The organism is Croceicoccus estronivorus (genome assembly GCF_001625325.1).
GTDB lineage: Bacteria > Pseudomonadota > Alphaproteobacteria > Sphingomonadales > Sphingomonadaceae > Caenibius > Caenibius estronivorus.
The window spans coordinates 230,686-287,867 of the sequence record NZ_JRQQ01000007.1 but is presented as its reverse complement, the minus strand read 5'-3'; the positions used below and the strand labels follow the sequence as shown (position 1 = coordinate 287,867).

50 protein-coding genes (1 of these 50 running past the window's edge) are annotated in these 57,182 nt (G+C 58.2%); 27 read left to right on the top strand and 23 right to left on the bottom strand.

Features of this window, described 5'->3' with window-relative positions; translation table 11 throughout:
* The first annotated feature begins 196 nt into the window (after nt 1-196).
* Nucleotides 197-958: an IclR family transcriptional regulator gene (locus tag MB02_RS12640; RefSeq protein WP_067537961.1), complete on the top strand. Its 762-nt coding sequence runs from the start codon at nt 197-199 to the stop codon at nt 956-958.
* Nucleotides 959-977: 19 nt separating this feature from the next.
* Here the strand turns inward: MB02_RS12640 and MB02_RS12635 are convergent, their stop codons facing one another.
* Both MB02_RS12635 and MB02_RS12630 read right to left on the bottom strand, forming a co-directional pair.
* Entirely contained in the window at nt 978-1,895 is a 918-nt protein-coding gene (locus tag MB02_RS12635; RefSeq protein ID WP_067537958.1) for a ketopantoate reductase family protein, read from the bottom strand.
* A gap of 83 nt (nt 1,896-1,978) precedes the next feature.
* A complete protein-coding gene (locus MB02_RS12630) occupies nt 1,979-3,235 on the bottom strand; it encodes a cytochrome P450 (protein WP_067537955.1) in 1,257 nt (418 codons plus the stop codon).
* A gap of 67 nt (nt 3,236-3,302) precedes the next feature.
* Between MB02_RS12630 and MB02_RS12625 the strand changes: the two genes are divergently transcribed.
* Complete coding sequence (locus MB02_RS12625) at nt 3,303-3,896, top strand: TetR/AcrR family transcriptional regulator (protein ID WP_067537952.1); 594 nt, start codon at nt 3,303-3,305, stop codon at nt 3,894-3,896.
* A 192-nt stretch (nt 3,897-4,088) separates the two neighbouring features.
* Complete coding sequence (locus MB02_RS12620; RefSeq protein ID WP_067537950.1) at nt 4,089-4,691, top strand: TetR/AcrR family transcriptional regulator; 603 nt, start codon at nt 4,089-4,091, stop codon at nt 4,689-4,691.
* A 68-nt stretch (nt 4,692-4,759) separates the two neighbouring features.
* Here MB02_RS12620 and MB02_RS12615 read toward each other — a convergent pair whose 3' ends face one another.
* Nucleotides 4,760-5,611, bottom strand: coding sequence for a Coq4 family protein (locus tag MB02_RS12615; RefSeq protein WP_067537947.1), 852 nt, complete (start codon nt 5,609-5,611; stop codon nt 4,760-4,762).
* Between the two features lie 258 nt (nt 5,612-5,869).
* On the bottom strand, nt 5,870-6,508 hold the full coding sequence (locus tag MB02_RS12610) for a TetR/AcrR family transcriptional regulator (protein ID WP_067538112.1): 639 nt from the start codon (nt 6,506-6,508) through the stop codon (nt 5,870-5,872).
* Between the two features lie 172 nt (nt 6,509-6,680).
* Here MB02_RS12610 and MB02_RS12605 point away from each other — a divergent pair, with 172 nt between their 5' ends.
* The 3 genes from MB02_RS12605 to MB02_RS12595 are packed head-to-tail and all read left to right on the top strand — an operon-like array spanning nt 6,681 to nt 8,818.
* Nucleotides 6,681-8,366 carry an N-acyl-D-amino-acid deacylase family protein gene (locus MB02_RS12605; RefSeq protein WP_067537943.1) on the top strand — a complete coding sequence of 562 codons (1,686 nt, stop codon included), beginning with the start codon at nt 6,681-6,683 and terminating at the stop codon, nt 8,364-8,366.
* A 22-nt stretch (nt 8,367-8,388) separates the two neighbouring features.
* A complete protein-coding gene (locus MB02_RS12600) occupies nt 8,389-8,607 on the top strand; it encodes a hypothetical protein (RefSeq protein ID WP_067537940.1) in 219 nt (72 codons plus the stop codon).
* Nucleotides 8,597-8,818: a hypothetical protein gene (locus tag MB02_RS12595; protein ID WP_235829506.1), complete on the top strand. Its 222-nt coding sequence runs from the start codon at nt 8,597-8,599 to the stop codon at nt 8,816-8,818. Before MB02_RS12600 ends, MB02_RS12595 begins: the two co-directional genes overlap by 11 nt.
* A 126-nt stretch (nt 8,819-8,944) precedes the next feature.
* On the opposite strand, the gene MB02_RS12590 is transcribed toward MB02_RS12595, so the two are convergent.
* From MB02_RS12590 to MB02_RS12570, 5 genes are all read right to left on the bottom strand, one after another.
* Nucleotides 8,945-9,868 carry a HupE/UreJ family protein gene (locus MB02_RS12590; protein WP_170304735.1) on the bottom strand — a complete coding sequence of 308 codons (924 nt, stop codon included), beginning with the start codon at nt 9,866-9,868 and terminating at the stop codon, nt 8,945-8,947.
* An 83-nt stretch (nt 9,869-9,951) separates the two neighbouring features.
* On the bottom strand, nt 9,952-10,803 hold the full coding sequence (locus tag MB02_RS12585; RefSeq protein ID WP_170304734.1) for a peptidyl-prolyl cis-trans isomerase: 852 nt from the start codon (nt 10,801-10,803) through the stop codon (nt 9,952-9,954).
* Nucleotides 10,800-12,674 carry a DUF3604 domain-containing protein gene (locus tag MB02_RS12580; protein WP_170304733.1) on the bottom strand — a complete coding sequence of 625 codons (1,875 nt, stop codon included), beginning with the start codon at nt 12,672-12,674 and terminating at the stop codon, nt 10,800-10,802. The genes MB02_RS12585 and MB02_RS12580 overlap by 4 nt, the downstream gene beginning before the upstream one ends.
* 138 nt (nt 12,675-12,812) lie before the next feature.
* Nucleotides 12,813-15,203: a TonB-dependent receptor gene (locus MB02_RS12575; RefSeq protein ID WP_235829505.1), complete on the bottom strand. Its 2,391-nt coding sequence runs from the start codon at nt 15,201-15,203 to the stop codon at nt 12,813-12,815.
* 91 nt (nt 15,204-15,294) lie between these two features.
* Nucleotides 15,295-16,602, bottom strand: a complete 1,308-nt coding sequence (locus MB02_RS12570; RefSeq protein ID WP_170304732.1) for a DUF1214 domain-containing protein — start codon at nt 16,600-16,602, stop codon at nt 15,295-15,297.
* A 277-nt stretch (nt 16,603-16,879) separates the two neighbouring features.
* Here MB02_RS12570 and MB02_RS12565 point away from each other — a divergent pair, with 277 nt between their 5' ends.
* Nucleotides 16,880-17,506: a TetR/AcrR family transcriptional regulator gene (locus tag MB02_RS12565; protein ID WP_170304731.1), complete on the top strand. Its 627-nt coding sequence runs from the start codon at nt 16,880-16,882 to the stop codon at nt 17,504-17,506.
* Between the two features lie 69 nt (nt 17,507-17,575).
* On the opposite strand, the gene MB02_RS12560 is transcribed toward MB02_RS12565, so the two are convergent.
* Nucleotides 17,576-19,942: an arylsulfatase gene (locus MB02_RS12560; RefSeq protein ID WP_067537930.1), complete on the bottom strand. Its 2,367-nt coding sequence runs from the start codon at nt 19,940-19,942 to the stop codon at nt 17,576-17,578.
* A 288-nt stretch (nt 19,943-20,230) separates the two neighbouring features.
* Here MB02_RS12560 and MB02_RS18080 point away from each other — a divergent pair, with 288 nt between their 5' ends.
* From MB02_RS18080 to MB02_RS12505, 11 genes are all read left to right on the top strand, one after another.
* Complete coding sequence (locus MB02_RS18080; protein ID WP_268872971.1) at nt 20,231-20,353, top strand: hypothetical protein; 123 nt, start codon at nt 20,231-20,233, stop codon at nt 20,351-20,353.
* A 5-nt stretch (nt 20,354-20,358) separates the two neighbouring features.
* Nucleotides 20,359-21,609 (top strand): TetR/AcrR family transcriptional regulator, encoded by a 1,251-nt coding sequence (locus tag MB02_RS12550; RefSeq protein ID WP_067537924.1) that lies wholly within the window; start codon nt 20,359-20,361, stop codon nt 21,607-21,609.
* An 87-nt stretch (nt 21,610-21,696) separates the two neighbouring features.
* On the top strand, nt 21,697-22,395 hold the full coding sequence (locus MB02_RS12545) for a TetR/AcrR family transcriptional regulator (RefSeq protein ID WP_067537921.1): 699 nt from the start codon (nt 21,697-21,699) through the stop codon (nt 22,393-22,395).
* A gap of 39 nt (nt 22,396-22,434) precedes the next feature.
* The gene (locus MB02_RS12540) at nt 22,435-23,406 is read left to right on the top strand and encodes a Rieske 2Fe-2S domain-containing protein (RefSeq protein ID WP_067537918.1); all 972 of its coding nucleotides are present in this window, start codon (nt 22,435-22,437) and stop codon (nt 23,404-23,406) included.
* Between the two features lie 257 nt (nt 23,407-23,663).
* Complete coding sequence (locus MB02_RS12535; protein WP_067537914.1) at nt 23,664-24,419, top strand: helix-turn-helix domain-containing protein; 756 nt, start codon at nt 23,664-23,666, stop codon at nt 24,417-24,419.
* Between the two features lie 220 nt (nt 24,420-24,639).
* A complete protein-coding gene (locus MB02_RS12530; protein WP_235829504.1) occupies nt 24,640-25,410 on the top strand; it encodes an SDR family NAD(P)-dependent oxidoreductase in 771 nt (256 codons plus the stop codon).
* A gap of 50 nt (nt 25,411-25,460) precedes the next feature.
* Nucleotides 25,461-27,773 carry a TonB-dependent receptor gene (locus tag MB02_RS12525; RefSeq protein WP_170304730.1) on the top strand — a complete coding sequence of 771 codons (2,313 nt, stop codon included), beginning with the start codon at nt 25,461-25,463 and terminating at the stop codon, nt 27,771-27,773.
* A gap of 10 nt (nt 27,774-27,783) precedes the next feature.
* Nucleotides 27,784-28,203 (top strand): nuclear transport factor 2 family protein, encoded by a 420-nt coding sequence (locus MB02_RS12520; RefSeq protein ID WP_067537909.1) that lies wholly within the window; start codon nt 27,784-27,786, stop codon nt 28,201-28,203.
* Nucleotides 28,204-28,224: 21 nt separating this feature from the next.
* Complete coding sequence (locus MB02_RS12515; protein ID WP_067537906.1) at nt 28,225-28,755, top strand: nuclear transport factor 2 family protein; 531 nt, start codon at nt 28,225-28,227, stop codon at nt 28,753-28,755.
* Complete coding sequence (locus MB02_RS12510; RefSeq protein WP_067538090.1) at nt 28,752-30,023, top strand: sulfotransferase family protein; 1,272 nt, start codon at nt 28,752-28,754, stop codon at nt 30,021-30,023. The genes MB02_RS12515 and MB02_RS12510 overlap by 4 nt, the downstream gene beginning before the upstream one ends.
* The gene (locus MB02_RS12505; RefSeq protein WP_067537902.1) at nt 30,013-31,185 is read left to right on the top strand and encodes a DUF1214 domain-containing protein; all 1,173 of its coding nucleotides are present in this window, start codon (nt 30,013-30,015) and stop codon (nt 31,183-31,185) included. Before MB02_RS12510 ends, MB02_RS12505 begins: the two co-directional genes overlap by 11 nt.
* Nucleotides 31,186-31,261: 76 nt before the next feature.
* Here MB02_RS12505 and MB02_RS12500 read toward each other — a convergent pair whose 3' ends face one another.
* A complete protein-coding gene (locus MB02_RS12500; protein ID WP_067537899.1) occupies nt 31,262-32,014 on the bottom strand; it encodes an SDR family NAD(P)-dependent oxidoreductase in 753 nt (250 codons plus the stop codon).
* A 155-nt stretch (nt 32,015-32,169) separates the two neighbouring features.
* Between MB02_RS12500 and MB02_RS12495 the strand changes: the two genes are divergently transcribed.
* The 4 genes from MB02_RS12495 (at nt 32,170) to MB02_RS12480 (ending at nt 36,839) form a co-directional block, all read left to right on the top strand.
* A complete protein-coding gene (locus tag MB02_RS12495; RefSeq protein ID WP_067537895.1) occupies nt 32,170-32,634 on the top strand; it encodes a nuclear transport factor 2 family protein in 465 nt (154 codons plus the stop codon).
* Between the two features lie 73 nt (nt 32,635-32,707).
* Nucleotides 32,708-34,840, top strand: coding sequence for an NAD(P)/FAD-dependent oxidoreductase (locus MB02_RS12490; RefSeq protein WP_067537892.1), 2,133 nt, complete (start codon nt 32,708-32,710; stop codon nt 34,838-34,840).
* A complete protein-coding gene (locus MB02_RS12485; RefSeq protein WP_067537888.1) occupies nt 34,837-35,565 on the top strand; it encodes an SDR family NAD(P)-dependent oxidoreductase in 729 nt (242 codons plus the stop codon). Before MB02_RS12490 ends, MB02_RS12485 begins: the two co-directional genes overlap by 4 nt.
* The gene (locus tag MB02_RS12480; RefSeq protein ID WP_170304729.1) at nt 35,562-36,839 is read left to right on the top strand and encodes a helix-turn-helix transcriptional regulator; all 1,278 of its coding nucleotides are present in this window, start codon (nt 35,562-35,564) and stop codon (nt 36,837-36,839) included. Before MB02_RS12485 ends, MB02_RS12480 begins: the two co-directional genes overlap by 4 nt.
* A gap of 37 nt (nt 36,840-36,876) precedes the next feature.
* On the opposite strand, the gene MB02_RS12475 is transcribed toward MB02_RS12480, so the two are convergent.
* Both MB02_RS12475 and MB02_RS12470 read right to left on the bottom strand, forming a co-directional pair.
* Nucleotides 36,877-37,248, bottom strand: coding sequence for a nuclear transport factor 2 family protein (locus MB02_RS12475; protein ID WP_067537885.1), 372 nt, complete (start codon nt 37,246-37,248; stop codon nt 36,877-36,879).
* A 30-nt stretch (nt 37,249-37,278) separates the two neighbouring features.
* The gene (locus tag MB02_RS12470) at nt 37,279-38,064 is read right to left on the bottom strand and encodes an SDR family oxidoreductase (RefSeq protein ID WP_067537882.1); all 786 of its coding nucleotides are present in this window, start codon (nt 38,062-38,064) and stop codon (nt 37,279-37,281) included.
* 226 nt (nt 38,065-38,290) lie between these two features.
* Between MB02_RS12470 and MB02_RS12465 the strand changes: the two genes are divergently transcribed.
* Entirely contained in the window at nt 38,291-40,009 is a 1,719-nt protein-coding gene (locus tag MB02_RS12465) for an alkaline phosphatase family protein (RefSeq protein ID WP_067537878.1), read from the top strand.
* 46 nt (nt 40,010-40,055) lie between these two features.
* Here the strand turns inward: MB02_RS12465 and MB02_RS12460 are convergent, their stop codons facing one another.
* The 7 genes from MB02_RS12460 to MB02_RS12430 form a co-directional block, all read right to left on the bottom strand.
* Complete coding sequence (locus MB02_RS12460; RefSeq protein ID WP_067537875.1) at nt 40,056-41,759, bottom strand: alkaline phosphatase D family protein; 1,704 nt, start codon at nt 41,757-41,759, stop codon at nt 40,056-40,058.
* 88 nt (nt 41,760-41,847) lie between these two features.
* Nucleotides 41,848-44,220, bottom strand: a complete 2,373-nt coding sequence (locus MB02_RS12455) for a TonB-dependent receptor domain-containing protein (protein WP_067537872.1) — start codon at nt 44,218-44,220, stop codon at nt 41,848-41,850.
* Between the two features lie 184 nt (nt 44,221-44,404).
* Complete coding sequence (gloA, locus tag MB02_RS12450) at nt 44,405-44,830, bottom strand: lactoylglutathione lyase (protein ID WP_067537868.1); 426 nt, start codon at nt 44,828-44,830, stop codon at nt 44,405-44,407.
* Nucleotides 44,831-44,872: 42 nt separating this feature from the next.
* Nucleotides 44,873-45,253, bottom strand: a complete 381-nt coding sequence (locus tag MB02_RS12445) for a RidA family protein (RefSeq protein WP_067537865.1) — start codon at nt 45,251-45,253, stop codon at nt 44,873-44,875.
* Between the two features lie 8 nt (nt 45,254-45,261).
* Complete coding sequence (locus MB02_RS12440) at nt 45,262-45,657, bottom strand: RidA family protein (RefSeq protein WP_067537861.1); 396 nt, start codon at nt 45,655-45,657, stop codon at nt 45,262-45,264.
* A 35-nt stretch (nt 45,658-45,692) separates the two neighbouring features.
* On the bottom strand, nt 45,693-46,718 hold the full coding sequence (locus MB02_RS12435) for a Rieske 2Fe-2S domain-containing protein (RefSeq protein ID WP_067537858.1): 1,026 nt from the start codon (nt 46,716-46,718) through the stop codon (nt 45,693-45,695).
* Nucleotides 46,719-46,753: 35 nt separating this feature from the next.
* A complete protein-coding gene (locus MB02_RS12430; protein ID WP_067537855.1) occupies nt 46,754-48,997 on the bottom strand; it encodes a TonB-dependent receptor in 2,244 nt (747 codons plus the stop codon).
* 225 nt (nt 48,998-49,222) lie between these two features.
* On the opposite strand from MB02_RS12430, the gene MB02_RS12425 reads away from it, so the two are divergent.
* The 4 genes from MB02_RS12425 (at nt 49,223) to MB02_RS12410 (ending at nt 55,630) form a co-directional block, all read left to right on the top strand.
* Nucleotides 49,223-51,874, top strand: coding sequence for a LuxR C-terminal-related transcriptional regulator (locus tag MB02_RS12425; RefSeq protein ID WP_067537851.1), 2,652 nt, complete (start codon nt 49,223-49,225; stop codon nt 51,872-51,874).
* A gap of 74 nt (nt 51,875-51,948) precedes the next feature.
* Nucleotides 51,949-53,145, top strand: coding sequence for a hypothetical protein (locus tag MB02_RS12420; RefSeq protein ID WP_067537848.1), 1,197 nt, complete (start codon nt 51,949-51,951; stop codon nt 53,143-53,145).
* 140 nt (nt 53,146-53,285) lie between these two features.
* The gene (locus tag MB02_RS12415; RefSeq protein ID WP_235829503.1) at nt 53,286-54,536 is read left to right on the top strand and encodes a lipopolysaccharide biosynthesis protein; all 1,251 of its coding nucleotides are present in this window, start codon (nt 53,286-53,288) and stop codon (nt 54,534-54,536) included.
* Nucleotides 54,533-55,630, top strand: coding sequence for a glycosyltransferase family 4 protein (locus MB02_RS12410; protein ID WP_067537841.1), 1,098 nt, complete (start codon nt 54,533-54,535; stop codon nt 55,628-55,630). Before MB02_RS12415 ends, MB02_RS12410 begins: the two co-directional genes overlap by 4 nt.
* Here MB02_RS12410 and MB02_RS12405 read toward each other — a convergent pair.
* The 3 genes from MB02_RS12405 to MB02_RS12395 all read right to left on the bottom strand — a co-directional run.
* Complete coding sequence (locus tag MB02_RS12405) at nt 55,596-56,492, bottom strand: glucosamine inositolphosphorylceramide transferase family protein (protein ID WP_067537838.1); 897 nt, start codon at nt 56,490-56,492, stop codon at nt 55,596-55,598. The two genes, MB02_RS12410 and MB02_RS12405, sit on opposite strands and share 35 nt — an antisense overlap.
* Before the next feature lie 134 nt (nt 56,493-56,626).
* Nucleotides 56,627-57,064 (bottom strand): single stranded DNA-binding domain-containing protein, encoded by a 438-nt coding sequence (locus MB02_RS12400; protein ID WP_067537835.1) that lies wholly within the window; start codon nt 57,062-57,064, stop codon nt 56,627-56,629.
* Between the two features lie 111 nt (nt 57,065-57,175).
* Nucleotides 57,176-57,182, bottom strand: the 3' portion of a protein-coding gene (locus tag MB02_RS12395; RefSeq protein WP_067537832.1) for an efflux transporter outer membrane subunit. 1,412 nt of this gene lie beyond the right edge of the window; 7 of the gene's 1,419 nt are visible here — the last part of the coding sequence; its start codon lies beyond the right edge, outside the window — the gene reads right to left on this strand; the stop codon is at nt 57,176-57,178.

Genomic DNA, 57,182 nt, shown 5'->3' with positions numbered 1-57,182 from the left:
TTACCAGAACCAATTATCGCAGCCTTTATCCTTTGCATGATCACATCTTCCCATAATCAAAAACTGGCATCGCCGTTTTGCAAACAATCCCCCCGGTCGTGGTTATCCGGAGTGAAAGCCCGTCTCGGCCCGTGCACCCCACCTAGTTGCACAACCATCTTGAATCCAGACGCACCCCTGCCTAATTTCTCATATTATGAGTAAAGGCATTCCTCTCATCTCATCTCTGCAACGCACGCTCACCATGCTGGAAGCGGTCATTGCCGATGGCGGGGAACGATCTGTTTCGGCAATTGCACGTGAGGCGGGCATTCCTGTAGCCACTGCGCACCGGCAGGTCGCAACTCTGGTAGCGGAAGGTTACCTCGCGTCATCCGGCAGTTACCAGCACATTGCCGGCCCCAGACTTCTCAGCCTCCTGCATCGGCTCGACGAGAAGCAGGTGATTGCCAATGTAGCAGCTCCCATCCTTCACAAGCTGGCAAGCCAGGTCCGCAGTATTGTCCAGCTGGGCACCTTCGAAAATGACATGGTGACCTACCGTATCAAGACCGGGCAAGGAGCAAGCGACATGTTCACCAAGGTGGGCATGCAGCTCGAAGCATACTGTTCCGGCATTGGTAAAGTCCTGCTCGCCCATCTGCCCGACGACCATCTTCGCAGCTACCTGGCCAATGGCCCCTTCGTCCCTTTGACCGACAGGACCATCACCGATCCACATCGTCTGGCAGAAGAACTCAAGGCGGTGAAGGACCAGGGCTTCGCAGTCGACGACGGCGAGATTGCCGAAGACTTATATTGCATCGCTGCACCGATCCATATGGCCGACGGTCGGGTAATCGCCGCCATTTCCATTTCCCGCAACGTCGCCGCCATGGATGAAGCACGCGAAAAACGCGTCAGGAAGCTGTTATTCGAAACCGCCCATGAGATCGAACAAAGGGTGCAATCGGCATAATCGCCCCCTCACTGGCGAGTTACCCGCGCAACAGCCCTCTGGCCTGAATTTTCTGTTCAATTCTCTCATGGATCGGGACGTCCAGTCCACATTCACGCGCCATGCGTAATACGGCGCCGGTCAGGCAATCATATTCGGATTGCCGCCCGCTCTCGATGTCACGTTGCATGGACGTCGTCGCGTCCGGGGGAAATCCGTTCACAAAAGCCAGTGTCCGCGCCACACAGTCCGTACCCAGCGCAATCCCTTTCATCTCGGCAAGACCCGCGATCTCGTTCATCGCATCGGCCAGCATCCCTTGCCCTTCGTCGGTTTCCTTGATCCTTCCGGCATCGCAGCGCAGTGCCGTGCCCACCCCGCCCAGAGACGCGGCCAGCAGGAATTTCTCCCACAAATCGCGCCAGATGTCTGTCGAGTGCTTATGTCCGATCCCGCACTTGGCGAGAACTCCCTGGAAAAGGTCCACCACTTCCTGACCGCCTTGGGAAACGAGGCCGAACGCCAGCGAGGGGGCGACACCGACATGATGCACGACACCCATCCGCACTTCAAAGAAACCATGCACCCGCGAAGCGATCACCGGCACCGCGGGAAAGCGGGTCATGACCTGTATCGGCGCCTCGACCCCATTCTGCACCGTCACGATGCCCGGCCTCACCGATGCCAATGGCGCGGCAAGTTCCAGGGCATCCGTCAGGTCGGCTGCTTTCGTGCAAACCAGTACGAGGTCAGCATCCGGGATAGAGAGACAATCCTGCCGGACAGCCACTCTGACATGCGAATGGACACCCTCACGATATAATTGCACTCCATCAGACCTCAGGCTGGTAAATCCCGGTTCACGCGCAACCATGACAACATCGTAACCAGCATCCGCCAGGCTCGCCGCAAAGAAGCGCCCGAGAGCACCTGCCCCTATGATAACAATACGCGCCATTTCCGCACGCTAATGGAAAGGTGCGCGAACGTCATCTGCCCACTGCTCGCAATGGGCAGAAGCAATCGCATGGATCGACGAATTTAGCGCACGAGGCGCACAGGCATGTGCTTGATGCCCCCGACGAAGTTAGAGCGCAGGCGGCTCACAGGCCCTGCCAACTCAAGGTCGGGGAAGCGCGCCAATATCTCGTTCAGAACAGCGCGCAATTCGATTCTAGCCAGATCATTACCGAGACAACTGTGGCGACCGAAACCAAACGTCAGATGACGGTTCGGCTTGCGCGCCAGATCGAGGCGGAATGGATCCTCGAACACGCTCTCGTCACGATTGGCCGAGGGATAGAATAGCGCAACCTTCTCGCCCTTTCGCACAGTCTGCCCCCCAATCTCGACATCGCGTGTCGCGGTACGCGCCATATAAACGATAGGCGTGACCCAGCGCAGCAATTCCTCCACTGCCTGCGTCATGCCGGAACGGTCCGCTGTCAGCATCGCACGCGCTTCCGGGTTTTCGATCAGCGCCAGCATCGCCCCACTGGTCGCGTTGCGCGTCGTTTCGTTTCCGGCAATAACCAGAAGAAAGCAGAATCCCAGAATTTCCATATCATTCAAAGGCGTTCCGTCGATCCGTGCCTCGACAAGCAGGCTGACCAGATCTTCACCGGGAGATGCACGGCGTTCTGTGATGAACCGCATGAAATACCCGAATATCGCCTGCTGTGCCGCCATGACCGCCTCTTTCGGCAGTTCGAGATTTCCATATTCCGGGTCCTCGCTACCGACAACCGCATTGCTCCACGTATACATCTGGTCCCGGTCGCTGGTTGGAACACCCAGAAGTTCGAGAATAACGTCGAGCGGCAGGCGCATGGCAATGGCTTCGACAAAATCGATTACCTCGCTTTCGCCAGCGCTCGCGGCAGCCACACGGGCAGCGGCAACATCATCTGCGATTTCCCTGCAACGCGCGATAATGTGTTCTTCCAGCGCGCGCATCACACTGGGCTTGAAGCGTTCGCGCAGGATCATGCGATTCTTGTGGTGCTCGGGCGGGTCCATCATGAGCATCAGGGGAATGCGCGGCGTGCTCTCGTCCATGGGCTGATCCTTGCGAAGGATGGTAATCCCCGGCCCGTTTATGAAGTTGTCGCTATCCTTACCGATTGCCGTGATGTCCGCATAACGTGTGAAGGCCCAGAACGGTTCGCGAATGCCATCGTCGTGCCAGGCAATCGGCTGCTCTTTCCTCATGCGAGCCCACACCTCATGAGGATACCCATTAGCCGCGAAGTAATCGGGATCGAAGCAAGCCGGATCGGCCAGCGGGCGCTGAGACATATTTATCCTCTTCTCTTTAGTGAACGATCGTTTACTAGCGTTTTCTGAAGCGGCGCGCTAGAGGGCAATGATGAATGCTGGCGATGCAGACTTGAGGCAGGGCCGCCGCACGCGCATGGCGCCAGCCGAACGGCGCGCCCTGATCCTGGCTGCGGCCTCCGACATGTTCCAGCGCCATGGCTATGCCGGGGCCAGTATCGACGCGATCGCCGCGGCTTCCGGAATCAGCGGGCCGGGGATTTATCGCTATTTCAGTGGCAAGACCGAATTGCTCCTCGCTTTGCTGGAAGCTGCCGTTGATGAAGCAATGGACGCGATTGAAACCGCAACTGCATCAGATCCCGCCCTGGAGGGCCCCGAACGACTGGCGGATGTCCTTGCCGATCATGCGATGAGCAAGGGAGCAATCATCACTCTGCTGCAGGGCACAGTGGCCGATATGGAGGCCATGGACAAAAGTCGCCTGGAACGACTTCGCGGTGACGCCGTTGGACGGCTCGCCCAAGCGCTGACACTGAGGCGCGGGAGTTTGAGCATTGCAGAAGCAGAGGGCAGGATTGTCGCCGCACTGGCAGTTGTGGGACAGGCAGAACGATTCCTGGCAACCGGGGCCAACGAAAACAGTTTCCGCATGATAGTGCGTGCGATCCTGCGCCTTTGAGCGCTCGTTCTTTCTGCATGTATGCTTGCGATTGCATCGCGTTCACTCCCCCTACCGGAGGCAGATCGACGCGCTGCCCAAACACCGCAGTCCGAACACAGGTACTATTGACCTCGCCCTCCCCTCCGGGCAGCAGAATAAGAACTATCCGTACCTATCCAGGGGGGATGTGTGCGATGGAAAGGACAGGGTTTGGCAGAAAAGACTTTTTCCCGAAGAGAACGCGGCAGGCCGCGCAATCCGGACGTTTTCCCAAAAATCCTTGCGGCGGCCAAGAAGCTTCTGGCCAGCGATGGCTACGAAGCGCTGACATATGATGCCCTTGCGCAATCTACCGGCGTAAGCCGCGGCACCATCTACCGGCGCTGGCCGACAAAGGCCCATATCGCCGCAGATATCATTCGCGGCAATGAAGAGGGCTTTACCTATACCCCTCTGGAGGAAGGTTTCAGCGCGCAAATCCGCGCGGTCGTCGAACAGATCTATTCGGGCTACAAGGATCCTGCCATGGGGCCCGCATCCGTCGGGCTGTTCAATGCCTATTTTACGGACGCCAGCCTGCGATCCACCGTGCACGATCCTCTTGAAGAAGGTGCGCGGGAAAACTTTCGCAAAATCGTGAATGATGCCAAGCGAAGTGGGACCGCCCGGAAAGATATAGATGTCGATGCCCTGTTCGACATTTTGACGGGCAGCATCATTTACAGGATTCTGTTCAGCAACCTCTCCTGTGACGACCGTCACATCGAAGAAATCTGCAATATCGTGATCAATGGCGTGCTGGCGGACTCGTGAGCACCGGATTGGACAGCATCAGATGCTGCCCAATCCGCCGGTATCAAGTCCCGCCATAAAGCGCGAGATTATCCCTTGCTGGCTTCGAACGTCCAGGTCCAGTGGCCATCCTCCGGACCATCTTCGAAATTGAACTCTTCGCGAATGGCTGGGATCGTCCAGTCGAGATAATCTTCCCACTTGATCATGAACATCGGGCGTTTCTGCTTCCCGCCCAACGCATAACCCCTTGCGATACCTTCAAGATACGCCGGGACGACCGCGCCATAGTGGCATGCCATGCGCATCAGTCCGGTCGATGTGAGGAACGTTCCGAACCGATTGAGTTCTGAGGCGAGCGGCTCCGCGAAATAATTGTTGATCGCGATCGTGTTGGCAACGATCAGCGCGACCTCACCTACCGGGCTGGGATCCAGGCCAGTGACCATGTGTTCAATGTCGTGATTTTGCACACGACGCTTGTTCAGATATTCGAAATCGTTTTCCGCTTCGGCGAGGAACATGAAATCGATGTCCATGCCGCTCGAAGCCATAAAATCATGGATGCGGGAGCCGAGCGTTCCGGGCTCGTAATCACGCAAGCTTTCAACAGTGAAGTTGCTTGTGAAACGGGCGTCGAGCCACTCCGCAAACTCTGGAATGCGTGCCTTTTCCTCCATGACGAGGCCAAACAGCCTTTCACCGTCCGTCACTTCGGCAAATGCACGATGCACATCGGGAATCAGATAGGCACCGGGCAGATCATGTCCGTCCCGCTTCAACCCCATCTGAGCATAGATGTCCCGGAAGCGTGGATTGTTCAAATATTCGGAAGTGCTCGTAAGAACGCTACTCTTGGCAGGTTCATTTGCCCCCTGAAGGTAGCGTGCTTCTGCCGCACTGAGTTCCCCAGCCTTTTGCTTCTCAACCACAGTAGCCATGATTCAGGTTCCTCGTATCAATATGGCACGCGACGGCGCACCCCGACTTCATTGATTTAATCAGTTTCCGCATTCTACGTCGGAAATTACAGGACATGATGTGCTGTATATGGCAGCAGCTGTCAATCGCAACAGCGCGTAAATTGCACCAAGATGCGTGCAACGGAACAAGCCCGACGTCAGTGATCGGTCCAGCTATTCGCCTGATCGCCGCGTGCCATCAAATCCTGTGTCCGGATGGAAGGCCCGATGGCTTCCTCAGTCGCACCGCCCAGCCTGCGGCGCCTCGGTGCCCCTAAGGATGACATCGACGATCCGCTCGATCTCTATTGTCCGATCCACCAGGGAGCTGAATAATTTGCCAAAGATGATCGCCCCGACAGCAATGTCGAACACCGCATCGCTATCGACGTCGTCACGGACCATTCCCAGCGCTTTTCCCTTTTCCACCGTCCGGCGAAAGGAAGCACGCGTATCCTCCTCGATCGAGGCTTCCAGTTCCCCCCTCAACGATGGGTCTCTCTGCCAAGCGACCAATGCGCCAATAGAAGCGGCCCCAACGTCCTTTTGGCTATAGCGATCATGTAACAGCGCCAGGACCGCACGCACTTCACCGTCCCAGCCCCGCTCTTCGATTACATCGGGAAACTCCTCGTTTCCGCGATTGGCAATGTCATTCACCAGATGAGCCTTGCTCGGCCATCGCCTGTAGATTGATACGCGGGAAATGCCCGCTGCCTGTGCCACAGCTTCAAATGTCAGGGCATCAAAACCACGCGTAGCCAATATCTCTCTCGCTGCGGACAGAATGGCGGCATCGTTAGCCGGGTTACGCGGTCGCCCCGGGCCTCTCCGCTTTGGTTTTTCCTTATTTTCTCCGGTCGTGCGACCCGTCATTTTCTTCTCCCCGCAGCGCCTCCGACGCGGCACCCCCGCCGTTTGATAAAGATCAATTTCCAGCTTGTCCCCTTTTCCAGAATGTCATACGATACACAATGTACTGTAAATAACACGATGCCGGAAAAAATTAGCGGCATATGTGATCCCTATGAAGTCTGGAGAGGAAGCTATGAGTTTCGATCTGCTCATTACCAATGCCCGCATTTGCGACGGCTCCGGAGGGCCTTCGTTCACCGGTTCGGTTGGCGTTCGCAACGGCCAGATCGTCGCTGTAGGCGATATAGCCGGAGAAGCCACTGAAACAATCGACGCAGAGGGCCTGATCCTTTCCCCTGGCTTCATCGATCCACACACCCATTATGATGCGCAGTTGGTCTGGGACGGCCTTGCCCAGCCTGCTCTCGAACATGGCGTGACGACAATCGTGCCTGGCAACTGTTCGCTCAGTCTCGCTCCGGTGCGGGCCGACCACCGCGAACTGCTGGGCGCGACCTTCCGCAAGATCGAAGAAATGCCGCAGAATGCCTTCGACGCCGGTCTGACCTGGGACTGGGAGACGTTCGGCGAATATATCGCGGCGATCCGGGGCCAACTGGGTATCAACATCGCCCCATTGGTCGGTCACAGCCTTATCCGCCTCTGGGTGATGGGAGAAGACGCCCGCAAGCGTCCAGCCACCGATGCAGAAATTGCCGAGATGCAGGAAGTACTGGCGGAATGTCTGAGCGAAGGCGCCATCGGCATGAGCGGTTCTTGGGTGGACATCGATCATGAAAACATGCCGGTCCCGGCCCGATTGGCGGAACCACGCGAACTCGACGCGCTCTGCGCGACGCTTGGCGAACATGGCGCGATCATGCAGATCGTTCCCGAATTCTGGGACCCCGATCTGCTTTGCGCGCGGATCGACATTATGGCCGATCTTTCCCGCAAGCATAACCTGACCATCACGTTCTCGCCACTGTTTGACAGCAACTCTTCGCCCGATCTGGTCGATATCGCACATGAACGTATCCGCCTGCAGACGGCATTCGGCGCGCGGGTGGTTCCCCAGATGCAAACCCGGCCGATTGACCTGTCGTTCGATCTGACAGCACCGATGTCGACGTTTGCAACGCTGCCGACATGGTGGGCGACGACGCTTCTTCCCCATGAAGAAAAGCTCGCTAAACTGCGCGATCCCGAACACCGGGAAAAGCTCCGCGCCGAAATCAACAATTTCATGATGCCCATCGGCCTCGATCTCGATTTTGCCGACGCTTTCGTGAAGCGCCCGGGCAAGGCCAGCGAAGGTCTGGTCGGCCGCCGCCTTGGGGATCTCGCGAAAGAGCGGGGCTGTCACCTGGCAGACGTAATAATCGATATCGCTCTGGATGACGATCTTCAGACCTCTTTCGGTCTGGAAGCTCTTGGGCATAGCCGGTCTGACAAGATCGGCCATTTCCTTGCCGATCCGTTGATCGGGATCGGCGCAGGCGATGGTGGCGCCCATGTCACCAATTTCTCCACTTACGGCGACACCGGATACCTGTTCAGCAAGTACGTGCGGGAACTGGGTGCGATATCTATCGAGCAGGCGGTCCATAAACTGACGCAGGACGTGGCGCGGATCTGGGGCATCAAGGATCGTGGATTGGTGAAGCCGGGATACGCGGCAGATCTGGTTCTGTTCGACCCGGCAACGATCGACCGCGGCCCGGAAATTGCCGTGCATGACCTTCCGGCCCCCGGATATCGCTTCATTCGTCATGCCCAAGGGGTGCGCGACGTGTTCGTCAACGGTCGCCGGGCCTACAACGCGGACAAGGGCTACACCGATACACGCACCGGCGCCGTCGTGCCGGAAGCGGCCTGAAACACGAGAAGAGAGCCAAACCATGCTGAACGACGTCACGATCCCGCCACGGCGGGCCTTCACCCAGCCACAGGCGGGGGACAACTGGGAAACTCTTGCCAAGCGTCTGTTTCCGGAAGAACCTTTGCAGGAAGCGGTGCAGAAGCTGCAGAGCTGGAACCTGTTCCTCGCCTTCCGACCGGGCGGCGGCGGGATGACCCCCTCCGACATCGTGTTTACCGAAGCACCGCGTGCAGCCTGACCGCGAGGAAATGACGGCAACGATAGAATCCATTGGCTTCGCTGCCACTCACGATGGGGAATTCGCTCTGGCAGTGGTTCTCCGCTTCCCGAACGGCGGCACGTCACAGGTGCAGATCCTGAACGAACATCTCGCACCGGTAATGGCCAAAGCCAATGTCTCCACGGCGAACGAGTTGGTCGGCATGCCGTGGTGCGTGCTCAACATATAGCACCCCAATACAGGCATCTGGCCGGCCCGGTTTCGACGGGCTGGCCAGATGCCCATGCATCTTCCACCCCGTCGTCATATGCGTTTGGCAGAACGGTGAGCTGCTGATTTTGGTAGAATTCATACTTCAGACGAACAGTTGCGCGGTCCGATCAAGAAACCAATACGTTGCCCAACTACCGATGGCGTATGGCGCGATGCGGACTACAAAAGCCGGAGCAGGTGCAAAGCCTTTCCAGGTACCGGCTGCGCGAACAGCCAACGCAGCAATTGCCATCACGAAAACCACAAACAGGATCTGCCCCAATTCGACGCCCAGATTGAACAGCGCAAGGGCCAGAACGGACTGGCCAGGCGGGAGGCCGATTTCACCCAAGGCCCCTGCAAACGCAAAACCGTGAATCAAGCCAAACCCGATCGCCGCCAGAATGGGCCAGCGGATCGTCAGGCTACTCGAACCGCGCCGCGCGCGCAGCACCTCGGCGGCAACGAAAGCGATGCTGAGCGCTACCAGAGCCTCGATCAAAAGCGACCATGGACTGATCAGGCCGAGCGCGGTTGCGAGCAGGGTTACACTATGGGCCAGAGTGAACCCTGTCACGGCCACCGCCAGCCGGGAGGTAAACCCAATCAGCAAAATCAACGCCAGGACAAACGAGAGGTGGTCGACCCCTTCCAGAATGTGTTCGATACCAAGCCCAAGATATGCCGAGGCTGCAGATGCCCTGCTTTTTTCAGAAGTAAGTGTAAGCGGGGGATCGCCCGGACGCAGGATTGTGTGGAACATCCGCCCATCCCCATAGTCAATGCGGACGAAAACGTCAGTGATGCTGCCGTCCAGCCCCTCGATTGCAATGCGTTGGTTCTCCAAAACCCCGATCGTGCATTCTGGATGGGACCACTGTTGTTGGCGATATGTGTTAAACAATCGCTCGGCCTGCGGGGGGCCGTCGGTCCAGCCTCCTGAAAGGTGTGGTACAAGGCGAACGGTCTGTTGCCCCATCATGGGCTGCTTCCAGGTCAGATGACAGATCGATTTCGTATCACGCACAATGTCCAGAAGAGCGGGACGTATCTCGTGCGCCGCCGCTGTTCCGTAGCTGCAAACCCAAAGGAAAATGACAAGCAAAGCCTTCATGGCATTGCGACACTGGATCGATCCGTCCGCACGACATCAAAGCCCTCCAGGAGTTTTGCCAGCGTTCTTTCCCGGACTTGTGCCTGCTCCTCATCCAACCAGTCGGCACGTATGCTTGCCCTGACATCCTCGAAACGCGGCGTATGAGAGGGCCGTCGATCGTCAACGAACACCACATGCCAGCCATAGCCTGAACGAAACGGACCGGACCATTTGGCAAGCGGAGCCGCCGCAATCTCGGCTGCAAAGTCTCCCAGCCCGAATGCGCGTTCAATCTGTCCGTCATCCAGGAGAGCAAACTGCCGTCCCTCGACGAAGGGATCATCAGCAATGGTCGAAATGGGGGCACCACGTCGTAGCCGGGCCAGTGCAGTCCTGGCCCGATCAAGCGCACCAGCCTCACCGCCATTGTCCGGACTGAAGTAGAGCTGCCTGAATGCGGTGCGGGCGGGCGTCGCATAGCGATCCGAACGCGCCCGGAAATAGGCGGCCAGCGTTTCATCGGACGGATTGCGGGCGGCTTCTCCCTCCGCCAGGAAACGTACTTTCTGAATGACCCGTCGACGGACCACCTCATCTTCTGCCCCGAGGCCCAGTTCGATCCCCCGGCGATAAAGCGCCTCGTCCGCAACATAGTCATTGACCAGTTGTTCCATGCGCTCTTTTCCGGGCCGCACCCCGAATTGCTGTTCGTATCGCGCTGAGAGGCTGGCAAGCACTCCTTGCGTCACTTCAATACGCCTTGGGTCGGTCGCGCGGGCATGTACCGCGGCGAGGCCATAAAGCATCATACCCAGCAGCAAAAAATGCAGCAGGGGCTCTCTCAACACGGCCCGCGCGGATATCACGATCCGGCTCCCGCCATCCTTCCCGGAAGATACCATATGGGCGATGACCAGGCCCGTTCCTGCAATGTTGCGGGCGTTCCTTGGGGAATGGGCAGGCCTTCCCGCACAGCAAGAATTGTGGTCCAGCGGGGCGTGGGAATTTCAACCACGCGGAGATAGTAAACCGCCGGCTGTGACGGGTCGAAGGTCGGATCTTCCCATCCTGCCGTCAATTGGACCGCCCCGATACTGTTGGTGTAGGTGGCAGTTTCGAGATCCACCGTACTGCCAACCGATGGCGCCTTACCCGTCGCAGAATTCACCTTGCGACCACCAGACAGCGCGACATCGAAAACCCGTTCACGCGGTGTTTCTCCATCAAGCCAGACCTTCACGATCTGCGCACGATCAAGATTGGCACCATTCGGATCCTTGAGAGCCCACACGAGGAAGCGCAGCCCATGCCGCCCCTGTCCCGCCACCTGCATGTCGCCACCCATCGGCGTGCCTTTGGCATAAGCCTGATGGACCCACCCGGGCTTCCCCGGCTGAATAGCGTCATAATCCCAACCTGCGAAGAAGCGGACCTTCAACCTCGTTCCAGAGGTTGCAAACGTTTCCTTGCGCCGCATGGCATCGAAAATGGACTGGCGTGTGTTGGTCTCCGCCCACACACCGGTCAATCCCGGCGAACCTGTTGCGAACAAAGGCAAAGTCCGTTGCGGATCGTTCATTATTCCGAGGCTTTTCTTCGCCTGTTCCCGATCTATGCGCGCGGCAGGAACGGTCGTGCTGCCACCATAAGACTGTTCGTTGGAACTGCTCAACCCGCCATGCAGATCACTCCCTCCGGCCATCCCGAACTTGTAGGGATTGAAGCCCGTTCGGCGTTCCAGCACGAGCCCCCGGCCATAAGCGTCACGAACATAACTGCCCGGCAATTTGCTTGGTTTCTCTTCCGGTCCGAACAATTTGTCGAAAATCTCGAAAGACGCGAATTCATCATTCGGCGACAGCAGCGGATGGGTTTCGGACTGCCCCTTGTTCTGGACGATTTCACTGAGCGGTTCGTTGAGCAACCGCCGTTTCGCATAGGCTTCGTCAATTGGCCGGTGATTGCTGTCGAGCCAATCATACATCAGCCCGTTACTGGCATTGGCATTGTGCGGAATTGCCAGCGATTCTACCCCATTTGCCCGGTTCGCCTCAAGATAGGTCCACAAGTCTTCCGGCCTTGGAGAATCCTGAGAGCTAAACGGAAATGGTGCCTGATCACCGCGAAAGATCACATTGCGATGAAGGTTCTGATTACCGGGAGTGGAACTCCATTCGTAGCCGATGAACGTCGTAAACCGGCCTGGGTCGTTATACCGATTGGCAGCCTCGACACTCTTCTGCCAGGCCGAGATGCTTGCGCTGCGCACCCCACGGGCGGGCGAACTGGAAAGTTCCGTCATCAATGCAAACGGATTTCCTCCGTCTGCCAGCCTGCGCCGCACTGATTGCCCATATTCAGTGCTGGAAAATTCGCTTTCCGGATCGCCGATGGCAACTCCCAGACCCATCTGTTCCGCGTGGTCTGTGACGGAAATGAAATCCAGCGGCACATCCCGCCGGATGGGCCGGCCCATCATGTTGATTTCATCGCCACGAGCGAAGCGGTAAGCGTCGTCAAGGCCAACCCGGGCACCCATGATATAGGCATCGAACGACAGAGCCGTATGCAGGTGCAATTCCCCGAAATAAGCATTTCGGTCCGGGTTTTCCGCCAAGACCGGAGCAACGCTCGCCTGGGGGACACTTTCAGCCGGACTGTCACCGCACGCCGCCAGAACCGATAGCAACAATGGCGTGGCACATAAGACCGCCCCTCTGGGGAATGGATGAAACATCGCCAACATCTCCTGTTGTTGTCCCGGCCTGATTCCAGAAAACAGGTTTACGCCCGCTCCCCGCACACGGCATTGCACCACCCTGTTCCCGCTGACCCGGGATCGGGACAAGCGAGAACAGGGTCGGCAGGACAGTCGTCAAAAGGTTACTTTGGCATCCACGCCATAGGTACGCGGCTGTTTGAAAGAGGCCGCAGCCCAGCCTAGCGAACCAAAATCGATGCCGAAATCGATGTTCTTGTCATTGGTCAGGTTGTTACCCCAGACACCGACTTCCAGACGCCCGCTTCCGATCTCGATATCGGACAATGAAATCCGCGCTCGCAGGTTATGGTCGGGTCTTGACCGAATATTGCGATTAAACGGGGCTGCGCGATCGAGATTGTGAAAGTAGACTGTACTGCGATAGGAATAATCTGCTCGCGTGGTCAAAGTCATGGAGCCCACTGGCATTTCATACTGCGCACCGACATGGGCATTGAACTTCGGAGCCTGTGGCAGCCGCACTTCGTCCGCGATGTTGATAATCTCGTCAGTTGCCGGATCGCGATAATCGTAATTCTTGAAATTATCGTGAGTGTAGCCAAGCGATCCGTCGAAAGTCAGACCGTCGACGGGAATGGCGGTCACTTCCGCTTCGATCCCCTTCAGCGTGGCAGAGGCCGCATTCACCACAATGGTGGTGACGCCACCCGTGCTTGGCGCGAACTGGCTGATCTGGAGATCCTTGTAGTCAGTATAGAATGCGGCCAGATTGATACGCAGCCTGTGATCGAAAAATTCCGACTTGAGACCGACTTCGAAGGCCTTGACCTTTTCAGGTCTGAAGGATGGTGCCAGCGCCCCCGATCCTGCGACGAACCCGCCCGAACGATAGCCGGACGATGCACGCAGATAAACCATCACATCATCATCGAGATTGTAATTGGCCGACGCCATCCAGGATACGTTGTTGTAAGATACTTTGCCCGAGCTTGCTGACGTCGGCGTAACCCCTTGAACCAGGCTCTTCTTGTCGTGCGTATAGCGGAGCCCTCCGGTCAGTTCGAGCCGATCGGTGGCGCGCCACGTAACCTGACCAAATGCGGCCATGGATTCCGCTCTCGCCTGGAAAGGCCGGCGTGGAGTGAGATTCAAGCCGACAGTATCCAAACCCGGATTTTGCGCTGCGATGGTGTCAGCCGTTTTCTGATCGTAGCCGTAGAGGGTCAGGTAAGGCACCGGAATAGGCAGCGTGATGAGCTGGAACAGGTTCTCTCCTGCCTTTTCCTTGAAGTAGTAAACGCCGGCAACGTAGGAGATATCTCCCATGTCACCAAGTGCCTGGAATTCCTGGCTGAACTGCCACTGATCCTGATCGGCATTGTTGCCGTTGTAGAGGGCGACCGGCTGCACCGAAACGAGCGTGGGTGATGAGAAGTCGATGACTTTGCCAAGTAGATTGCCTTGGCCATCGAGCCCCAGGATCGTATCTTGCTTGAATTCCCGATAGGCACTGATCGACTTGAGCGTGAACGCATCCGAAGCCCTGTATTCGAGAGTCAACGAGTGGCCGAAAATCCGGGCCTTGCTGCGGTAGCGTAGATTGCCCGACGTATCGACGAAGCCATTCTCATAGCCTGTCCCCAAGCGGGTTGGACTGATAATGAATGGATCGCCGCCAAGTGCCTCTGATTGACTGAAATAAGCCTGATTCAATGGTGTTGCGGCAATCATCTGGAAATAGCCGGAATTGCTCCGGCGATCATTGTAATCAAACGCATAGTTTGCCGTCAGATCGCCGAAGTCGCCTTGCACATTGATCATCAGTGCATCGCCATTCAACGAACCAGGATCCCGTGAGTCGGGCTGTAGCAGATTGTCGACATAGCCATCACGTTGCCGATGCATGCCGGCAATCGACGCCTTGATATTCGAACCGCCGATATAACCGGTGTCGACACGAGCCTTTACCGACCAATCGTTGTAGCGACCGTATCCAGCCTTGACCTGGACACCCATTTCATTCTGCGGCTTGCGCGAAACGAGCTGCACCGCACCACCCACGGTATTACGGCCGAACAAAGTGCCCTGGGGGCCGCGCAACACCTCGATCCGTTCGAGATCCACCAGATCGAACAAGGCCCCGGCTGCACGCGCCACATAGACGCCATCGATGTAGATCCCGACGCCCTGTTCCGCCGCCGCGCTGGGCAATTGGTTACCGATTCCGCGAATGAACACCGACGCCGCAGTTGGGCTGCCCGGTTGAGCCATGATGCTCAGGTTCGGGGTGAACTGAGGCACTGACGTCACATCGACTATATTCTGTGAATCGAGAAAACTGCCACTTAGTGCGGTAACCGCGACGGGAACGCTTTGCATGGATTCCGCAGTGCGCCGGGCAGTAACGATAATTTCCCCCAGCCCGGAGCCAGACTTTTCAGTGCTCTGAGCAGTACTTTCCTGCGCAAATGCGGATTGCGGCAGGTACATTGCCATCGCCGCAAGCGATACCGACCCGCACCACGCCATCATTCTGGCTTTCATACTCTCTCTCCCTGTTGACGTGCGCCCGACGCGACCTGGTGCAGGCGCCTTCTTTTATTCCAGCCTCATTCGGCCGAATTTGATATTTCAGCTACATCCAGTTGAAACGATTGTAGATTCCGCGCCGCCGGGCAGCGACCTGCTCTGCTCTTTGCTGAGCATCCATGCGTTTCACATTCTTGGGAAGGTGATCGAACAACGCATCCTGACGCACCAAATTACATTCAATTTCGGGTGATGTGTCCGAGAAGATCCAGCGCCGCCCCATCATTCCTTCCGTGAAGCCAGCCGTATCCAGCCAGTTCGGAATACCGGGATCTTCGTGTGCGATAACCACGATGAGTTCCCCATCGTCTTCCAAAGCCGCATGGTGCATGTTGGTACCGGTCAGGCGGTAACGGTAATCGTTGGTTTCCCACCAGGGATTGTTGAATTCGATGTTCCAGAACTGGCATTCCGGTGGCCGCGTACGGAGCACAAGTGCCATGCCTTCAGGCACTTGCCAGACACCGCAGGATGGCTCTCCGCCGGGTGTGGCGTTAAGCTTATCACCGGTCAGACTGCGCCAGCTTACAAACTGGTTCGGCGTACGCCGAAACAGATCCATGGTGTCCTGCCAGAATGTTATCGTATTTTCGATCCATTGCCCGGTAGCCTCAAGCGACTCCATGATCCTCTCGGCGGTCATCAATGGTGGCGAAGCAGGAGGCCCAATACGCTCGATCCTGGCGCGCATCGGGCGCTCATTTTCCCAGTCGGCAAAGAATTGACGAATAGTCACACGGAAATCGGCAGGCGTCAGTTTGAGCCAGTTCTCCGGATGTGGCGTCGCACTGAAGATCACTTCAAAGTCGCCATCGGGGCCCACTTCCAGATCCTGCGCGAACAGCCCCGCACCCATGCCGCCACCCCACGGCGATGAGCCCCGTTCAACCGTGGTCAGAGAAATGTATTTTGCTGTCCCCCGGTTGCCGTAGAGACGATAGGTCTGGCTCGCATCGACCGGAACGCCCAGATAAAGCGCATCCTGATTGTCCCCGCCCTGCTTGCGGTCGTAACCCATGTAACGGAACAGCTCCGGATTCATCGGGTCATCGTCATGAACATTGAATGCCAACCCCAGGGCAATGTTGTTCATGATATGCAACAGGCCCATGGCACGAGCAGCAGGTTGGTGAGCCGTGCTTCTCGAAAAGGCCGTTTCCGCCGCCCGGCGAATGCTCCCTAACACACCGTCGAAACGTTTCAGGAAATCGGCATCGGAATATCCCGGTTCCGATGCGAGCGCGGAGCCAGTCAGTCCAACGGGCAGTAATCCGCTGAGCACTCCGCCAGCAGCCAACGAACTGCCCAATGCCTGCCTGCGCGATAGCATCATGCCAGCTTCCAGTATGTCCATGTCTCTCCCCCTCCCCATCTTTTGCGGCGGTACGGCGAGAACAGCAGCCCAGCAGCACCCCTCAGGATTCGGTACACATCAAGGTGAGAGAAAATTTACTGAATAACAAGTAGAAAAATTTTAGCAGGGGAAATCCTCGAAAATTAGCGAAAAAATTGAGATTTCATATTGCAGCATTGATGCTTCTTTTTGACTTATGAGTAAGTGTGGATTGACGGAATCAAGCGAACCTGCGAATTTGGTCCAACGCGATTTTGCAACAATGGGAATGAGTGCGGTGTCGTCTGGACGGAAGCTGACCAAAGGCGAAGCCACTCGGCGCGCCATCCTGATTGCTGCGGAACAACGGTTTGCCGAATTCGGCTATGATGCGGCTCGTCTGGAGATGATCGCAGAGGACGTCGGCATCCGCCAGGCAGGAATCTTCTATTACTTCCCAAGCAAGCTGGAGCTGTTTCAGGAACTGACCGGCAGAATCCATACGGACCTGCTCGCTTTCACGCAGAGCCGTCTTTCGGGGGCAACCGACCCTTGGGAACGTTTGATGCTACTGACTGAAGCCTGGCTCGATTTCATGGTCGCCCGCCCCAGCGCGGCCAGGATCATCCTGCGCAGCTGCGCCAACGCCTCTTCAAACGACCTTTACCCTGAAACTTATTCCTCCGATGTCCTCAGCCTTCTGCGAGGCATTATTCGTGAGGGGATCTCTTCAGGCCGCTTTACCAACGTCGATTCCATGTACCTCGTCAATTTGCTGAGCGGCAGCATTCTTCACTATGTATGCAATGCCGAACAACTGGCAGATGAACATGCGTATCGACCGGAAGATCCCGTGGAAGTGGGAACTTTCAAATCCATACTTCGCAAGACTGCCAGAGCAGTTCTGGAAATAGAGGGCCGCTAGGCACCACTCCACAGCTAAGACACCCCCGGCCGATGCCCCATCCACGGCCAGGGGATTGCCCCCATGGGCTTAACGCGTTCCGATCGGAGCAAGCGTCACATCGACCTTGTCAATCTTGCCGCCGAACTGTTGCGATCCTACCCCTTCGTCCACCGGAGTATCGGCATCGAAACCGACATCAAATGTATCGGTCATTTCAGGAAGTTTGGAAATCGTGCGTGGCAGACGGCCTCTACCAATCTCTTTCCCGTCCGCCCGGATAATCATCATCCCACCCGCATTAAAGCCACTGTCTTTCTGGAACTCAAATTCGAGTTCATGGCTCCCTTTCCCAATGGTGGATGCAGCCGCCACAGTGGAACGGTCTCTCGAAAGCTGGCTCGCCCGCAACAACACGGTCGGACGTCCTTGGTCGAGATGGAAGCTCCAACCGCCAAACTTACTTCCGAATGCGACGATGGCGCCACTGGTCACATCATCGGGGACGTCAATGTTCGCCCGTATCACAAATGAGCGACCGTTGATCTTGGGCGCACTGGCGTCCGGAATACTTACACCGCTACCCCAGAACACATAGTGGTCGCGTTGCCGCCCAAAGTTGGCCGCCTCGGCAAATCTGGAGATATCGAGCCGGTCATCAAGCGGATAGACTTGGTTCGCCTTCGCTTCACGATCGAACGCAGCCTTCAGTTCCGCGAGCTTCTGTGGCTGCTCATGCGCAAGATCATGTGCCTGAGCGGGATCTTTTTTGAGATCATAAAGCTCCCACGGATAAGTATCCGGATGACCTACGCTGGCGGCAACCGTTTTCCATGGTGATCGCGCCGGTGTGGTCCCCGCCCACCAGCCATCCTTGTAGATAGCACGGTTCCCCATCATCTCGAAATACTGGGTTTCGTGTCGCCCATCAGCTTTGCCGTTCTCGAAGGTATAGAACAGACTCGTCCCATCAATCGGCTGTTGAACCACACCATTCACAGACGATGGGGCCTCGATGCCTGCCGCCTCCAACAATGTCGGCATGATATCCGTGACATGCGCGAATTGCTTACGCTCACCCCGCCCCTTGATATGTTCCGGCCAGGAAATCACCATACCATTGCGCACACCACCCAGGTGCGACGCATACTGTTTCACATAAGGGTTGGGTGCGGCCATTGCCCAGGCCCAGGCATCCGCAATATTGCCTACCGTATTCGGTCCGCCAAAATCATCCAACGCGGCCGTCATGTCCGCCAAGGTCTCTTTCGTGCCATTGGCGAAGTTCGACATGGGATTCATGCTGCCGAAGGGCCCACCTTCTGCTGCTGGCCCATTATCCCCTTCGATGAAGACAATCAGTGTATTGTCCAACTCGCCCATGCGCTCCAATTCGTCCATCAGGCGTCCGAACTGTGCATCCTGATAGGCCAGCATACCGGCATAGACTTCCATCATTCGCGCGGTGACACGCTGCTGATCCGCCGTCAGACTATCCCATGCGGGCAAGCCTTCGGGACGGGGCGTGACCTGCGCATCGGCCGGTAAAATCCCCATTGCCTTTTGCCGGGTAACAGTCTGGGCGCGTACTGCGTCCCACCCGTTATCGAACTGGCCTTTGAATCGCGCTATCCAGTCGGCTGGCGCTTGCAGGGGCGCATGGGTCGAACCCGTCGCGTAGTAGATAAAGAAAGGCTTGTCCGGTGCGGCAGCCTGTTGCGCATGTATCCAGCCGATCGCATCGTCGGCAAGCGCCTTGTCCAGTACGCCTTCCTTCAGCGTGGGGGTTGGCGTGATCCCCCGATAGAGCGCGGGCGTATACTGATTGGTTTCCGCGGCCATGAAGCCATAGAAATAATCAAAGCCCAGGCCCACCGGCCAAAGATCGAATGGGCCAGCAGGCGAGACATGGCTTTCGGGCGCATTGTGATGTTTTCCGAACATCGCAGTATTGTATCCGTAGGTGCGGAGCACCTCTGCCACTGTCGCAGCACTCTTCGGCAGAAGGTTGTCATAGCCCGGGAATCCCGTCGCCAGATTGGCAACGATGCCATTGCCCACAGCATGATGGTTACGCCCCGTCAGAAGCGATGCCCTGGTCGGCGAACACATTGCCGTCGTGTGGAAGCGGGAATACACCAGACCATGAGAGGCGAGCCGATCGAGATTGGGGGTCGGGACCGCACCGCCAAATGTTCCTGCCGCGCCAAACCCCACGTCATCGGTGAGTACAAGCAGGATATTGGGTGCACCTGCCGGTGCCGTCCGTTGGGAGGGAAAGGCGCTTTCAGAATCCCGATATGTCTTCCCGATCTTTCCCGCGAACGGCTCTTCCTGCAACGGAATTGCCGGACCGGTAGGTTGGACACCAGTTCCCGCCGCAGCCGATCCAACGCCAGCCCCCGTTACCGCTACGCCGCAGACAAAGGCCCGAAACATACGTTTTTTCAGGAACATCCCCTCCAATCCTCTCTCACATTCTGTTTTCAATTTTGACGGTTCGCCTGCAATTTCACGGATGCCGGGACAATATTTGCGGGTTATTCCATCGTTGGCTATTGGCCCTTTACCTGCCTATCGTACGGAACTGGATCGTACAATATACTTTGTCTCAATTCCTGCTCCGCTAACAGCGTGTCTCGGGGAAACAGGCTAAAACTCACTCTGCCTTTGTACTGTCGAGATGCTATCGGGGCGCGAAGCTTCCTCAGCCACTCTTTCCCGATTACTGAACAGGAAACCGGGTTGGAAAGACTCGATCTCGATGCCAATCCCCGGATACCGCACGGTGTGAGCAGCCCGAAGGCCGAATACGATGATGTTTGCGCAGCCAGTATGGAACATCCCCTCGGCAAGGGGCTTGCTTAGCTAGAATGATCAAATCCCCAACACACAGGCGGCGGGATACTCGCGCCCAGATATTGGACACGGCCGGAGAAGTCTTTCTTCGAGAGGGGTTCGCGCGCACCAGCATCGATATGATTGCCAGCACCGCGCATCTGAGCAAGCAAAGCATTTACGAACATTTCCCCAACAAGTTGGCATTGTTCGAGGCAGCCGTGCGCAGAACGCTGGAGGAAGCCGACAAGAACTTTTCGTCGGTGCAGACGTCCGAAAACGTCAGAGATACGCTGATCGCCTTCGGCCACCGCTTGTTCGAACGCTATACCCACCCGGCCAGCTTTGGCCTGTTTCGAGCTAACATTGTCGCCGCCAGCCAATTTCCCGAACTGGCAGCCGAACTCCACGAGTACCGTCTGTCCCTGGCCGGAAATCTTGCCAGCTATCTCGACAGGCTTATCCACGAAGGCAAACTGGCCCCAGTCGACCCCGCTATCATCTCCACTCGTTTCGGAGCGCTAACGGTAGAAGGCAGCCGATATTTCCTGGGTGCTCCATTACCGTCGACTGAGGAACGCAAGACTCTGGTCGAGGCCGCCACGGATCTGTTTCTTCATGGTTATCAGAGACACAGCCAGGACGCGGCTTCCGCTCGCCTGTCTCTGCTGGAGATGGCGGCGAAGCCCGTTCCCGAAGGCAGGGTTGCCCTGCGTCTTGCCAAAGAGAAGTGGGACGCGCTGCTCACTGCGGCAATGAACGAATTCCTCGAACACGGCTACGTAAGCGCGAATATGGAACGGATCGCCAAGACGGTCAGGTCCAGCAAGGCGACAATATATCGCCAGTTCGGCAACAAGGAGGGACTGTTCCGTTACATTGTGGAACAGCAGATCTTTGCATCGAGCCGCGCCACTTTTGAGCAGCCGTGCAAATCCGATCCGCTGAGTGAAATTGCACATCTGGCTCAGGACGTACTCGAATGGCACCTTGAACCGCACAGTATCAAGCTGCAGCGCCTGCTGGTTCAGGAGGCCGAAATGACGCCCGATCTCGCTCAGCGCTTCTTCGATATGCGCGTTGCCGCAGTGTCCCGGTCACTGAACCGGATACTGGCACGCCATGACCTCCCCCTGCCCGATATATTCGCGGCACGGGCATTTTATTGCCTCGCAACTCATGCCGTCAGATTCCTCACGCTCAATGCCTTTCCCGACGCTGGATTACGCGAAGAGCGCTCACGCGAATGTGCATTGATCTTTCTTGACGGGATAGCACGGCAATAAACTGTATCCACTCAACATTGCCTCCTTGTCAAAAGCCAAGATTGAAATCCGATTGTATTTCCGAAATGCATTCGATATTCTCCGCTCATGAATACGAACGTGCAGCGGCTCAGCAAGAAGAAGTCCGTGGGCCGCCCCCGCAGGGTGTCGCTCAACGAGATTATCGATGCCGCAGCGGCGCTCGGCCTCGACAGCCTCAGCATGAGCGCGGTGGCCGATCGCCTTGGTATCGGCGTGGCCACGCTCTATACCTATGTCGAAAGCGTCGATGACTTGAAGCGGCTTGTTGCCGTGAACCAGGCATGGCGTCCGTCGATCCAGGAACATGGGCAGCACTGGTCCAAAATTGTCGAGGCCCATATCCGCGCCATTTACGAAGTGTTCTCAAAGAAGCCCAAGTTGCTTGTCCATTTTGTGGAAGGGATCATGGGCGCAGAAGGGCAGATCGACGAGTTGGAAGGCTTTGCCCGATTGCTGGTTGATCGCGGCTTTGATCCGCAGTTCGCCTTTCACATCTACCGCATGGCAAGCTGCATTGCTCTTGGTGCGGCGGCAGCGGCAAATAACGAGGCAGAACTGAGCGCGCGCGGTGCATCACGCGCAGGAACGATGCGGCAGGAATACGCCGCGCAAGATCATCAGCAAAGTCCGCTTGTCGGCGAGTGGATGGAACACTTTCTGGCGAAGGCCGAAGGCGATCAACTGATAGATGAAGGTGTTTCCATGCTGTTGGAAATGATCGCCGCATCGCGAGGCGAAACTCTACCCCCAACGGGAGAGGCATAGATCACAACAATAATGTGACAACGAGAAGGAGAAGAGAGGATGCTTACCATGGAAGCGCTTCCCATGCACCGCAGGGCACCGGACATCGGGTTCCCGAGGGGCTGGTATTGTGTGGCCGAATCCGAAAAGGTCACTGCCGACGAAATGCTCCCCGTCAGTTATCTGGACGAACAGTTCATCGTCTATCGCGGGCCGGATGGCACCGCCCATGTCGCCGATGCGTTCTGCCCGCATCTGGGTGCCCATCTGGCGACACTGGACGGCTCGATCAGCGAGGGCAAGATCACCTGTCCATTCCATAAATGGTCATTCGATGGCGCGACTGGCCGCTGCGTCGATATCCCCTATACCAAGGTCATGGTTCCAGGGAGCGTAAAGCTCAAGGTTTACCCCACCCGCGAAATCGACGGAATGGTGCTCGCCTGGTACCACCCAGAAGGCGAGGAGCCCGACTTCGAGCCATGGAGCCGTGAATCTCTCGATGTCGACGCTCCATGGATTCCGCATTCCACGACTTTCCGTGAATCGACGTGTCCGTATCGCGATCTGTTTGAAAACCTGTTCGACACCGCACACGTTCAGCAATTGCATGGCTCGAACTTTCTCCCGACGATCGAGTCAATGGAACGCACCTCCTTCGGCATGCATGCGCGATTCAGTCCGCCGACCGGAGAACGCTTCCCGGTTACCGGGCTGGAAAACATGTTTACCGGGGTGTCGCTGATGACTCAGCTGGTTACCGGCGACGGTTTCGGGTTCCTTCAGTCAGTATCCGCAACACCGATCGACCATGAACGTTTCGTACAGGTCAGTCGGCTCTATGTTCGCGACATGGGCTCCCCCGAATTGAATGAAGCCTTGGGCAAGCCTTTCGCAGACAACACCGCCTTTGAGACCGACAAGGATTTCAAGGTACTCGATTTCAAGAAACACCTTGCCCGCCCTCAACTGTGCGCCGGCGATGGCCCGATCATGAAATGGCGTTCCTATCAGGAAGAGTTCTACGCCTGATCAGACACGTCAAGGATGCCAGAGGGAATGAGACAACCTCTCCCTTTGGCATCCCATCTGCCCTCTCACCCTGCTTCCACCGATGAAGGCCTTCTGCTCGAAGGACATCCCTTTTCGTTCGAAGGCAGAATAACCGCCACATTCACGCCCCGGTGACACCTCTACTCCAGCAGGCACTTTGCCTCGCCAGTATCTGCAATTACCATTCCGCTATCGAGCCCACAGCCGGGCGATCACAATTCGATAGGCAGGAACAGGTGAGAGAACTGGAAGCATTCGAGCAGATGGAAGACGTGGAACGGCTGCTGGCGGCCTTGAAACGTATCCTCCGTCAAAAAGGTATCCGACAGACCCTGATCGCCGAAAAGCTTCAGGTCAGCGAGGCAACCGTACGCCGATACCTATCGGGCAAAGGCATGACATTGCAGATCCTGGGCAAGCTCTGCCAGATCGCTGACATAAGGATCGTCGACCTGGCCGAAATGGCTCACAATGGCGAACAGGGGCTAATTCATCGACTGTCTCACACACAGGAAATCGGTGTTGCCGAAAGCGTGATGTGCGCGTTCGTCTTCTATCTGCTGCGCTACGGCTGGACCCCTGAGGAGGTAAGGGTCGAATGCGGATTGAACGAGCCGCAACTGGTCGCACATCTGGTCAAGCTGGATCGGCTCGGTCTGATCCGCCTCATGCCGAACAACAACGTCCGTATTCTGACTGTCAAATACCCTGACTGGCATCAAGGGGGACCTGTACGGCGAACCTTTGACCGCACTGCGAAGAAACTCTTTCAGACCATCGATTATAATGGCCCGAGATCGGTCTGGGAGCTGGAAACGCTCAAGCTCTCGCCAGCCTCGGTCGTGCAGCTCGATCTGCTGATGAAAGACTTTGTCGCAGCCGTGCGCGCTCTTGCCCTCGACGACCGGCGGCAAATGCGGGCGCAGATGGAGTGGCACTGCATCATAACCGCCGCTCACCCCGTAAATTTGCAGCATATGCTAGACGAATAGTCCTCACAAACAGGGTGAATTACTCAAACCGATCATGACTTGATCGGTTTTTCCGTCATCAGCTGATCGTTGCGCGAAACCGCATTGCTATCGCGCTCAAGCGATAGCACTCCACGCTCATTGGCTCCGGCCAACTCAAAACAGAGCATGTTCGACAAGACATGCCGGCCCCACTCCCGGGCTGGCAATGGATGGTCGACGCCCATTGAGGAGAGAATGAGTGAGGGGTCAGTTTCCGGACGGTGCGGCGATGGTTTTTGGTGGCAGTGGCGGCATCGGCCAAGCCGTTGCCCTTGCGCTTGCCGAAGCGGGGACAAACGTCGCCGTCACATTCCGCAGAAATGAAGAGGCAGCATCAGCAGCCGTCAAAGCTATAGAGGCCACCGGTGTGTTGGGCAGCAAGCATGCCGTAGATGTGACCGACATCGCCCAGATCGAGCGTGCCTTTCAAGAAGCAGTCAGCGCTCATGGGCGAATTCATACAGTCGTATGGGCAGCCGGACCATTGGTCACGCAAGTCCATCTTGCCGACACCAGCCTGGAGGAATGGCGCAGGGCACTTGACGTCGAAGTCAGTGGTTTCTTCGCAACAAGCAAAGTCGCCATCCCTCATTTCAGAGAGAATGGCGGCGGATCTTTCGTAACTCTCGGCTCCGCCGGTCACACACGTTGGCCGCAGAAAGACGGGCTGTCGGTCGCCCCCAAGGCAGCGATCGAATCCTTGGTCCGTGGGATTGCCGTGGAAGAAGGGGCCCACAACATCCGGGCCAATTCCGTCCTCGTCGGCGTGATCGAGGCCGGCATGTTCAAGGAACTCCTGCATCAAGGCGTTTTTGATGCAGCCTGGATCGCGGAAACCCGCAAGATGCTGCCTTTGGTCCGTTGGGGGCGACCCGAGGAAATCGCCGATGCAGTCGTGTTCTTCGCATCGCATCGCGCCTCCTACGTAACTGGCCAATCGATCAGTGTATCGGGCGGCTTCGGAATATAAAAATATAATTATTTCAATATAATAATTCATATATAAAACGGAGATGGAAAGTGTCTGGAAAGGTGAAACTTGCCTCGACGGCGATAACTACGTTGACGCTTGTCCTGGGTTTGCCATCCGTGGCCCACGCCCAGGACGCTCCCCAGCAGGATAACGGTGGGTATTCCGAAAACACCGACGGCTTCGGCACGATTGTCGTGACCGCCCGGCGACGCGAAGAAAACATTCAGGATGCTCCGCTGGCTATCACTGCATTGAGTAGCGACGCGCTGGAAAACATGAATGTTCAGTCGAGCACGGATCTCGACGCCCGCATTCCCAATCTCAGCCTGTCACCTAGCCCGGGCAATGCCTCCTCGACACTCGTCGCATACATTCGAGGCATCGGGGAATACGCGCCCAACTTCACCAACGATGCAACCGTCGGTGTTTATGTCGACGGAGTTTATCATGCCCGGATGTCGGGGAACCTTTCCGACCTCATAGATATCGAGAGGCTCGAAGTCCTGCGTGGACCGCAAGGGACTTTGTTTGGCCGCAACACGACTGGCGGTGCACTCAATATCTTGACCAGGAAGCCGCAGAACCAGGCCGGTGCCAATCTCCGGCTCGGCTATGGCAGTGACGACGAAATCACTGCCAGCGGATCTTTCGACACAGGTGATCTTGGGACCAGTGGCATCAAGGCCCGTCTGGGCATCTATCATCACCAGCGCGATGGCTTTGTCGACAACACATTGACCAAATCGAGCGATGATCCCGGTGCCGTGCGCACGACTGCGATCAACGGCGCAGTGACGGCAGAGCTGGGCGGGCTGACACTGGATTATCGGGGCGACTACAGCCGGACCCGCGCGATCAGCAATGCCTCGCAGGTCTTTATCGCATCCCAGGCGGTGCAGGATTACTTTTCAAAGTCCCCGGATTACGGCGGGGCACCGTTCGTGGTTTCGAACCGATATCTCTCGAAGCTGGCACAGGCCGGAACTCTGCCTGCATCGCGGATCACCTCTTATGGCAATGCCTTGACGGCGGAATACAGCGTCAATGACAGTGTCAGCATCAAGTCGATTACTGCCTGGCGTAATCTGTCGATCCGCGAGAACACGCAACTCGATGGCAATGGCCCCCTGCTCGGCGAAGTTCTGGGTGTCACCGGGCCGGTCATGGTCAGCCCCTATGCCGCGCTACCATCTTCCCGTCGCAAGCAAAATCAGTTCTCGCAGGAACTCCAGATTCTCGGCAAGGCCGGAGATCTCGATTATGTCGCTGGACTGTTTTACTTCAACGAACATGTCAGCGAGTTCGCGCCGTATTTCCTCACGTTTGTGATCGACGCGGACACCGCGCTCAACATTCAACCGACTACGGCCTATGGCGCCGGAGCCAAGTCTTATGCCGCGTTCGGGCAAGTGAGCTGGCGTCCTTCCTCTCTGGACGGGCGCATGGAGCTGACGCTTGGTGGCCGTTATACGCACGACAAGCGTACAATGGACCAGCAGAACAGCTCGGATGGCGTTTTGCTTCCTGCCCGTTCGCTTGAGCGGTCATTCAAGAATTTCAGCTGGACAGCATCCCTCAGTTACAAGTGGACGCCAGATGTCATGACATTTGCGCGCTTCGCCACCGGTTACAAGGCCGGGGGCTTCAATCCGCAAAGTGTCAACGACGGCTATGGGCCAATGAAGGCGACTTCCGGAGAAGTCGGTATCAAAGCCGATCTCGCCGATCGGAAAGTGCGGATCAACGCGACAGCTTTCTACACCGACTACAACGACCTGCAGGTTACGCAGTTCGTTGCCGGATCCAATGGCACCACCAACGAAACGGTGAATGCTGGCCGGGCGGTCTACAAAGGGGTCGAGCTGGAAGTGGCGGTTATCCCCCTCCCCGGTTTCCGGCTTGAAGGATCGCTTGGCTATGTCGATCCGAAATACAAGAAGTTCCTGTATCGCGATCCGGTACTGGACGAGATCCTGGATGTCGCGGACGAGGCCCGCTTTGCCTACGTTTCGAAGACCACGGCCCACCTCGCCGCACAGTACCAGGCAGATGTCGGAGTGGGCGAACTCACTCTGCGGGTCGATTACAGTTACAAGAGCGGACGCTACTGGAACGTGCTGGATCGTGACAGCCCTTACAACGCCGCGATCCGGGGCGGTGCGGACAACAATCTTGGCGCGCGCATTGCCTTGGGCAAGATTCCCTTTGCCGGTGGCGAACTGGAAGTGGCCGCATGGGGCGACAACCTGCTCAACAAGCATGTGATCGTAGGTGGCATCGATTATGGATCGCTCGGCTTCGGCGGTGTGACTTACAATCGCCCACGCAACGGCGGTGTCGAAGTCCGCGCCAGCTTTTGAGGAAACGGCCATGTTAAGAGACCTGTTTCTGCAAACTTACGCGGCAATCCCCGCGACCCTCACTCGTGAGCAGATCGAACAGACAGTGGAAGCCTATCTCGCTTCGTATGCCACGAACGACATCGCCGCACGCGCGGCATTGTTCGCCGATAATGCCGTTGCGGAGGAACCTGTCGGCACGCCCCCCATTACAGGGCGTGCCGCGCTGCGAACCTTCTGGCAGGGCAGCGTGGATGCGGGCTGGTCATGCGCCAACAAGCTGAAACGGATCATCGTCAATGGCAACGAAGCATGCATCGTCTTTCAATCGGAGCTGAGTGTCGCAGGACAGGGCTCGGTCTCCCTGGAAGTGTTTGAAACGCTGGCTTTTGACGAGAGCTGCCATATCCTGCACCTTCGGGCATTCAACGATAAAACCTGCCTGACCTGAACAAGCGAAACGGAGAGGAAAATGAGCTATTCTCACGATGAAATCGTCGAAACGGTCGAGCGCCTGATCGACGGGTTCAAGAAATCCGAGGAAATGAACAACTGGAGCTGGCTCGCCGACGAATTCTATCACAAGGATTGCGTCTATGATTGCCAGTATGGCGGCGTCATGCCTGTCGTCGCCAACGGGGTCGATGAAATTCGCGCCACTCACTATGGCCGCGATATGAGCACCGGCTGGGAAGGATGGACGTTCCCCTATGTCGGATATGCCGTGAACGGCAAAGACATCGTGACCCACTGGCTCAATCGGGGTCCGGGCCTGCGTCCGGATGGCACCCATTATGAAACCCACGGGGTTTCCTTCATCACTTACGGCGGCGACGGCAAGTTCACTCGCCAGACCGACATGTTCGACATCGGCCACCAGATGGTGCTGTGCGACGAACTGGACGCTGCCGGGCTGCTTTCCCCTCAACTGAAGCGCGAATGGGTCGAGCCGATGAAGGCACGGATCGCAGCGGCGATGGCTCCAAGGGACGGCACCGCATGAGCGACCAGTCGCATTTCTGGCAACCACCAGAGAGGCCCGAATGGCTCGCGAAGATCATCGAGGAATGCCGTTTCATGGATCCGGCTGCCATCGTCCCTCTCGATGCGGAAAATCTCATCGAGACGGCCATCAGGCAGACCGGCCTTTCCGACTTCGGAACCGATGACTGGCGGGAACCCTTCGAAATCCTGACCCGCTCGCTCGACCGCGAAGCCGAATTGCACATATTCGGCCGGATCATGACCCGCAACGAGCTGATCAACTTGTTGAAAGCGCGCCTGCAGGTCGAAGAAACCTACCGCCTCCACCCGAAGATAGAAGACGAGGTGATCGATGCGCCTGTCTTCATCACCGGGCTGGGCCGGTCGGGCACTTCCATCCTGTTCGAACTCCTTTCACAGGACAATCAATTCGGCGTTCCCAGCAGTTGGGAAGCGATGTTCCCCTGCCCTCCGCCTGAAGCAACGACTTACCGAACCGACCCGAGAGCAGAAGCAGCCCATCACCTGTTGACCCAGTGGGGACGCGCAGCGCCGCCATGGCAGGCCATGCACGAAAGCGGTGGCTGGATTCCCGCCGAGTGCGTCGCCGTCTATGAAGCGTCCTTCCGTAGCGACAACATGCCGTCAAAGGCGCCGACGGCGGAATACAGCATGTGGCTGGCCACCGCCGACATGACACCGGCACTGGAATATTACGCCCGGGTCCTGAAGCTGCTGCAATGGCGCAATCCGCGACAGCATTGGCTCCTCAAGGCTCCTTCCCATCTCGCGTACCTGCCAACCCTGTTCGAGGTGTTTCCGGATGCGCGCCTGATCGTGACACATCGCGATCCGATCAAAGCGAATGCTTCCATCACCAACATGCTCGCAACGCTGTACTGGATGCGCAGCGACAAGCCCTTCAACGTGAAGGAATTCGAAGCACTGATGACACCCGACGCAGTGGCTGCGCGACTTGAGCGGCTGATCGACTGGATGGATTCTGGCGACGTTCCCGCCTCGCAGGTTTTCGCTTCTCGCTATGCCGATCTGGTGGAAAATCCGGAGAGAGCCATCACCACGCTTTACGATCGCATGGGGCTCGCTCTCCAGGAACAGGCCGCTGCGGATATCCGATCCTATATCGCGCACAAGCCCCGCCACAAATTCGGGGTCCACAGTTACGAAGTGGGATCGGAAGCCGAGATTGCGCGCCAGCGGGATCTCTTCCGACGCTATCAGCAACGGTTCGACGTTCCTGACGAGGTTGCCGCCCATGCGGTCTGAAGATGCAATGTTACGTTTCGCCTGGTCCGATTTTTGCGATGGACTGAAGCAAGCCGGGGAAATTGCGTTCGATCCGGCCCTGCCGCAGCACCAGCTCGATCAGAGTTCTGGCCTGCGTCAGGTCGCGCGCAATATCGCCCTGGCGCTGCAATTCGAATTGGAGAATTGCGATCCCCTGCACCCGCAACTGATGCATTATTTCGATGCGGTACGTAAGCAGGGCGGCGACAATCCCGACGCCCTGTATCTTGGCGCACCGATCAACGGACTCGATCACTACCGTATTTCGGGCAGTCGCGGCACAGCCAATTACCTTGCCGTCACCGCAGTCGAAAGCGGGGGGACACCATTCGGCGGCAGCCCTGCCAGCATGCTGCAGGGGGACAATCTGGAAGTGGCATCCGATGGCACGTTCGAGATCAACATCGGACCGGAGCCATGCGGCCCCAACTGGTTGAAGACCAGCCCGGAGACATACCGGGTGACGATCCGGCAGTTTTTCGGAGATTGGGAGAGAGAGCGCCCGATGCGCGCCGCGATCGAGCGTATCGGCACAATGGCCCCGCGTTCGGTCCCAGGCGCAGACGACCTGGCCCATGGACTGGCACGATCTTCGGAGTGGCTGGCAACTTCCGTTCGCTACTGGGCGGAGATGCTCGCTCGATGGAAGCAGGAACCGGGAATCTTTCGGGCCTATAGCGAGCTTGGAACCAGCAAGATCGACGCGACCCCTGGCGGTGAACCTGTCACCGCCTATTGGACCTTGCCGCGCGACGAGGCGCTGGTGGTGCGCGTCATTCCGCCCGAAGCGCGTTATTGGTCGGTGGAACTGGGCAATGCCTGGTGGGAAAGCATGGACTACCGAGACAGGCTGTCCAGCACCAATTGCCATTATGCCCATCTGGAGCAGGACGGTGAACTGATTATCGTGATCGCCCACGAAGATCCGGGCGTGCCAAACTGGCTGGACGCATCCGGATATGCCGAAGGATATATCACGTTTCGATGGATCGGGGTGCAGACATCCCCTCGCCCGACCATGGAACGGACCCGTCTGGACGAACTGGCGTCGGCACTCGGCCCATGTACGCGCGTGGATGAGCAGGAAAGAGTCGCCCAGATCAAGGCAAGGCAGAGGGGCCTGCTCAACCGCGTGTCATGATTTCCGGGCCCCGCCTCTCAGGGCCTCCTCTGACCTGCCATACACGAGTTGAGGGGCACCCCGTTGCCCCTGTGCGTCACCCGGCCGTCTGGGCTCCATCGACAGGCAAGGCCACGCCGGTAATCTGACGTGCATCCTCCGATCCAAGAAACGCGACGGACGCCGCCACATCCTCAGCATCGATCATCTCGCCCATTTTGGACGAGTTCCGCATCAACAATGCCGGGTCCATATCATCCGGCCAGTCGAGAGTCCCGGTCATCGGCGTCTTGACGCCGGTTGGACAGATCGCATTGATCCGCACTCCGGCAGCTGCAAACTCGATGGCCATGGACCGGGTCATGGCGATGACGCCTGCCTTGCTGGCGCAATAGGCCGCATTGTACGCGATGCCGACCAGGCCCGCCGCAGAGGCCATGTTGACGATGTTGCCTTTCGTTTCGAGCAGATGAGGCAGAGCGGCCTTCGAGAGATAATAGAGGCTCGACAAATTGATCCGCAAAACGCGGTCGAAGTCTTCCTCGCTAAACCGGCCAACCGGCCCCCAGGCCATAATGCCTGCGATATTGCACAGCATATCGATCCGGCCAGCCCGCTCGACCGCTTGCGCCACCATCCCTCGACAAGAGGCGGCATCACCTCCATTAAAGCCAAGCGCGAAGTGGGCGGATTCTCCCGCGGCAAGGCGTTCCGAAGTTGCTTGTGCGCCAGCTTCGTTGATGTCGGCACAAATAACCTGGGCCCCTTCATCCGCCAGCCGAACCGCCGTCGCAGCGCCGATCCCCGATGCCGCACCTGTCACGATGACAACCTTGCCCTGATAGCGCATCCCAATATCCTCTCGTTCTCACGCCGCATCTCTAGACATGCGGTCAATACATCCCGCGCCACCATACGCGCTTTATCCCGCAGCAATTCCTACAAATTGAGTAAGCGGCTTCGCCCTGCCGTAGTAGATTGCCCCAAACAGATATGGAGAGGCCAATGACCAGCAAGGCAAACCACGATCTTTTCGTCGAAATGCTGACCGCACTTGGACGAAAGGACTACGATACGTTCAAAGCCGCGCTTGCCCCGGATGTCCTGTTGGAATGGCCCTATCCGCCGATGGAAGACTTCCCTACCAAACAGCGCGGAGCCCGCTGGTTCCGGGATGTTCTGGAGGCAAGCTGGGCGGATTTCGATCCCTACAACTATCGGATCGAGACAATTCACGATCTTGCCGCCCCCGACAGCCTTATTGCGGAATATACCTCGCACAGTCGGTTCATTCCCACAAATGCACCCTATTCCAACCGCTACATTGCCGTGGTCGACTTCGCGGACGGCAGGATCGTTCGCTGGCGCGAATATGTGAATCCGATTACCATCTCGAACATCATGGGTGAGCAATCGCGGTGGAGCGACAAACGGCATCCCGACGCGGATGGGAATACCTCCTTCAAATGAAGGAAGCATGGGCGTACGAGATATGCGCTAAGGCCAGACCATCAAGATAAACGAAGGCTGGGGAGAGGCTTCAATGGACTACCGGCACCTTTTGCAGCCGGGCCGCATCAACGGCATGGAACTGCGCAACCGCATCTTCATGACCCCGATGGGCTCGAATCTGGCCGACGAAGACGGCATTTCAGGCGACCGACTGCGCGCGTACTATACCGAGCGTGCCAAGGGCGGCACTGCGATGATCACCATGGGATCGGTTTCGATCGGCTATCCGGAAGGATCAAGCAACTGGCGACAGGAAGCGATCTCCAAGGAAGAGCAAGTACCCGGCGTGCGGGCCATAGCCGATGCCCTGCATGCCCATGGCGCCAAGCTTTGCCTGCAACTGCACCATGCCGGTCTGGTCGCCATGAACGACATGCTGGCCGGACGGCCGATCTGGACCCCGTCGGTTCCGGAAGTGGGCAAGAGCGACGGCGACATGATGGACGGCTTTCTGGAAGACGAGCTGGCCAAGTTCACCGCCCCCTTCGCCGCAATGGGTGAACCGAAATACAAGGTGATGGACAAGGATGACATCGCCTATGTGGTCAATCTGTTTGCCAGCGCGGCTGAGCGTGCCAAACGGGCCGGAGCCGATGCCGTGGAAATCCATGCCGGACATGGGTACCTCGTTTCCTCGTTTCTCAACCCGCTGATCAATCGCCGCACCGATGAATACGGGGGCTCGGTCGAAAATCGCACGCGTTTCCTGTGCGATGTGATCAAAGGCGTCCGCGCCGCCGTCGGCCCGGACTTCCCGATCTGGCCGCGAATGGATGGCACTCATTTCCTGATCGAAGGCGCCATCACGATCGAGGACGCCGTTGTTACAGCCCGCCTCGCGCAAGAGGCCGGTGCGGATGCGATCCACGTCACGGCCGATGGTCACCCCGGCAGCGGGCTGACCTATTCCACCGGACATGCAACCGATACGCCCAATGGTTTTGTCCACCTGGCAGCGCGTATCAAGCAGGCCGTCGACGTGCCGGTGATCTGTCCCGGCCGGATCGAGCCCGAGGACGCGGACCGGTTCATTGCCGATGGCAAACTCGACTTCGTGACGATGGGGCGCAAGCTGCTGGCTGAACCTCATCTGGCCCGCAAACTGAGTGAAGGAAACCCACAGGGCGTGCGCCCCTGCGTCTATTGTTACACTTGCATCAGCCAGATTTTCTTCTCTCGTCAGGTGAAATGCGCCGTCAATCCTGAAACGGGTTACGAGCTGGAACGCATGCTGACGCCAGCCGACAATCCGCGCCATATCGCCGTGGTCGGCGGCGGCCCCGGTGGCATGGAAGCCGCCCGGCGGCTTGCATCGCGCGGCCATACGATCACTCTGCTCGAAGCAAGCGACAGCCTCGGCGGCACGGCCCGGTTCGCTTCGATTGCTTTTGCACCGAACGAACGCATCGTAGAATGGTTGAAGCGGGAAGTTGCGGCCGACCAGCGCATCACAGTCAAGCTACGCGCGCGGGCGACGCCTGCCTTGCTTCGTGAGCTGGGCGTTCAAGACGTCGTGGTTGCAACTGGTGCCCGGCGGTCGATGCCGGACATTCCCGGTGCCGATCAGAATTTCGTCTTCAATGGCGACGAAATGCGCAGCCTTATGCTCGCAGAAGGGCTGGAGGCACTCTCAGGCAAGATCGATTTCGCGACAAGGCTCGCCATGAAGGCCGGACGCAGCACCGGCATGACGAAGAGCGCCGCTTTCGTGCGTGAGGCAAGCCGCAAGTACATGCCATTTGGCAAGGATATCGTGATCATCGGCGGCGAACTGGTCGGCATGGAACTGGCAGAATTCCTCTCCGAACGTGGGCGCCGGGTCACTGTAGTCGATGATGCCACCCGTCTCGGCGCGGGTCTCCAGATCGTTCGCCGCTGGCGGGTCCTCGACCACCTGCGCCATCTCGGCGTTACGCTGGCACCGGGTGCCCGGAATATTGCCATCGCCGATCACGCGGTCCAGTGGACCGATAGCAAGGGCAACAGCCAGACAGCAAAAGCCGATCACGTCATCGTGGCCAAGGGTGCGATGGGTGACACGACCCTGGCCGACGAACTGCGTGAACAGGGATTTTCCGCCCATGCAATCGGAGACGCTACAGGTGTAGGCTATATCGAAGGCGCGATGGAAAGCGCCGCCGAACTTGCAGTGAAACTCGCATGAGCACCACGTTCGACTTTGCCGCGCGCGAAGTCCTCGTCACGGGGGGAACCAGCGGGATAGGAGCGGCGGTTGCAGATGCCTTCACTCTCGCCGGCGCGCGAGTGACAATCACCGGCACCAGGGCGGACAGTGCCGCATACGATGGCCTTCCCCGACATCACCGCTATCTGCCGCTGCGCCTTGGCGAACGTAAAAACGTCCTTGATGTCGCGGATGCCTGCGCGAATATAGATGTGCTGATCAACAATGCCGGACGCACCAGCATGCCGGAAGATTTTGACGTGGCGGTAGATGAACTGCTCAAGGGGACGCATGCATTGACCATGGCATGCCTTCCCGCGCTATCCCGCAGCACCCAACGCGGCGGCGGTGCGGTGATTTCGCTCGCTTCGATGATGGCCTTCTTCGGCAATACGCTGTTCCCCGGCTACGGCGCTGCGAAGGCAGGCCTGTTGATGCTGACCCGCTCCCTCGCGCAAGGATGGGGTGACAGGAATGTGCGCGTGAATGCCGTTGCCCCCGGTGCGATCCGCACGCCAATGACGGAACGCTTTGCCGACGATCCCGTCTATGGTCCCGCCACGGCACAACGCATCGCATTGGGCCGCTGGGGCGAACCCGACGACATAGCCGACCCGATACTCTTCCTCGCCAGCCCGGCCGCACGTTATATCACGGGCGAATGCCTGGCAGTCAGCGGCGGATACATGATCGCCGATTCATGACCTCAGGGCGGGACGGAGATGCGGAAGGTCCGGCTTCGGAAAGCCATGACGACAATCGCAAGGACACTTCTTCCGACGCCATCCCCGTTTCCCGCCCCTTGGAACAGGTTTTCACCGCCGAGGCACAACAGGCCGCGGTCAGCGAATTTTCAAACCTCGTACAATTGCTGACAGCTTCGCTCCTTGGCGAAGAGGAACCCTGGCGAGCATTTCTTTTTGCCCTGGCCAAACATGTCAACGCTCGCCACGCCACGCTGATCCTTACGCCCCCGAACGATTCCAAACTGGGCACCAACATCACGCCAACTGTGGCGCCTCAAAAGGCGCGGGAATACATCGACCGCTTCCTGCAAATCGATCCTTTCGTGAACCTTCCGGAAGGGAAGGTCGTCATGATGTATGAATATGTAGGGCCGGGCGAACTGGAACGTGCATCAGCCTACAAGGAATGGCTGGAATCCGTGGATGGCTCCCACATAATGGGCGTGGATCTCAAGATCAGCAGTGGCTTCGACGCGCGCCTGCGGCTGACGCGCTGGCCCGGAAGTGGCGTTTTCAATCGCGAGGAACGCAACCGGATCGAAGCGCTTTTGCCGCATCTGCGCCAGACGCTCGAACTCTATCAGAGGCTGGCCACAACGCGTTCGGAATATTCCGTGCTGATCGATACTGTCGCGCAATTCTCCGTCGGCACGGTATTGCTCGACCACGATCTCAACGTGATCCGTCTGAATGAAGTCGCAGCGGCCATTCTTGCGGAAGCAGACGGTATTCGCCTGGTCGGGCAATCAGTCGTTGTCGACGGGAGCGCGCGCAACAGGAAATTCCGGGCCATGGCCAAGGCGATGGCCGACAAGCGCAGCGAACAGCGCATCGTCATGGGTATCGAGCGGCCTTCTGGCCGGCGCGAACTGGCACTCGTGATGAAGCCGGTCACTCTGCCTGATTTCATGCAGACCGGGCAGGCCCCCGCCGTCGCCCTGTTTCTGACAGATCCCAGCCGACAGCGGATGGTCAGGCCAGACGTTGTGCGCAAGATTTTCGCACTGACCCCTACCGAAGCGGCGATAGCCGCCGCGCTGGCGAATGGCCTTTCGGTGGTGGACACGGCCGCCATGTTGAGCATCGCCCGCAGCACCGTGCGCGCCCACCTGCGCTCAATCTTCTCCAAACTGGGCCTGAACCGGCAATCCCAGCTGATCCATCTCATTCACACCAGTGTGCCGGAAACCTTCGGCATAGGGGAACAGGCGGCGGACGGCGCATCGTTGTAACGACGTTGTACACCGCCCCCGCCCGTTCCAGGCCGGGTCAGGCGTTCCAGAACGAACGCAGCGACTGGACGCGACCGTCCGGCGCCTGCTTGTAGATGTTGATCGCCTTGCTCGACGATTTCGTGCCATCCTTCATTGTGATGTGCATCGTCACAAACACTGCGACTTCACAGCCACGCGGTTCCTGGTGGTGAATCTCGAAATCGAACGAGTCCTGAAAGCCGGCAAACATGTCATAGAAGGCCGCAATCGCTGCCTTGCCCCTTTGCCCCTTGCCTTCCGGATCCCATTCGCACGGTCCCACCGGATCTTCGACCACCGCATCGTCGGCAAACAACGCAAGCCATCCTTCACGATCGCGCGCCTTCACAGCGGACAGCGAAGTGACAGGAATATCTTTGAGTTCCATAGAATTATCCTCCTACCCGTTATCGTAAACTTACGGAGCCATCCATTCGCCGCCGTTCACATCCAGCACCGCACCCGTGACCATGCGCGTGTAATCGGAAACGAGCATCAGGACGGATTTGGCGCATTCCTCTTCCGGAGGGATGACGCCCAGTGGAATTCGTGCCGCCACGCTGTCGATAAAGTCCTGTTCGGTCCCGCCGGTATGCTCGACGATGCGCTTCACCGCCTGCTTCACCGGATCGCCCCACAGCCAGCCCATCCGGGTGCTGTTCACGCGAATGTTGAACTTGCCCAGATCGGCTGCCGCCTGGCGGGTAAACGTGGTCATCGCTCCCTTCGCCACGGCGTAGGAGATCGAACCACCCGGCAACGGCTTCAGCGATTGCATCGTCGCGACATTGACAATTGCACCGCCACCCGCAGCTTTCATGGGTTCCAGCACCGCCTGTGCCATACGGGCAGCACCCAGCGCAGCGACATCGATGACTTTGCTCCAGCTTTCGACATCGCCATTTTCGAACAGCGCATCTTCGCCTCCGATGTAGGCTGAACTGACCAATCCATCGATCCGTCCGAATGCCTCGACACCAGCCGCGACCAGCCCGTCGCAATCGGCCCGGCGCGTTACGTCGGTGGAGCGTGCCACGGCTTCGCCACCAGCCGCGCGAATGTCAGCAGCGACACCATCGATGAATGCCTGATTGCGCGCACCCAGCACCACTTTCGCGCCTTCCTGTGCCGCGATCTTCGCCATCGCCTGTCCCATCCCCGGCCCTACGCCCGTGATGACAACGACCTTGTCCTTCAACAGCATCCTCACACTCTCCTGTCTTGCATATGCGGCAGGCGGCATCGTTCCGCCCGATTCTCCATACCAGTCTCCCCGTTTCCAGAAGGAGGCGCCTCCTCAATATAAACTAGGGATGGAAAATGCCCTCCGGCCCTGAGCCGCCCGGTCCCACTGCCACAGCAACGCAACAATTGGGCAATAGCGACGTGCCTCGACTGCCGATCTTCCAGCCAAGCTTCGAGGAAGCCTGATGCCTATCAAGCCTGTATTTTCCGCGTTTGCCGCGGCCCTTGCCCTGTCCGTCGCGCCCATGGCCCTTGCCCGCCCAGCCGAACCTGTCCAAGCCGCAGACAAGCCCGCCTCCGATGCGCCCCGCCTGGTTGTCGCCATTGCAGTCGACCAATTTTCCGCCGATCTCTTCGCCCAATACCGGCAGCATTTTACCGGAGGCCTGGCGCGACTGATGCAGGGTGCGGTCTTTTCCTCCGCATACCAGAGCCACGCCGCGACGGAAACTTGCCCCGGCCATTCCACGTTGCTCACCGGCGTTCATCCCGCCCGGTCCGGCATCATCGCCAACGCCTGGTACGACGTGACGCTCAACCGTGAAGAAAAACGGGTTTACTGCGCCGAGGATGAGACCGATCCGAACAGCAGTTCGAAGTATCCGGTCGTGTCCGCCAGCCATCTGCGTGTACCGACACTCGGCGACAGGATGAAGAAGGCATGGCCGACCAGCCGCAACGTCGCGGTCTCGGGCAAGGATCGGGCGGTAGTGATGATGGGCGGTCACAAGATCGATCAGGCATACTGGTGGCTGGAGCAGGGTTTCACATCGTTCAACGGTGTCGCGCTGGCGCCCGATGCGATGACCGTCAACCAGCAGGTATTGACCACGATCACTGCAGGGGCGCCGCCCATGAATGGCCCATCCTGGTGCCTTTCCCGTGATCGAGCGGTGCAAGTCGGCACGACACCTGTAGGCACCGGTCGGTTCGCATTGAAGGCCGATCAGCCCAAGAGCTTCAAATATTCGCCACGACTGGATGGTGCCACTCTCGACCTTGCCCTTCGGTTGATCGACACCATGAAGCTCGGGAAGCAGTCCACACCCGATCTGCTTTCCGTCAGTCTTTCGGCAACCGATTATGTCGGCCATGCTTTCGGAAACGAAGGCATGGAAATGTGCATCCAGATGGCCGAGCTCGACCGATCACTAGGCAACTTCTTTGACAAGCTCGACGCGCAGGGCCTGGATTATGTCGTAATGTTGACTGCAGACCACGGCGGCATCGACGTGCCGGAGCGTCTCGACCAGCAGGCGATGCCCGATGGCGCCCGTGCTGATGCCGCGCTCACAGATCTTGAGCTTGGCCAGGCAATCGCAACCGAACTGAAACTCACGCAATTCATCCGTCAGGATCCGGCACAATCACGAAATCCGGGTGAGGCGCAGCTGATCTATTCGGAATCCCCTTCTGGCGACTATTATGTGACCCGCGACCTGCCGCCCGAAACGAGAGCGGAAGTGATCGACAGGCTCGTCTCCAAACTGAAGGCCCATCCACAGGTGCAGGCGGTCTATCGGAAAGACGAACTTGCCCGGATACCGATGCCATCGGGATCGCCCCAGGATTGGACACTGGAACAGCGTGCGCGGGCTTCGTTCGACCCCGAACGCACGGGCGACGTCTACACCATCCTGCATCGCGCGATTGTGTCGATCCCCGTTCCCGACCCCTACTATGTGACCACGCACGGGAGCCCCTGGGACTATGATCGGCGGGTACCGCTGATGTTCTGGCGCAAGGGTATGCCCGGCCTTGAACAGCCTGCACCAGTCGACACCGTGGACATCGCCCCCACCCTTGTGGCCGTACTCGGATTGAACGTCCCGGCAGGCAGTTTCGATGGGCGCTGTCTCGATATTGACGGAAGCGAGCGCGACACCTGCGCCCCAAGGCCTTGATAGGCGTGAACCATCGGGCAGCCTGACGCCAGGCTGCCCGATGCGCTTAAATCAGATCGAGCGAGAGCGCCCCGTCCCGCTTGTTCACGGCATAGCGCCGCAATGTGCCGACACGGTAGGCGGTAGTCAGAACGGTATCGACCGCTATGAAACTTGCTCTGGCATGGTCCCGTTCGAGATCGAGGCGAACGTAACCGTTGTGCATATTGTCGGTCCAGAGAACCTCCGGCACATATTCGGCGAAGGCACGGTCAAGCGATTGTGACAGGCCGGGACCAAATCCGCTCGAGATGAAATCGCCCGGAGAGGAAATCCCGGAAGTGCCGAGCTCTATCCCCGCAGGGTTGCCGGTCTTGTCGAAAAGACTGTTGGCCCAGAAGCTGTGGCTGTCTCCGGTAAGGAAAATCAGATCGCTGGCACCAGCCTTGCGGGCAAGATCATAGAAACGCTCACGCGCCCAGGGATACCCATCCCAGGTGTCAGGATAGAATGGCAGGTTCCATTTGCCTTTCCATGCCAGTGCCTTCGCCGCGAAACTTGCCTGCGGGTCCGCCGAAGGATCGGGCAGCACACCCTTGGCCACAAGATCGGGCACCGGGGTCCGCGCGATAGGAATCTGGTTGCCAATAAGCCGCCACGGCTGTCTTTCCGCTACCGATGCGGAAAGCGCATCTGACAGGTCAGCCTCCATTTCCGGCGACAGCATGGTGCGCCCCTCTGCGCCAATCACCGCGTCACGCAGATGGGCCGCATCCGCTTCGCTGGCAATCTTGTCCACGTAGTCCATGTAATCGATCTGACGGGCTCGTGCCGTATGGCGCGTTTCCAGAGTCACCATGGTGGCGAGGTCACCAAAGCTGTAGGTGCGCCAGAATTGCGCTCGGGTCCGCCCCTCGATCTCCAGCCATTCCGGCTCGCGGATCGGCATCCACTCATAATACGCCTGGATAGAAGCGGCCCGACGGTCCTCCCAACTGCCTTCGGTTTCGGGCTGATGGTTTTCCGCCCCGCCAGTCCAGGGATTGTTGGCGCTCTCATGATCGTCCCAACAAGCCATCAAGGGGTGTGCCGCGTGCATCGCCTTGCTTCCGGCATCACGCTTGTATTGCGCGTGGCGCTGGCGATAGTCGGCAAGCGAGATAATTTCGTGGGCCGGTTCGTGGACGCGCCCGATCTTGCGGGAGAGATCCCCACCCCAACCGTCCGCGCCATATTCATAGATATAGTCGCCGGTGTGCAGGACGAAATCGACTTCGGGATCCTTGGCGATCGCATCATAGGCGTTGAAAAAACCGAAAGCGAAATTCGAACACGAAGCCAGCGCGATGCTCAAACGGTCCAGATGCCCTGCGGGGATCGTGCGGGTCCGCCCCACAGGCGAGACGAACTCACCCTTGCGGAAACGGTAGTAATACGTCGCCCCCGGTTGCAGGCCTGTTGCCAGAATCTTGATCGTGTAGTCCCGCGCCTCACCCGTCTGCGCCACCCCACCCTGCACGATGTCGGAAAACTGCACATCGCGCGCCAGTTCCCAGCCAATATCGCCAGTGCCATGCTCGGGTTCGATGCGGGTCCAGAGCACCACCGCATTGTGGGTTGGATCGCCGCTCGCAACGCCATGGCGAAAGGCAGGATTGTCTCCCTGATCCTGCGCCAGGGCGCGCATCGGCAAGGTTGACAGAAATGTTGCACCGGCAAGCCCGGCAAGAGTGGTGCGGCGGGAAACCGCAAAATTCGGAAACTTGAGCATCGCCCTGCTCCTTGTTTGAAGCGCCGTGAAAATGGCAGAATGGGGGGCACGAGCTCGAAACCCCGTGCCGCCCCATCGTTTCCTGAAATCAGAAGTCGGCAGTTACCGTGAATACCGCAGTGCGCGGGGCGCCGATCCAGGCATAATTGCTTGAAATACCGCCAAGATAATCCTCATCCGTGAGGTTGTTGATTGTCAGAGAGAAGTCGACCCCCTTGAGAGTGTCACTCAACACGTCACCCCTCACTCCGATATTCAGGTCGGTGAGGAAGTAACTCTCGGCAACCCAGGTATTGGCCGCATCGACATAACGATCGCCGGTGAACTTGCCCGAAATGCCAATGCGGAAAGGCCCGGTCTCGTAATTGGCGGAGAGCACCCACATGTGATTGGCGATACCGGCCACCGTATTGCCTGGCGTAATGCCCTGCTCTTCATCGAGCGTCGGGTTGCCCGTGCCACGATAGGTGGGGTCGATATAGGTATAGGAGCCGTACAGGTTCAGCCCCGGCAACGGGCGGACATTGGCCAGCAATTCGAAACCTTCCGCATCAATCCCGCCTGCGTTGAAGAACTTGCCATCGCCTTCACCCAGATAGTCGTTGCCCGCCTCCGTGCTGTTCGACACGAAGATCACCTTGTTGGAGAATTTGCTTTTGAACCAGGTCGCCGAAGCGCCGAACAGGCGGTTCGAATATCGCACGCCCGCTTCCCAGTTTTCCGCGGTTTCAGGTTTCAGGCTGGACAAGTCGGCATTGCCGAATTCCAGCACGGCATCGGTCAACGCTTTGAAATTCTCGGCATAACCGGCGAACAGGTTCAGCCCCTGCATCGGCTCGACCTGAATACCGCCCGAAAGCAGCACGTCCGAGGTCGACTTGAAATTCGTATCTTCGGTGTCGCCAAACCGATCGATGCGCTTGATGTGATGAATGAACTGCTTGGCGCCAAAATTTGCCGTGACCGGACCAAACTTCACTTCTTCCTGTGCGTACCACTTGAATGTGTCCTGCGGGTACTTGCGGCTGTACTGGGTCCAGTAAGGCGTGGGTTCATAGGCTGGACCGGTCGTCGTATCGATCACGTTATGCCAATCGCGCCATTCCTGCCGATGCGTGTCTTCGTACCAGATGCCCGCGCGCAGGGTATTCTCGACCGAACCGAAGCTTGCCCGCCATGTGCCATCGGCAGTGAAACCCGTGCGATCCTTGCGATAATGCGTGTGGCGATAGGACTGCGCACCAATCGCACCTTCCGCATAGCACGCGGGATCGTAGTTCGGATCGGTTGTGCCGCCGTAAGGATAGGTCAGCGCACCTTCGCAACCGTCCATCGGGGTCAACGCAACCCCGTTCGCATCCACGAAATAGATCGTGCCCAGCGGCGAACCGCCGGAAACCGTGCCGATCCCCGACAACTCACTCTGCGGATTGCCCGCGCCATCGTCAGTCACATCGACAACATATTGCGGCACCCAGTCACCCCGGCCGCTCATGTCGTGATAATAGACCGCCGCGTTCAGATCGAGCGCGTCTCCGATCGTGGTATCCGCCTTGAGATAGGCGAAGAAGTTCTTGCGCAATGTCGACCAGGCGCGGCGATAGGCCTGGTCCTGATAGGGGATGCCGGTCCATTCGCCGGTCAGGCCGTCGGTATGCGGATAATACTGATACTGCAGCGCGGAATAGACCTGGTCGTAGTTGTCCTCCTGCGCATCGTCATAGCTGACGTAGCCCGTGAATTTGACCGGAGTGTCGATAATGAATTTGCCGGCAAAATTGTCGCGGCGGTTCTGAGCCGAACCGCCAACCCAATCGGTCGCCTCCTGATGCGCATAGGACACCCAGGCACGGGCCGCACCATCAAGGAATGTACCCGTATCGAAACGGCCATAGATACGGCGGGCGTCGGAATCGCCGATTGAACCGGAAACGCGTACACGCATTTCCTCAAGCGGATCGGACGTAATGAAGTTGAGCGTGCCGCCCAGCGCCTCGTTCGATCGCGTGGCAATGTCGGCGGTTCCTTGCGAAACCTCGACGGTGGCAAGGTTCATCGTATCGATATAGCGATTGGCCTTGGCGCCGCCGCCGTAGTTAGAATCGCCATTGGGCAGACCATCGATGGTGATGCCGATCTGCTGGGTATCCAGATTGGTCTGGAAACCGCGAACGGACACTGCGGTCGACCAGTCATCGAAACCGAAAGCATCGCCTTCCTGCACCTGCACGCCGGGCAGAGCATCGACCAGATCGAGCGCTGAGGCGAGCGGAGCCTGCTGGGAGATCATCGCCTCGGTCACTTCGGCGTTGGTGTAGGTTGCGCGAATGCCGGTAACGATGATTTCCCGGTCGTCCATATCGCTGCTGTCCGCTTCTTCGGCATAGGCTGGGACGGAAACGGCAAGGGCGATCAGGCTCGCCCCCAGAAAAAAGCTCGGTGTCTTGATTGTATGTTGCATGTGCTGCCCCTGGAGAATCGATGGTGCAGCGCAGCAACTCGCGGAGTTCCATGAAGCTGTGATGGCGATTCAAAGACAGCTGTGTTTCAGTTTTCTGACCGAATGACGAAGGCGCGCGCCGAACCCTGCCGGTGGAGTTCCATGCAGGGCGATCCAGCCCTTTCAATCGTCAGGAAGGAGGGCGTCAGCCTCCGCCCGCGCCAGCCGGATCGAACGGACGCTGGATCAACTCAACCTTGTACCCATCGGGGTCCTGCGCGAATGCGATGACAAATGGAGAGCCTGTCATCGGCCCCGGCTCCCGGACAATCTCCACCCCCGCCTCGCGCAAGGCATCACAAAAACTGGTGAGATCATCAACACCAACGGCAATATGCCCATATGCATCGCCATGGTCGTATGCGCTCTCCCTGTCCCAGTTAAACGTCAGCTCCAGCATGGCATCGGCCGGATCACTGCCATAGCCCAGATAGACGAGAGAATAGCGCCCCTCCTCGAAGTCGAGCCTGGCAATCTCCGACATGCCAAGCGCATCGCAGTAAAATGTCAGGGAACTGGGCAGATTCCGTACCCTGATCATCGTGTGCAGGATTTGCGGATTCAAATTCATGTGAAAATCACCAGCGGGATTGAAAAACCTGTCGCCGCCCGCTCAACGAGCGGCGACAGCTTCGATTTCAAGCAGAAGAGACCGGTTTGCCAGACGATCCATTTCGATCCAGGTCGATGCAGGAGGCACTTTTTCACCAAAGGCAGACATGCGCACCCCGTTCGCCTCGATCAGCCGTTCCATGCTCGTCGTATAGACCGTTTCCCGAACGATAGCATCGAGATCCAGCTCGAAGTGTTCCAGAACGCGGGCGAGATCTCCGTAGATGGTTTTCACCTGTTTCGCGAAGTCATCCGCTCCGATGACTTTGAAATCGTCATCCCAGGACACCGTCCCTGAAATCAAGATGAGATGACCTCCTGCTCGCGCATGCGTATAGGTCGTTTCGCCACGCAACTGGAAACTGTTGTCGCTTTTCGACATTCATCACCTCAGCGGTTGCGGTAGGCGGTAACTTCCACCTCCAGCAAAAGGTCGGGATGGACCAGCCGCGAGATCTGGATCCATGTGGATGCCGGCGGCGCGACATAGCGATAATATTCCATCCGCTTGGGATTAGCGGCGATCAGGCTGTCCATATCGCGGCAGAAGATCGTCTCCTTGACGATATCGCCGGCATCGAGCCCGTGAACCTTCAGCGTCGCATCTATGTCCGCGTAAACCGTTTCGACCTGCTTGTCCCAGTCTCCCGGGTAAAGCGGGTTGCCATCCATTCCCCAGGACACACAACCGGATATGAACAGATAGTCGCCAGCCATCACTGCCTGGGAGAAGCCGAATGTCTTTTCAAGTTCCCGGCGATTGTACACTTGATCATTGATTGCCATTGCGTCTCTTCTTCTTCGCTTGATGAAAGGGAATGTCAGTAGATGTATTCGGCGCCTGGATTGGCCCGCGGATACGTCCTGAGGTAATCGAGGAACCGGGCGAGGGATTTGTCGGCCTTGGTCAGTGTGCCGGGCCGGTATCTGATCGTATTCAGAACCGGGGAATCCTCGTTCACGATCTGCTGTTCGAAGGCCATCATCTCCGCCATGAACTGCGCCGCCGCGTTTTCATCCTCCGCAGTCTCCCCCTTGTGAGTGAGAATGGTCAGGAAAACTTCCGATTTCTGGGGCTTTGGGCAGCTGTAGAGGGCAAGGACGCCGTACCAGCGGCCATTGTGGGTCCCCATCTGGAAGAAGTTGTTCGAACCGAGAATGCCAATCCGCCATGCAAGCTTGGCAGAACCCTTGGCATCGCCGGTGACTCCTTCGAAATCGTAGGCAAAACCCCACTGGTTCCATTCGACCCTGGCGTGCGGGTCCTCATGCAGGAACGTGACTCCGTGCAGGACCTTGAGATGCTGCATGTCAGGAGTGTTTGCGCTGAACACCCAGCCGTCGCAGTCGAGGATCATCGAACGTCGTGTCCAGATCGACAATTCCTCATCCTTGTAGGGGAACAGTTCGGGCCAGTCGTATAAAGGCTCCTCTCCGTTGAAGGCGAAGACCAGTCCGAACCGTTCCATCGTCGGATACTTGAACAGCGTTGCAGAGCGCGGCGCAGGGTCACCCACAGCCGTGCGAACGCACTGTCCCTGCCCGTTGAATTCCCAATGGTGAAACGGGCAACGAACGTTGTCGCCCTGCACGTCGCCAACCGAGATGTCGGCGCCCAGATGGGGGCAAAAAGCACTGACGACATGCGCCGTTCCGTCGGTATCGCGAAAGATCGCAACGCGGCCACCCAGGAAATCCCGCCCGATAACCTTGCCTTGTTCCAGCTCATCCGACAGGCAGATCGGGAACCACGTCTGGGTAAAGACGCCGTTGTCTCCTTCTCCCGGGACCGGGTTATAGCGGCGCCCGACAGCGCCGGAAGGCGATGTTTCCGTCATTACATTCATAACAGCCTCCTTGATTTTCGGTATTTCGGCCTTGATTAGAACTGGTATCCCAGTTCGATGCCCCAACTGCGTGGCGGCGCAGGCCAACTGAGCGCAACGTCATATGAACTGCGCACATCTTCGCGTTGCGAATAATAAAACTTGTCGAAGAGGTTATGGACGAAACCCGCGACTTCCAGGCCACTGGGCGTTTCGTAACTTAGCCTTGCATTAAACAGGCCATATGGCTTCTGAACATCGAGCGGATTGTTAGCCGCGAAAAAATAGAATTCACTTTTGTAAGTGTAATCAACCCGCCCGGTAATGGAGGCCCCGCTGGAGAGCGGCACTGTGTACTGCGCCCCAAGATTGACAGTCCATTTCGGCGATTGCGGCAGCTTGTCGCCTTTTTCGATACCAGCCGCCGTCGTGCCGGGATCGAGTTCGAGATACTTGTTTTCAAGGAACCCCACGGCAGCGTTGAGTTCGAGATTTTCCACCGGACGCGCGGTCAGCTCCGCTTCAAAACCATAGACCTCGGCCTTGGCGGCGTTGCGCGTCACGATCTGCGCCGCTCCCTCTTGAGAGAGCTGCAGCACCAGCAGTTGCAGATCGTTGTATCGGCTGTAGAACCCGGCGAGATTGACACGCAAGTGCCGGTCGAGAAGGTCCGCCTTCAGGCCGACCTCGTAGGTCTGCATTTTCTCCGGGTCGTAAGGAATGAAGCCTTCGCTTGAGCTGCCCCGACTGTTGAAGCCGCCGCTCTTGAAGCCCTTCGACCAGCTGGCATAGAGCATCAGATCCCGGCTCGGCTTGAATTCGACGCTGAGCTTCGGCGTGAACGACGTCCAGGTCTTCGACAGACCTGCGTATGGCTGGGTTTCCACGCCGCGTTCGGATTCCGGCGTATTGATCAACCCCTCGTAACCGGCCGTCTGGAAGAACTCATGGCTACCGAGGAAAAAGCTCTGGAAATGCTGGGTCTTCTTCTCACGCGTAATCCGCGCCCCGGCCGTAAGGCTCAGTTTATCTGTGACACTCAGGCTGGCCTGACCGAACCCCGCGAGATTTTCCGTATCTATGAAGTTAAGCTGGTTCAGGGCAGTCGGAGAGTTGAGATAGATCGGCACCGCCTGATCGATCTTCTCCTTGAAATAGTAACCGCCAATGACCCAGTCGAGCGCATCATTCAGCGCTTTGCCGCCAAGTTGAAGCTCCTGACTGAATTGATGCTGCCTGGTCGCCTGCTTTTGGTCGATGACCGCACCGGGACCGCCATCATAGTCCGTTCCGGTAAGCTGGTGCAGCCCGCGATAGGCAGAGATCGATTTAAGGGTGGCTGCCCCGATCTCCAACGTAGCAGTCAGCGCAGCACCCCCGCCATTGAGGCGGTTGCCCGCATCCAGCCCGGCATACGTGTGCCGACGAGAGTCCGTCTCGTACTGACTGTAACCCTCCGGCAGGAAGCCGAGCGGCCCTGCCCCGGTCAATTGCACGAGCGTGGCGTTACCCCGCGTGCGTGTGTAGTCACCCGCCAGATTGAAAGTCAGCGTGTCTGTCACATGCCATTGTAATTGCGCACGAATGCTGCCGGTTCGTTCATCTCCGAACCGGTGGCCATCACCATAGCGATAGCCGTATCCGTGCTGTGTGCGATAACTGGCGGCGATCCGCGCAGCCAGCTTGTCCTCGACGATGGGAATGTTGAGCCAGCCACGCCCTTCGAAATGCTCACGCGACCCGCCGATCAGCTTGACCGCACCTGCCAACTCATTGTCTGGCTGATTGGTGTAAATGCTGATGGCGCCGCCAATGGTATTCTTGCCGAAAAGCGTGCCCTGCGGCCCGCGCAAAACCTCCACACGCTGGAGATCCAGCGTCGCGACGTCCGCGCCGTTGGTACGACCGAGATAGACCCCGTCGACATAGACGGAGACCCCCGGATCGACAGTCGCGACATGGTCGACCTGACCAACCCCGCGAATGAAGTAATTGGCAGCCGAGCCGCCGGACAGTCCCGTGGTGGCATTCAGGTTGGGAACGAATTGCGCCAGATCGACCGCATCGGCAGCCGAACGATTGTCGAGCGTGTTTCCACTGAAGGCGGACACTGCCAGCGGTGTTTGCTGGATATTTTCCGCCCGGCGGCGAGCAGTGACGACGATCTGCTCCAACCCACCCTGATCGGAGCCATCCACTTCGGCAGCACTTGCAGTTTCCGAAATCTCTGCCTTGGCGGGCGACGCCAGGCACAGAGCCGAAAACGATCCGGCGACTAGAATACGCGACTCCAGCTTCATCGCATTTTTCCCCTTGGATGTTCTGATTGGTTCTTGCGATGCAGAGTGCCGTTGTGCGCCCGATGCCGCTATCCGTCAAAAAAGGGGTATTGGGTGACCTCCCTATTTTGGGGATCGAACCGGCTTGCAGAGAATGCCGGAATAGCTACCATGCCTCTATCGCGAGAGGATCAGCTGGAAAGGACGAACACACGCCGTTTCGCAACGGATCAGTAGGGTCGTCGATTGTCTACAGACTGGTTAATCAGATCCAAGCTCTCCCCGCCACCGGTTACCGGATCGGCGCTCGTCCGGTCGCAAGGGCAACGGCTGCTCGACGATCGCATTCCTCTGGTAATTCTTGAAGCGCCAGCGGGTTACGGCAAGACCACGCTGCTCGCGCAGGCATTCCACGAAGCACAGGCAACCGGGCGGAACACGGCCTGGCTTTCGACCGACAAGGATGACGGCGACCTGCGAACATTGCTGAGCTATCTCGTGGCCGCCATTGCCGAAACCGGCATCGACCTGGGATCGCTCATGCTCGCCGCACCCCACGGATTTGCGGATATCGCCCCCAGGAACGTCGTGGTCATGCTGGCCAATGCACTTGAGGCAGCGGCTATCGACACACCGATCCTCGTGTTCATCGACGATCTGCACCTCGCCGAATCCGAAGCGCTCGGTCCCATTCTGGAAACTCTGATAGCCCAGACCCAGGGGTTGTGCCGGTTCATCATATCAACTCGTGCCCAGCTCAATCTCGCGCTGGCGCGAATGCGGGGAGCCGGGTTGCTGGACCTGCTCGGCCCATCCGAACTCCGGCTCAGCGAGCAGGAAGTCCGCACTCTGATTGCCGATCATTGCAGCCCGACGGATCTCGAAACCGTGGTGGAGCGGATCGAGGGATGGCCCGTGATGGTTCAGCTCATGCGGTTGTCGCTGGACCACCATGGCGGCAGTGGTGCCGCCCTGCCTCCGGTGGCCGGACATACGATCGATCTGGCAGCCTATCTTTCCGAACAGGTCATCGCCGGGCTGGAACCGGACATGCAGACGGTATTGATGGCCATGTCCGTATGCGAAAGGTTCAACGGCGATCTGGTGAACCATCTTTGCGGGCGGGAAGACGGATGGGCTGTGCTGGACGACCTGTCACACCGTGGCCTCCTGCTCGTCCCGGTGGACATGTCAGGCGACTGGTATCGCTATCACACGCTGTTCGGTGAATTCCTGCTTAGCCGCCTGAAGCGGACGACCGGGGAAGAACACATCGAGTTGAGCCGACAGGCTGCACGCTGGTTCGCGAGCGAGGGACTTCTGCGAGATGCCGTCAGGCTGGCCGCGGGGATCGACGTCCAGGTCACAATCGACATCCTGCGCGAGGCAGGTGGCTGGCTGGTCGCCTTTCGAGGGGGCTCCGACACCCTCAGGATCATCGCCAATCTTCCCGAAGAAACGCTGCGGGCAGATCCTTATCTGAGGCTGGGCCAGATATATATGCTGGCCCAGGAAAGCAGGCTGGAGCAAGCCAAGAACACTTTTCACGACCTGCTCAGCCGGACCAGCAGCAGATCATTCCGGAACGCCGAGGACGAAGCGTTGTTTCAGGTGAGCGCCGGAGTGCTCGATGCCTTGCTGAGGCTGTATTGCCTCGAGCGGATCGATCCCGATCGGCTGCTCGCGTTGAGCCGTCGTTGCCGCGTACCGCTCCCGCCCTTGCTCAGCACGATGGTGACGCACCTTGTCGGCTATGCCCGGTATTGTGACGGTGATTATCCTGAGGCCCGCCATACCGGCTATGCTGCGGCAAATCAGGCACGGACCGTCGGCGCGGACTTTATCGAAGCCTACAGCTATCTGTGGTTGGGAGACACGCATCTCGAACTGGGAGAACTGCAGGAAGCAGAAGCAAGCTTCAATCGCGCGGTGCGGTGCGCAATCACCAATTTCGGTCCGAACTGCAATCAGGCAGTCGGCGGGCAAGTGTTTTTAAGCGAACTGGCCTACGAACGCGACGATCTCCTGACTGCGGAACCTTTGATTCAAACGGCCATCGAAGGAATCGAGCAAAAGGATCCATGGTTCAGTGTCTACCGATCCGCATACCATGTCGCTTCGGAGATTCTCTTGCGCAAGGAAGGCTGGACCGCAGCCATCGCTCTTATCGACGAAGCTACCGAGCGGTTGAGACTGCGCCAATTGACGATCTACTCCCCCTACCTGATGCTCAAGCGAGGGGAGATCCTCACTACGGCCGGCCATTTCGACGAAGCGTTCGATATTCTCACCAATTGCTCCACGCCCGGCGGTGAGGCCGGCCCCAATGGTACGCGTCTCAGGGTTCTCGAACGGATTGCCGAGGCCCGCCTTGCTCTGGCCATGGACAAGGTTGACGAAGCCACCGGTGTCCTGGAGCAGATCGAGACCTTGCTGGCAGATCGCGGCCAGGTGCGAAGGATGATCAAGGTAAAAACCCTCCTCGGCCTGGCGTGTTATCGCAGTGGCGACGTCAATCGCGCGAACCGGCTGTTCAGGGAGGCTCGCAATCTCTCCGCCCCCCAGAAGCTCATAGGGCCGATCATTGAAGAGCAGCCGCTCCTCGAACGCTTCCTGAATGGCCCGGCGATCGAAATACTGATGCCCAACGCCCATCCTGTGGCGCTTGCAGAACAGACCGGGCCATTCAGGCAAGCCGGCCCGGCGATCCGGCTCACGCGGCGGGAAAAGCAGGTACTGAAGCTTCTTGCCGACGGCATGTCCGGCAAGGAGATCGCAACGGAAATCAATCTCACGGTCAGCACCGTGATGAGTTACAGAAAGAATCTCTATCGCAAGCTGGAAGCCAATTCCCGCTCCCGCGCCATTCGCAAGGCACGGATGGCGGGATATATCTAGCTGCAGAAACAGGCCCCCAAAAAAATATCTGAATTCGGACTGCGGATGGTTCGTGGGCGCGGCGTCTGCAAGACATGCGCATATGCTTCCTCTTCAACCATGACCAGATTCACCAGGTCGCTCACAGCCTTCCCGTAGCCATCGCCCTGGCCAAATCGGGTTTTGCCGGCGAGATCATCGTCGCGACCACCACCGAACGCATGGCCAATGAGGTTCAACGTATGGCCGGCGACATGCTAAATGATCGTATCGAGCATGTCCGGCTGGGGCTGAAACCGTTTACCAGACAGTTGAGCGGGATGCTCGGCAGGTTCGTTCCAGCCGCCAAGATACTCGTTTACAGGGATAATCTGGAGTTTTTCCGTAGCCTGGACGTGCTGGTCGTCGCAGAGAAGACATCGCTACTGCTTAAGTCGCAATATGGTCTCAACCACCTCTTGATGATCCATACCCGCCATGGCGCCGGAGACCGGGCCATTGGCTTCGACAAGGCAAGCTCCCGGTTCGACCATGTCTTGTGTTCCGGCCCCAAGATCAAACAGCGCCTGATCCGGGAAACCGGGCTGCCCGCCGACAAGATAAGCATGGTCGGATACCCCAAGTTCGATCTGCTCGCGGCTGCCCACCGGACCGCGTTGCTCCAGAATGGCAGGCCGACCGTGCTTTACAACCCGCATCCATCGCCGCACCTGTCCTCATGGTATCGCCACGGACGCGAAATGCTCGATTTCTTCGTCGACAACCCCGACTATAATTTGATTTTCGCTCCTCACGTCATGTTGTTCGAACGGAACTTCGTGCTCACGATCGACAAGCTAACCGTTAACCGGGCAGGCGAACTCGAACGGCGGTATCTGCGCGGAGACAACATCCATATCGATCTGGGTAGCCGCGCCTCGACCGATATGACCTATACCCTCGGCGCAGACATCTACATCGGCGAAGCGAGCAGCCAGGTTTACGAATTCATGTTGAAGCCCCGCCCCTGTATTTTCATCAACAGCAACGGCCACGACTGGCGAGGGGATCCGAACTTCCGGCATTGGGAAGCGGGTGAAGTCATTTCCCGACCGGATGAGCTCGGTCCTGCTCTGGCCCGCGCCCAAGCCTTGCACACCTTGCAGTATCGCGCGGTACAGGAAAGGCTCTTCGCAGAAAGCTTCGACCTTTCAAACGAACCGTCTTCCGATCGCGCCGCAAGAGTTATCGCCGATATAGCCAATCCCAATGCGAAGCGTTACCCGACAACCCAGGTGGCCTTGGTTGCATAAACGACTTGGCGATGGCGTTAAATTCAGGCGCAACCGCAAAATACCTAGTCTCTTCCGGTCGCACGAAAGGGCTGAATTTGTCTTCTAGAAGAGCGCCTGCGAAAGGTGCCATCGGTCGAATTTTTTCAGGCATTGGCCTGGTGCTGGGCGGCAAGGCCGGAGCCGGCCTGATCAGCCTTGCCTACCTCTTCATGGCAACCCGTTTTCTCGGCCCCGCCGAATACGGGATGCTGGTTCTCGTCCATGGATACGTTACGACGGTCTGCGGTATCATCGAATTCCCCGCATGGCAGGCGATCCTGCGATATGGGGCCGAAGCCGACCGGGATGGAGCGATGAATCGCCTTTCCCGGCTGCTGCGGTTCGGCGCCAAGGTAGAATTGGCAGGCGGGCTGCTGGCGATCCTGGCAGCGATGCTTCTCGTTCCCGTCGTCGGGCCGCATCTGGGCTGGTCCCCCAAAGCGATGGCGTTCGCCCAGATCTACAGTCTCGCAGTGCTGGGCTCGGTTCGTTCGACCCCGGCGGGATACCTGCAATTGCGGGGACGGTTCGACCTGATCGGTCTGCACAACATGGTGCAGCCGTCCGTACGGCTGATCGGCGCGTTGATCGTGATGGCGTTCGGCTGGGGGCTCAAATCGTTTCTGGTCGTGTGGCTGTGCGCCGCCCTTGCCGAGTTTGCCGTGTTGTGGGGCATGGGCCTCTGGCTTGCCTGGCGCCAACTCGGCTCCAGCCTCTGGCGTCCCGGTGGAGGCTCCCCAAGCCGGGAGAACCCCGGCATCTGGAGATTTCTCGCCGCCAGCAATGCGGACGTAACCTTGAGCGAACTTGCCGGGAGAGTGTCGCCACTGATCGTCGGATGGGTCCTTGGCCCGGCAATGGCCGGGCTGTTCGCCGTTGCACAACGCGCCACTGTCATCATTGCCCAGCCAGCGCAAATCCTTGGAAATACGGCTTATGCCGAACTTTCACACATGGTTGCACAGGGCCACGGCGGCGCCCCGCTTCGCAACACATTAATCAAGGTAATCGGTATTGCCCTTGCCGGTGCGTTGCCTGTCATTCTGGCAGTCACCTTGATACCCAACCAGATCGTCACTCTGCTCGCCGGTCCCGCGTTTACCGGAGCTGCAAACGTAATGATCATTCTGGTCATGGCTCGCACCATCGCCATGATCGGGCCGCCATGCAGTTCCGCATTGTCGGCACTGGGCCATCCAGCACTGTCCATGACTGCCAATCTGGTGTCGAGCCTCGCGTTCCTGCCGCTGTTGCCATGGTTGCTTCATACCTGCAGCCTGATGGGCGCGGGTTTCCAGGCATTGGGGCAGGCGCTTCTGGCCAGCGGATTGCTCGCTCTCCTAGTTTGGCGGAGCAGTCTGCGAAGATGACGAAGGCACGCATCGCCTATGTCATCAATTCCGTGGAAGGGGGCGGCGCAGCTCTCCCCGTCCCCGCCATCGCACGCATCCTGCGCGCGCAGGGCGCGCAGGTTCGGGTCTTCGCGCTAACCCGGCGCGATGGGCGTGCGTTGCCAGCCATGGAACAAGCGGGGCTCGACCCCATAGTACGCGAAGGCGGCGAAACCGATCACCTTGCGGCCGCAAGTTGGCTGGATGAGCAATTGCGCGCCTGGGGCGCCACCCATGTGTGGACGTCTCTCACCCGTGCCACTCTGCTCGGCCTTTTGCTGGGCCCAAGGCTGGGTTTGCCGGTTATTGCATGGCAACATGCAGCTTATCTCAAACCATGGAACCACCGTCTCATGCGGCTGCTCCAGTCCCGCGCCTCGTTATGGGTGGGTGACTCCCGCTCTGTTGCAGAACTGACTGCGCAACGGCTTGGAGTGGGGTCAGACAGGCTCACGACATGGCCGATCTATTCCGCGGATGAGCAAATGCCGCGCGCGCAGGCATGGCAGGCGGGAGAGCCAATCCGCGTCGGCAGTTTAGGTAGGCTTCATCCCGTCAAAGGATACGATGTTCTCATCGCTGCCCTATCCCGGATGAAAGCCCATGGCTTCACGCCCCCCGCCCCACTGCAAATCTTCGTTGGAGGCGAAGGGGCAGAACGCGCGAAGCTTGAGGCCATGGCGCGTGAGGCCGGGCTCGATTCACTCAGCTTTGTCGGTTACGTCGAAGATTCCAGAACCTTTCTCGCCGGCCTCCACCTCTATCTCCAGCCCTCTCGCTCCGAAGGGTTTTGCATCGCGGCACACGAAGCACTGACGGCAGGACTGCCCGTCATAGCATCCAGAACCGGTGAAATGCGTCACTCCATTACGGAAGGCTGCAATGGCTATCTCGTTGCGCCCGGCGACGCAGATGCTCTTGCATCATGCCTCATGAAAGCGTTGATCGAACCGGACTCACTTGGCCCTATGGGCAGCGCGGCTCGAGAGGACGTTTTGCGCCGGTATTCGCAAGATGGTTTCGAAGCCGCAGGAGCCGCTATCTGGCAGCGTATCGTCCAAATGCACGCCTGAGGTCGAGCGCCAATCCTGCCAGCGAACGGTCAATCCGCTTGCAGTCGATAAGCGTGACCGGACCGCAAGCCGTGAGGGTGTGCATGCCATGACTATAGGGGTATGCACTGGATGGAATGGCCAGAGGTTCACCTGCTTCGGCCAATATCCCGATTTCGCTCTGCAAATCGATCCACAGGGGACGGATCGCGCCACCGTAGGTCCTGCTACAATCCTGAACAGGCAGCATAATCCTGCCGTCCATCACGATCGGTTTGCCGCCAGGGCGCGCTGAGTCCGACGCGATCCTGACCGGGTTTTTGGGATGGAAAACCCACGGCCCGCACAGATTTTCCGCCCACGCTACATGCAAGTGCGCCAGCTTCGACGTCTTCGAAGCAGCGGAAGAGTAAAATAACCACCACCGCCCCTGCCAGTTCAGAATACTGGCATCGACCGGGATACAATCCAGGTCGATGACACACTCCGGCCGCCAGTCATCAAGGTCCCGATGCGCGCGATAGAGTGTCAAACGACCGGAACGATGTGCCTCAGGCAACATCCAGATCGCGCCCTCCCCCTCAAAAACGAATGGATAGGAAAGGTGCCATGGTTCTCGAAGACTGACACGACGATCGACAAGCACATTCCGGCCATCGAATAAAAGCCGTTCAATCACTCCATGACGGGTGCGGTAATCATAGCTTTCCACAAAGACATGGAGGCAATCTTCGCCGCGCAACCCGAACGGGTCCGCCATAAAGCAAAAGGGTCGCTCTTCGGGAAACCAGCGCACGGCAGAGTCATCAATTCCATTGGAAACGATGTTCTCTGCGGACTGCGCAACGAGCGCGCATCTCCAGATGTCTTTCCTGCGTGGCACAATCGCAGGCCTTAGTATTTTCCGCGATGGGCGCCAGTTCAATTCTGCTCCCGGCTCACCCAATCACCCGCATCAGCATGAAACTATTGCGCAACGGACCGATTGGCGCTCTCGCCACTGACCGGGCCACGCCTTCAGGCTCGTTCCCCGAACCATGCCATCTCGTACGCCTGGCAGAGCGGATCGTGCGTCAACATTCCACGACCGACGAACTGCACGCGATTAAGCCATGCGTATTTCTCGATGTCCGGATCGATTTCGATTTGTCCTGTCAGGAAAATCGGGGTTTCTCCACGAATGTGCGAGTCCATCTCCCCAACTGAAAGATACTGGAAGAAAAACGGCGTCCCGTCCCCGGCAGTCAAGGCCAGACGAACAGTAACATGGCCCGCATACGCTCCCTGAAGATAGGTCCCCATCCCGAACTCCATCGAGACCTTGCCGAGGAGATCGGTCTCCCAGTCGACACCTGCCAGATGCGCCTCTGCGCGAAGCGCGAGCGGGCCAGCATGCCTTATGGCCCGTTCCGGATAGACCAGCATATTCCCGAATGGGTGCAATTCAATCGACAAGCCACTCTCCCATTTGTCTTTCGTATGGTGGCTTCTTCTCTCGTTACACCACCTCAGGTTCCACTCGCATCCGCGCTGGCCACCCCCTGAAGTAAAGCGATCTTGCCGGAATCATAGC

Bases quoted from the DNA above. Each gene is read 5' to 3' on its own strand.
- MB02_RS12460 (WP_067537875.1), bottom strand. From the start codon at position 41,759: ATGCTCAAGTTTCCGAATTTTGCGGTTTCCCGCCGCACCACTCTTGCC.
- MB02_RS12610 (WP_067538112.1), bottom strand. From the start codon at position 6,508: ATGACGGGTCGCACGACCGGAGAAAATAAGGAAAAACCAAAGCGGAGA.
- MB02_RS12515 (WP_067537906.1), top strand. From the start codon at position 28,225: ATGAGCTATTCTCACGATGAAATCGTCGAAACGGTCGAGCGCCTGATC.
- MB02_RS12410 (WP_067537841.1), top strand. From the start codon at position 54,533: ATGACGAAGGCACGCATCGCCTATGTCATCAATTCCGTGGAAGGGGGC.
- MB02_RS12580 (WP_170304733.1), bottom strand. From the start codon at position 12,674: ATGTTTCATCCATTCCCCAGAGGGGCGGTCTTATGTGCCACGCCATTG.
- MB02_RS12630 (WP_067537955.1), bottom strand. From the start codon at position 3,235: ATGTCTCAGCGCCCGCTGGCCGATCCGGCTTGCTTCGATCCCGATTAC.
- MB02_RS12635 (WP_067537958.1), bottom strand. From the start codon at position 1,895: ATGGCGCGTATTGTTATCATAGGGGCAGGTGCTCTCGGGCGCTTCTTT.
- MB02_RS12505 (WP_067537902.1), top strand. From the start codon at position 30,013: ATGCGGTCTGAAGATGCAATGTTACGTTTCGCCTGGTCCGATTTTTGC.
- MB02_RS12545 (WP_067537921.1), top strand. From the start codon at position 21,697: ATGAATACGAACGTGCAGCGGCTCAGCAAGAAGAAGTCCGTGGGCCGC.
- MB02_RS12570 (WP_170304732.1), bottom strand. From the start codon at position 16,602: ATGGACATACTGGAAGCTGGCATGATGCTATCGCGCAGGCAGGCATTG.
- MB02_RS12510 (WP_067538090.1), top strand. From the start codon at position 28,752: ATGAGCGACCAGTCGCATTTCTGGCAACCACCAGAGAGGCCCGAATGG.
- MB02_RS12550 (WP_067537924.1), top strand. From the start codon at position 20,359: ATGATCAAATCCCCAACACACAGGCGGCGGGATACTCGCGCCCAGATA.
- MB02_RS12605 (WP_067537943.1), top strand. From the start codon at position 6,681: ATGAGTTTCGATCTGCTCATTACCAATGCCCGCATTTGCGACGGCTCC.
- MB02_RS12640 (WP_067537961.1), top strand. From the start codon at position 197: ATGAGTAAAGGCATTCCTCTCATCTCATCTCTGCAACGCACGCTCACC.
- MB02_RS12615 (WP_067537947.1), bottom strand. From the start codon at position 5,611: ATGGCTACTGTGGTTGAGAAGCAAAAGGCTGGGGAACTCAGTGCGGCA.
- MB02_RS12495 (WP_067537895.1), top strand. From the start codon at position 32,170: ATGACCAGCAAGGCAAACCACGATCTTTTCGTCGAAATGCTGACCGCA.
- MB02_RS12430 (WP_067537855.1), bottom strand. From the start codon at position 48,997: ATGAAGCTGGAGTCGCGTATTCTAGTCGCCGGATCGTTTTCGGCTCTG.
- MB02_RS12455 (WP_067537872.1), bottom strand. From the start codon at position 44,220: ATGCAACATACAATCAAGACACCGAGCTTTTTTCTGGGGGCGAGCCTG.
- MB02_RS12420 (WP_067537848.1), top strand. From the start codon at position 51,949: ATGCGCATATGCTTCCTCTTCAACCATGACCAGATTCACCAGGTCGCT.
- MB02_RS12445 (WP_067537865.1), bottom strand. From the start codon at position 45,253: ATGTCGAAAAGCGACAACAGTTTCCAGTTGCGTGGCGAAACGACCTAT.
- MB02_RS12490 (WP_067537892.1), top strand. From the start codon at position 32,708: ATGGACTACCGGCACCTTTTGCAGCCGGGCCGCATCAACGGCATGGAA.
- MB02_RS12500 (WP_067537899.1), bottom strand. From the start codon at position 32,014: ATGCGCTATCAGGGCAAGGTTGTCATCGTGACAGGTGCGGCATCGGGG.
- MB02_RS12560 (WP_067537930.1), bottom strand. From the start codon at position 19,942: ATGTTCCTGAAAAAACGTATGTTTCGGGCCTTTGTCTGCGGCGTAGCG.
- gloA (WP_067537868.1), bottom strand. From the start codon at position 44,830: ATGAATTTGAATCCGCAAATCCTGCACACGATGATCAGGGTACGGAAT.
- MB02_RS12440 (WP_067537861.1), bottom strand. From the start codon at position 45,657: ATGGCAATCAATGATCAAGTGTACAATCGCCGGGAACTTGAAAAGACA.
- MB02_RS12465 (WP_067537878.1), top strand. From the start codon at position 38,291: ATGCCTATCAAGCCTGTATTTTCCGCGTTTGCCGCGGCCCTTGCCCTG.
- MB02_RS12600 (WP_067537940.1), top strand. From the start codon at position 8,389: ATGCTGAACGACGTCACGATCCCGCCACGGCGGGCCTTCACCCAGCCA.
- MB02_RS12435 (WP_067537858.1), bottom strand. From the start codon at position 46,718: ATGAATGTAATGACGGAAACATCGCCTTCCGGCGCTGTCGGGCGCCGC.
- MB02_RS12520 (WP_067537909.1), top strand. From the start codon at position 27,784: ATGTTAAGAGACCTGTTTCTGCAAACTTACGCGGCAATCCCCGCGACC.
- MB02_RS12480 (WP_170304729.1), top strand. From the start codon at position 35,562: ATGACCTCAGGGCGGGACGGAGATGCGGAAGGTCCGGCTTCGGAAAGC.
- MB02_RS12625 (WP_067537952.1), top strand. From the start codon at position 3,303: ATGATGAATGCTGGCGATGCAGACTTGAGGCAGGGCCGCCGCACGCGC.
- MB02_RS12575 (WP_235829505.1), bottom strand. From the start codon at position 15,203: ATGAAAGCCAGAATGATGGCGTGGTGCGGGTCGGTATCGCTTGCGGCG.
- MB02_RS12475 (WP_067537885.1), bottom strand. From the start codon at position 37,248: ATGGAACTCAAAGATATTCCTGTCACTTCGCTGTCCGCTGTGAAGGCG.
- MB02_RS12470 (WP_067537882.1), bottom strand. From the start codon at position 38,064: ATGCTGTTGAAGGACAAGGTCGTTGTCATCACGGGCGTAGGGCCGGGG.
- MB02_RS12540 (WP_067537918.1), top strand. From the start codon at position 22,435: ATGCTTACCATGGAAGCGCTTCCCATGCACCGCAGGGCACCGGACATC.
- MB02_RS12485 (WP_067537888.1), top strand. From the start codon at position 34,837: ATGAGCACCACGTTCGACTTTGCCGCGCGCGAAGTCCTCGTCACGGGG.